This is a genomic window from Streptomyces sp. NBC_00390 (assembly GCF_036057275.1).
Lineage (GTDB): Bacteria > Actinomycetota > Actinomycetes > Streptomycetales > Streptomycetaceae > Streptomyces.
This window is the reverse complement of the sequence record NZ_CP107945.1, coordinates 1,722,470-1,779,001: the sequence shown is the minus strand read 5'-3', so window position 1 is coordinate 1,779,001 and position 56,532 is coordinate 1,722,470. Positions and strand designations below refer to the sequence as shown.

Annotated in this window: 49 protein-coding genes and 2 pseudogenes (1 of these 51 running past the window's edge); 30 read left to right on the top strand and 21 right to left on the bottom strand. The window is 70.3% G+C overall.

Annotation, left to right across the window (positions count from 1 at the left end; all coding sequences use genetic code 11):
* Positions 1 to 447: 447 nt before the first annotated feature.
* On the bottom strand, positions 448 to 1,206 hold the full coding sequence (locus OHS70_RS07720) for a thioesterase II family protein (protein ID WP_328395024.1): 759 nt from the start codon (positions 1,204 to 1,206) through the stop codon (positions 448 to 450).
* A 540-nt stretch (positions 1,207 to 1,746) separates the two neighbouring features.
* On the bottom strand, positions 1,747 to 3,879 hold the full coding sequence (locus OHS70_RS07715) for a chorismate-binding protein (RefSeq protein ID WP_328395022.1): 2,133 nt from the start codon (positions 3,877 to 3,879) through the stop codon (positions 1,747 to 1,749).
* Between the two features lie 909 nt (positions 3,880 to 4,788).
* Between OHS70_RS07715 and OHS70_RS07710 the strand changes: the two genes are divergently transcribed.
* The 5 genes and pseudogenes from OHS70_RS07710 to OHS70_RS07690 form a co-directional block, all read left to right on the top strand.
* Positions 4,789 to 7,674: an AAA family ATPase gene (locus OHS70_RS07710; protein WP_328395020.1), complete on the top strand. Its 2,886-nt coding sequence runs from the start codon at positions 4,789 to 4,791 to the stop codon at positions 7,672 to 7,674.
* A 69-nt stretch (positions 7,675 to 7,743) separates the two neighbouring features.
* Positions 7,744 to 10,518, top strand: coding sequence for an AAA family ATPase (locus OHS70_RS07705; RefSeq protein ID WP_328395018.1), 2,775 nt, complete (start codon positions 7,744 to 7,746; stop codon positions 10,516 to 10,518).
* 5 nt (positions 10,519 to 10,523) lie between these two features.
* Positions 10,524 to 13,307, top strand: a complete 2,784-nt coding sequence (locus OHS70_RS07700) for an ATP-binding protein (RefSeq protein ID WP_328395016.1) — start codon at positions 10,524 to 10,526, stop codon at positions 13,305 to 13,307.
* A gap of 883 nt (positions 13,308 to 14,190) precedes the next feature.
* On the top strand, positions 14,191 to 14,778 hold the full coding sequence (locus OHS70_RS07695) for a LuxR C-terminal-related transcriptional regulator (RefSeq protein WP_328405476.1): 588 nt from the start codon (positions 14,191 to 14,193) through the stop codon (positions 14,776 to 14,778).
* Positions 14,779 to 14,852: 74 nt separating this feature from the next.
* Positions 14,853 to 15,232: pseudogene (locus tag OHS70_RS07690) on the top strand (ISAzo13 family transposase); the annotation flags it as partial.
* Positions 15,233 to 15,412: 180 nt separating this feature from the next.
* Here the strand turns inward: OHS70_RS07690 and OHS70_RS07685 are convergent.
* Entirely contained in the window at positions 15,413 to 16,159 is a 747-nt protein-coding gene (locus OHS70_RS07685) for a peptidyl-tRNA hydrolase (protein WP_328395014.1), read from the bottom strand.
* A 71-nt stretch (positions 16,160 to 16,230) separates the two neighbouring features.
* Between OHS70_RS07685 and OHS70_RS07680 the strand changes: the two genes are divergently transcribed.
* Entirely contained in the window at positions 16,231 to 16,908 is a 678-nt protein-coding gene (locus OHS70_RS07680) for an AIM24 family protein (RefSeq protein WP_328395012.1), read from the top strand.
* 72 nt (positions 16,909 to 16,980) lie between these two features.
* Positions 16,981 to 17,178, top strand: coding sequence for a hypothetical protein (locus OHS70_RS07675; RefSeq protein ID WP_328395010.1), 198 nt, complete (start codon positions 16,981 to 16,983; stop codon positions 17,176 to 17,178).
* A gap of 69 nt (positions 17,179 to 17,247) precedes the next feature.
* Here the strand turns inward: OHS70_RS07675 and OHS70_RS07670 are convergent, their stop codons facing one another.
* Positions 17,248 to 18,147: a polysaccharide deacetylase family protein gene (locus tag OHS70_RS07670; protein WP_328395008.1), complete on the bottom strand. Its 900-nt coding sequence runs from the start codon at positions 18,145 to 18,147 to the stop codon at positions 17,248 to 17,250.
* Between the two features lie 57 nt (positions 18,148 to 18,204).
* On the bottom strand, positions 18,205 to 18,717 hold the full coding sequence (locus tag OHS70_RS07665) for a MarR family winged helix-turn-helix transcriptional regulator (RefSeq protein ID WP_328395006.1): 513 nt from the start codon (positions 18,715 to 18,717) through the stop codon (positions 18,205 to 18,207).
* Between the two features lie 233 nt (positions 18,718 to 18,950).
* Between OHS70_RS07665 and OHS70_RS07660 the strand changes: the two genes are divergently transcribed.
* Both OHS70_RS07660 and OHS70_RS07655 read left to right on the top strand, forming a co-directional pair.
* A complete protein-coding gene (locus OHS70_RS07660) occupies positions 18,951 to 19,457 on the top strand; it encodes a cupin domain-containing protein (protein WP_328395004.1) in 507 nt (168 codons plus the stop codon).
* A 144-nt stretch (positions 19,458 to 19,601) separates the two neighbouring features.
* Positions 19,602 to 21,083: a S1 family peptidase gene (locus tag OHS70_RS07655; RefSeq protein ID WP_328395002.1), complete on the top strand. Its 1,482-nt coding sequence runs from the start codon at positions 19,602 to 19,604 to the stop codon at positions 21,081 to 21,083.
* Positions 21,084 to 21,758: 675 nt separating this feature from the next.
* Here OHS70_RS07655 and OHS70_RS07650 read toward each other — a convergent pair.
* The 4 genes from OHS70_RS07650 to OHS70_RS07635 all read right to left on the bottom strand — a co-directional run bounded on the left by OHS70_RS07650 (position 21,759) and on the right by OHS70_RS07635 (position 24,616).
* The gene (locus OHS70_RS07650) at positions 21,759 to 22,274 is read right to left on the bottom strand and encodes a hypothetical protein (RefSeq protein ID WP_328395000.1); all 516 of its coding nucleotides are present in this window, start codon (positions 22,272 to 22,274) and stop codon (positions 21,759 to 21,761) included.
* 205 nt (positions 22,275 to 22,479) lie between these two features.
* On the bottom strand, positions 22,480 to 23,349 hold the full coding sequence (locus OHS70_RS07645) for a hypothetical protein (protein ID WP_328394998.1): 870 nt from the start codon (positions 23,347 to 23,349) through the stop codon (positions 22,480 to 22,482).
* Between the two features lie 76 nt (positions 23,350 to 23,425).
* On the bottom strand, positions 23,426 to 24,028 hold the full coding sequence (locus OHS70_RS07640) for a TetR/AcrR family transcriptional regulator (RefSeq protein ID WP_328394996.1): 603 nt from the start codon (positions 24,026 to 24,028) through the stop codon (positions 23,426 to 23,428).
* 78 nt (positions 24,029 to 24,106) lie between these two features.
* Complete coding sequence (locus OHS70_RS07635) at positions 24,107 to 24,616, bottom strand: MarR family winged helix-turn-helix transcriptional regulator (RefSeq protein ID WP_328394994.1); 510 nt, start codon at positions 24,614 to 24,616, stop codon at positions 24,107 to 24,109.
* Positions 24,617 to 24,720: 104 nt separating this feature from the next.
* Here OHS70_RS07635 and OHS70_RS07630 point away from each other — a divergent pair, with 104 nt between their 5' ends.
* A complete protein-coding gene (locus tag OHS70_RS07630) occupies positions 24,721 to 25,134 on the top strand; it encodes an organic hydroperoxide resistance protein (protein WP_328394992.1) in 414 nt (137 codons plus the stop codon).
* A gap of 321 nt (positions 25,135 to 25,455) precedes the next feature.
* Here the strand turns inward: OHS70_RS07630 and OHS70_RS07625 are convergent, their stop codons facing one another.
* From OHS70_RS07625 to zapE, 3 genes are all read right to left on the bottom strand, one after another.
* Complete coding sequence (locus OHS70_RS07625; protein ID WP_328394990.1) at positions 25,456 to 26,838, bottom strand: alkaline phosphatase PhoX; 1,383 nt, start codon at positions 26,836 to 26,838, stop codon at positions 25,456 to 25,458.
* Between the two features lie 131 nt (positions 26,839 to 26,969).
* On the bottom strand, positions 26,970 to 27,395 hold the full coding sequence (locus OHS70_RS07620) for an OsmC family protein (protein ID WP_328394988.1): 426 nt from the start codon (positions 27,393 to 27,395) through the stop codon (positions 26,970 to 26,972).
* A 43-nt stretch (positions 27,396 to 27,438) separates the two neighbouring features.
* Positions 27,439 to 28,551, bottom strand: coding sequence for a cell division protein ZapE (gene zapE, locus OHS70_RS07615; protein WP_328394986.1), 1,113 nt, complete (start codon positions 28,549 to 28,551; stop codon positions 27,439 to 27,441).
* On the opposite strand from zapE, the gene OHS70_RS07610 reads away from it, so the two are divergent.
* From OHS70_RS07610 to OHS70_RS07585, 6 genes are all read left to right on the top strand, one after another.
* The gene (locus tag OHS70_RS07610) at positions 28,550 to 29,365 is read left to right on the top strand and encodes a pyrimidine reductase family protein (RefSeq protein WP_328394984.1); all 816 of its coding nucleotides are present in this window, start codon (positions 28,550 to 28,552) and stop codon (positions 29,363 to 29,365) included. The two genes, zapE and OHS70_RS07610, sit on opposite strands and share 2 nt — an antisense overlap.
* A 115-nt stretch (positions 29,366 to 29,480) precedes the next feature.
* Complete coding sequence (locus OHS70_RS07605) at positions 29,481 to 29,951, top strand: indole-3-glycerol phosphate synthase (protein WP_328394982.1); 471 nt, start codon at positions 29,481 to 29,483, stop codon at positions 29,949 to 29,951.
* Between the two features lie 212 nt (positions 29,952 to 30,163).
* The gene (murC, locus tag OHS70_RS07600; RefSeq protein WP_328394980.1) at positions 30,164 to 31,558 is read left to right on the top strand and encodes a UDP-N-acetylmuramate--L-alanine ligase; all 1,395 of its coding nucleotides are present in this window, start codon (positions 30,164 to 30,166) and stop codon (positions 31,556 to 31,558) included.
* A gap of 28 nt (positions 31,559 to 31,586) precedes the next feature.
* On the top strand, positions 31,587 to 31,994 hold the full coding sequence (gene msrB, locus OHS70_RS07595; RefSeq protein ID WP_328394978.1) for a peptide-methionine (R)-S-oxide reductase MsrB: 408 nt from the start codon (positions 31,587 to 31,589) through the stop codon (positions 31,992 to 31,994).
* A gap of 98 nt (positions 31,995 to 32,092) precedes the next feature.
* Positions 32,093 to 33,154, top strand: a complete 1,062-nt coding sequence (locus OHS70_RS07590; protein WP_328394976.1) for an ATP-binding protein — start codon at positions 32,093 to 32,095, stop codon at positions 33,152 to 33,154.
* 37 nt (positions 33,155 to 33,191) lie between these two features.
* Positions 33,192 to 34,997 carry a vWA domain-containing protein gene (locus OHS70_RS07585; RefSeq protein ID WP_328394974.1) on the top strand — a complete coding sequence of 602 codons (1,806 nt, stop codon included), beginning with the start codon at positions 33,192 to 33,194 and terminating at the stop codon, positions 34,995 to 34,997.
* A 73-nt stretch (positions 34,998 to 35,070) separates the two neighbouring features.
* Here OHS70_RS07585 and OHS70_RS07580 read toward each other — a convergent pair whose 3' ends face one another.
* Positions 35,071 to 36,303 carry an SUKH-4 family immunity protein gene (locus tag OHS70_RS07580; protein ID WP_328394972.1) on the bottom strand — a complete coding sequence of 411 codons (1,233 nt, stop codon included), beginning with the start codon at positions 36,301 to 36,303 and terminating at the stop codon, positions 35,071 to 35,073.
* Positions 36,304 to 36,484: 181 nt separating this feature from the next.
* Here OHS70_RS07580 and OHS70_RS07575 point away from each other — a divergent pair, with 181 nt between their 5' ends.
* From OHS70_RS07575 to OHS70_RS07560, 4 genes are all read left to right on the top strand, one after another.
* The gene (locus OHS70_RS07575) at positions 36,485 to 36,976 is read left to right on the top strand and encodes a hypothetical protein (protein ID WP_328394970.1); all 492 of its coding nucleotides are present in this window, start codon (positions 36,485 to 36,487) and stop codon (positions 36,974 to 36,976) included.
* Between the two features lie 32 nt (positions 36,977 to 37,008).
* On the top strand, positions 37,009 to 37,611 hold the full coding sequence (locus OHS70_RS07570; RefSeq protein ID WP_328394968.1) for an HIT family protein: 603 nt from the start codon (positions 37,009 to 37,011) through the stop codon (positions 37,609 to 37,611).
* 118 nt (positions 37,612 to 37,729) lie between these two features.
* Positions 37,730 to 38,692, top strand: coding sequence for an alpha/beta fold hydrolase (locus OHS70_RS07565; protein WP_328394966.1), 963 nt, complete (start codon positions 37,730 to 37,732; stop codon positions 38,690 to 38,692).
* A gap of 212 nt (positions 38,693 to 38,904) precedes the next feature.
* On the top strand, positions 38,905 to 39,969 hold the full coding sequence (locus tag OHS70_RS07560) for a UDP-glucuronic acid decarboxylase family protein (protein WP_328394964.1): 1,065 nt from the start codon (positions 38,905 to 38,907) through the stop codon (positions 39,967 to 39,969).
* Between the two features lie 176 nt (positions 39,970 to 40,145).
* On the opposite strand, the gene OHS70_RS07555 is transcribed toward OHS70_RS07560, so the two are convergent.
* The 3 genes and pseudogenes from OHS70_RS07555 to OHS70_RS07545 all read right to left on the bottom strand — a co-directional run bounded on the left by OHS70_RS07555 (position 40,146) and on the right by OHS70_RS07545 (position 42,100).
* Positions 40,146 to 40,334 carry a DUF397 domain-containing protein gene (locus OHS70_RS07555; protein WP_328394962.1) on the bottom strand — a complete coding sequence of 63 codons (189 nt, stop codon included), beginning with the start codon at positions 40,332 to 40,334 and terminating at the stop codon, positions 40,146 to 40,148.
* Positions 40,331 to 41,152: pseudogene (locus OHS70_RS07550) on the bottom strand (helix-turn-helix domain-containing protein). Before OHS70_RS07550 ends, OHS70_RS07555 begins: the two are co-directional and overlap by 4 nt.
* 282 nt (positions 41,153 to 41,434) lie before the next feature.
* Entirely contained in the window at positions 41,435 to 42,100 is a 666-nt protein-coding gene (locus tag OHS70_RS07545; protein ID WP_328394960.1) for a hypothetical protein, read from the bottom strand.
* 275 nt (positions 42,101 to 42,375) lie between these two features.
* On the opposite strand from OHS70_RS07545, the gene OHS70_RS07540 reads away from it, so the two are divergent.
* The 3 genes from OHS70_RS07540 to OHS70_RS07530 all read left to right on the top strand — a co-directional run bounded on the left by OHS70_RS07540 (position 42,376) and on the right by OHS70_RS07530 (position 44,705).
* Positions 42,376 to 43,011, top strand: a complete 636-nt coding sequence (locus tag OHS70_RS07540; protein WP_328394958.1) for a hypothetical protein — start codon at positions 42,376 to 42,378, stop codon at positions 43,009 to 43,011.
* A gap of 647 nt (positions 43,012 to 43,658) precedes the next feature.
* Positions 43,659 to 44,024, top strand: a complete 366-nt coding sequence (locus OHS70_RS07535; RefSeq protein ID WP_328394956.1) for a hypothetical protein — start codon at positions 43,659 to 43,661, stop codon at positions 44,022 to 44,024.
* Between the two features lie 204 nt (positions 44,025 to 44,228).
* Positions 44,229 to 44,705, top strand: a complete 477-nt coding sequence (locus tag OHS70_RS07530; protein WP_328394954.1) for a hypothetical protein — start codon at positions 44,229 to 44,231, stop codon at positions 44,703 to 44,705.
* A 46-nt stretch (positions 44,706 to 44,751) separates the two neighbouring features.
* Here the strand turns inward: OHS70_RS07530 and OHS70_RS07525 are convergent, their stop codons facing one another.
* Positions 44,752 to 47,130 (bottom strand): helicase-associated domain-containing protein, encoded by a 2,379-nt coding sequence (locus OHS70_RS07525; protein ID WP_328394952.1) that lies wholly within the window; start codon positions 47,128 to 47,130, stop codon positions 44,752 to 44,754.
* Between the two features lie 284 nt (positions 47,131 to 47,414).
* Between OHS70_RS07525 and OHS70_RS07520 the strand changes: the two genes are divergently transcribed.
* The 3 genes from OHS70_RS07520 (at position 47,415) to OHS70_RS07510 (ending at position 49,667) form a co-directional block, all read left to right on the top strand.
* Positions 47,415 to 47,735 (top strand): hypothetical protein, encoded by a 321-nt coding sequence (locus tag OHS70_RS07520; RefSeq protein WP_328394950.1) that lies wholly within the window; start codon positions 47,415 to 47,417, stop codon positions 47,733 to 47,735.
* Positions 47,708 to 48,895 carry a lactonase family protein gene (locus OHS70_RS07515; RefSeq protein WP_328394948.1) on the top strand — a complete coding sequence of 396 codons (1,188 nt, stop codon included), beginning with the start codon at positions 47,708 to 47,710 and terminating at the stop codon, positions 48,893 to 48,895. The genes OHS70_RS07520 and OHS70_RS07515 overlap by 28 nt, the downstream gene beginning before the upstream one ends.
* A gap of 100 nt (positions 48,896 to 48,995) precedes the next feature.
* Positions 48,996 to 49,667, top strand: coding sequence for a hypothetical protein (locus tag OHS70_RS07510; protein ID WP_328394946.1), 672 nt, complete (start codon positions 48,996 to 48,998; stop codon positions 49,665 to 49,667).
* Here OHS70_RS07510 and OHS70_RS07505 read toward each other — a convergent pair.
* Both OHS70_RS07505 and OHS70_RS07500 read right to left on the bottom strand, forming a co-directional pair.
* Positions 49,652 to 51,214 (bottom strand): hypothetical protein, encoded by a 1,563-nt coding sequence (locus tag OHS70_RS07505; protein ID WP_328394944.1) that lies wholly within the window; start codon positions 51,212 to 51,214, stop codon positions 49,652 to 49,654. The genes OHS70_RS07510 and OHS70_RS07505 overlap by 16 nt on opposite strands.
* A gap of 11 nt (positions 51,215 to 51,225) precedes the next feature.
* The gene (locus OHS70_RS07500) at positions 51,226 to 51,615 is read right to left on the bottom strand and encodes a VOC family protein (protein ID WP_328394942.1); all 390 of its coding nucleotides are present in this window, start codon (positions 51,613 to 51,615) and stop codon (positions 51,226 to 51,228) included.
* A 44-nt stretch (positions 51,616 to 51,659) separates the two neighbouring features.
* Between OHS70_RS07500 and OHS70_RS07495 the strand changes: the two genes are divergently transcribed.
* The 4 genes from OHS70_RS07495 (at position 51,660) to OHS70_RS07480 (ending at position 55,426) form a co-directional block, all read left to right on the top strand.
* Positions 51,660 to 52,298, top strand: coding sequence for a nucleoside/nucleotide kinase family protein (locus OHS70_RS07495; protein ID WP_328394940.1), 639 nt, complete (start codon positions 51,660 to 51,662; stop codon positions 52,296 to 52,298).
* 81 nt (positions 52,299 to 52,379) lie between these two features.
* Entirely contained in the window at positions 52,380 to 53,354 is a 975-nt protein-coding gene (locus tag OHS70_RS07490; protein WP_328394938.1) for a hypothetical protein, read from the top strand.
* Positions 53,355 to 53,471: 117 nt separating this feature from the next.
* A complete protein-coding gene (locus OHS70_RS07485; protein ID WP_328394936.1) occupies positions 53,472 to 54,305 on the top strand; it encodes a class I SAM-dependent methyltransferase in 834 nt (277 codons plus the stop codon).
* The gene (locus OHS70_RS07480) at positions 54,302 to 55,426 is read left to right on the top strand and encodes an aminopeptidase P family protein (RefSeq protein WP_328394934.1); all 1,125 of its coding nucleotides are present in this window, start codon (positions 54,302 to 54,304) and stop codon (positions 55,424 to 55,426) included. The genes OHS70_RS07485 and OHS70_RS07480 overlap by 4 nt, the downstream gene beginning before the upstream one ends.
* Before the next feature lie 32 nt (positions 55,427 to 55,458).
* On the opposite strand, the gene OHS70_RS07475 is transcribed toward OHS70_RS07480, so the two are convergent.
* Together OHS70_RS07475 and treZ are read right to left on the bottom strand one after the other, a co-directional pair.
* Positions 55,459 to 56,451 (bottom strand): aldo/keto reductase, encoded by a 993-nt coding sequence (locus OHS70_RS07475; RefSeq protein ID WP_328394932.1) that lies wholly within the window; start codon positions 56,449 to 56,451, stop codon positions 55,459 to 55,461.
* Between the two features lie 53 nt (positions 56,452 to 56,504).
* Positions 56,505 to 56,532, bottom strand: partial view of a malto-oligosyltrehalose trehalohydrolase gene (treZ, locus tag OHS70_RS07470; protein ID WP_328394930.1) — the 3' portion only. 1,718 nt of this gene lie beyond the right edge of the window; 28 of the gene's 1,746 nt are visible here — the last part of the coding sequence; its start codon lies off the right edge, out of view — the gene reads right to left on this strand; it ends in the stop codon at positions 56,505 to 56,507.

Sequence of the window (56,532 nt, the reverse complement as noted above, 5' to 3'; positions counted from 1 at the left end):
CCCGCCGAGCGCCCAGGCCGTGGCCTCCAGTTCCGGAGGCAGGTCCGCTATGGCCAGGGAGCGGTAGTGCACCACCTCCAGCGGCGCGGGCGGACCCTCGAACAGACCCGTGTCGTCGTGCCGTACCGGGGAGATGCGGCCGTGGCGCGGTTGAGGGGCGCACTCACCCGGGCGCCTTGGAAGATGACGAGGCCCTGTTTGCCCAGGCCCCCCGAGGCCGGGCAGCCGACCCTGGCAGCGTTCTCGAAGCAGAACTGAAGTCGGCCAGGCGGTGCGGGGAGCTGGGACTGGGCGAGAGGACGACGTTGTCGAAGGAGTCCAGCAGCTCCGGGCCCCAGGCCGTGTCGTCGTTGCGCACGACCTCGGGTTCCTCGCCGTTGACCTTGGCGTGTGGTGGAAGAGGTTGCAGGTTAAAGGAGTCGTAGTTGTCGACCAGCAGCGTACGCATCACAGCCGCCCGAGTTCGCGGGATATGAGGGACACGACCGCGGCCTGCTGCCCCGTCAGGAAGAAGTGCCCGCCGGGCAGCACCTCCAGTCGGAAGGAGCCGTCGGTGTGCCGCTCCCAGGCCGTTGCCTCGTCGATGGTGGTGCGCGGGTCGGCGTCGCCGGTCAGAGCGGTGATTGGGCAGCTCACGCGGCGCTGTTCGCCGCAGTGGTACCTCTCGATCGCCTCGTAGTCGCCACGGATGGCCGACAGCGCCATGCGTAGGATCTCCTCGTTGCCCAGCACCTCCTGGTCGGTACCGTCAAGGATCTTCAACTCGGCGATGATGCCGTCGTCGTCGCGCCGGTGGACACTCTCCGCGCGATGAGTGGAGGGCGCCCGGCGCCCCGACGCGACCAGGGCTCGGGGCGCGGCTCCTGAGCCCTTCTGCTCCAGTCGCCACGCCGTCTCGAAGGCGAGGACGGCCCCCATGCTGTGACCGAAGAACAGGGTCGGTTTCTCGTCCAGTTGGAGGAGCTTGTCGGTGATCCGGTCAGCCAGTTCCCCGATGTCGGTGACACAGGGCTCCAGCCTGCGGTCTTGTCGGCCGGGATACTGCAGGGCGATGACGTCGGCGCTGGAGGAGAAGGCGGTCGACATGGGCAGGTAGAAGCTGGCCGACCCGCCGGCGTACGGGAAGCAGACCAGCCGGGGGGCATTGCCGGGCGCCGGGTGATATCGCCTGACCCACATGGCCAGGTCGTCGTCCACGCTGTTCAACAGCTCGGGTCCTTTCTTGCTGGGGAGCGGCGACAGGGCCGCGGGGCTGCGACGGTGCGCGTGCTCAGTCCTTGTGCACGGTGATCGCCAGGCCGGGACACAGGTCGGCGTACTGTGCACCGCGTCCCGCTCTGACGCGGCGGGCCGTGGTGGCCGCTGAGCCCCATGCGCCGCCGGGCCTGCAGGCACTCGCGGGTCATGTCGAAGCCGGCACCGTCGCCCGGCCGACGGAGGGCTCCAGGGCCGCGGTCAGAATGCCGACAGGGGTGGTTTGCCCACTCCGTCGTGGCCGAGTAGCGTCAGTACCGTTCCCGAGGAGTGGACAGGGCGACCGAGTTGAGTGCGCGTAGGGAGCCGAAGGCTTTGCTGACGCCATGTGCCTAGATCACGTTCTCGTCTCCTTCCTGATGCGGGGGAGGCGTTGGACTGGGTCAGGACATCACTGTCTCCTATGGGTTGGTCGGTCCGGTACCCCGGCCTCCTGCCGCGGAGGGTGGGACGGTTGCCTTCGATACTCGGGCAGGGACATTCGGGAAAACCCTAGAAGTGCCGCCCCCGGGAGGCACGCACAGCCTTGCCGCGCCCGGGCAGGCGGGCACCCAGCAGGGTCAGCAGCGGTTCTGCCTGGAGGGCGGTCTGCTCGAGCACGTGGTCAGGGTCGGACGCCGCGGTGATGATGGCGCCGACGCCATAGCGCAGTCCGTGGCCGGTGAGCAACGCGGTGTGTGTGGCGAGGGCGAAGTCGGCCGCACCGGTCAGGGAGAAGTACCCGACCGCGCCCGTGTGGATGCCGCGGGGGCCGCTCTCCAGCCGGTCGGTTATCCGAGTCGTGCCGAGTTTGGGGGCGCCCGTGACCGAGGCACCCGGGAAAGCCGAGCGCACCGCGGCCGCGGCTCCGGCGTCCGCGCGCAGTTTTGCCCGTACGGTGCTCACCATGCGGTGGGCCGTGGCACCCGTCTCCACATCCAAGAACGGATCGACCGAGACGTTGCTGGTGAGGGCGAGGGAGCCCAGATCGTGCCGGACAACGTCAACGAGTGTCAGATGCTCGGCCCGGTCCCGCTCACTGGTCGCCAGGTCCGCGACCAGCAGCGCGTCCTCCTGCGGGGTGGCTCCGCGCTGCCGGGAGCCACCCACGATGGTCGACTCCACCCGTGCGTCCTGGTTGACGTGAAGGAAACGCTCGGGGGAGGCGCTGAGCACTGACAAGGGACCGAAGCTGAGAAAGGCTCCGAACGAAGCCGGATGGATCCGCCGCAGGGATCGGTAGGCGTGCCAGGGGTCGAGGCCCGTTCTGGCCTCGATCATGTTGGCCAGGTACGCGCCGTAGCTGCGACCGGCCGCCAGCTCCTCCTGGCAGGCGTCGACGAGCCTGAGGTACCGCTCGCGCTCGTGACGCAGTCGAAGTCGTACCGGCGTGGCGGCCGACGGGTGAGAGGCGGCCGAGGCATGCGGCAGCCGCAGGTGGGTGAGGGTTGCGTGGGCGGTGCTGAGCCAGGCCCGCGCCGGGGCTTCCTGCCCTTCCTCGGCGAGGGCGAGCAGATGGAGGGTGTCCGTGTCGTGGTCCAGGACGACTGCTCGGTCGGCGAAGACCATGACGGCGTCGGCATGCCGTGACCGGTGGGCTCGCGCGCCCCCGCACTCGGCCTTCAACTCGTAGGCGAGGAAGCCGACCCAGCCGAGCGCGAAGTCGCACGGCACGTCCGGGCAGTCGACCGCGAGGGAGCGCAGGTCCGCTTCGATGAAGTCCAGGAAGCCGCTGCGTACGACCTCCACCGACCCCGCCGCCTGAACGGACACGGTGCCCTTGGCGACGTTCGCGGTGGCGATTCGGGCGAGCGGCCCGTCGGCGTTGCCCAGTACGGAGAAACGCCCTGCACCGACGCCGGTCCGGCTGCTGTCCAGCCAGAACGCATGGTCACCGGAGCGGAACAGCCGGTCGAAGACGGCCTCGGCGTTCCTGTGGCCGTGCAGTCGCCTTAGCAGCACCCGCAGTTGGCGTCGCCGCTGGGGCGGCCGGCCGCCGCGCGGGGACCGGCCCGGCGCTCTGGGGGGCATGGGAGCGTGCATCGGCAGAACGGTTCGTACACGGCCGTGCCGCTCGGTGAGGTCACGGAAGTTGGCCAGCAGATGAGGGCCCGTCTCGGCGCCGGCGGACTCGGGGTGGAACTGCACGCCCCACAGGGGGAGGGCGCAGTGCCGCAGGGCCATGACCACGCCGTCGTCCGTCGCCCAGGCGGCCGGCTCCAGGGCGGGCGAGAGGCCGGTGACCGCGAGGGAGTGGTAGCGGACCACTTCCAGCGGGTTGGGCAGGCCGTGGAAAAGACCGCTGCCGGTGTGCCGCACGGGTGAGGTGCGTCCATGGCACGGCCAGGGGGCCCGGCCCACCGAACCGCCGTGCGCCAGGGCGATGGCCTGGTGGCCGAGACCCACCCCGAGCACCGGCAGCCGTCCGTGTGCGGTTACTTCGGCGCAGATACCGGAGCGGGCGGTCTCGAACGGGGTGCCCTGCCCCGGGGACAGCAGCACGTTGTCGAAGCCCTTGAGCAGGCCGGGACGCCAGGCGGGGTCGTCGTTGCGGACGACCTCGGGCTCGCGTCCGTTCACTTCGGCGATGCGATGGAACAGGTTGTAGGTGAACGAGTCGTAGTTGTCGACCAGCAGAGTGCGCATCACGGGTCCTTGTTCCGCACATGCTTGGGCGGGACCGGGGCTTGCGGCCAGTTGAATCGGGCCAGGAAGCGGCCCGGCGGGTCGGTCTCCTGTGCTGTCTGGCGCGAGGGGAAAGCGTTTCCTCGATGGGATTCCGGGAGGGGAAACCGCGGCCGGAAGTCGAATCAGAGAATTTTCAGGAGAGGGAGCGTCGTTCGCGGAAAATTACCCGGAAGGCTGCACTGGGCGGACTTATCCGAGTGGTTGATTGATGGAGAGCCGGTGCCGATGAGTGGGATGCGGGCCGAAAACGAATGGCCGGATCGCGTCGCGTTCTCGGGGATGGGTCAACTTCGGAAAGAGTACCTGCGTGGTGGGCGCCGAAGTCGTCCAGACAGTGTGTGCTGATTGTCACGTCGATCCGTTCGAACCCTCGACCCTCTGAATTCAGTCGCGGGAGCTGCCGGGCGGCGCCATGCCGCGCCCTGGCGGGGTGTCCGAGTTCCGGAAGGTCGACGGGCGGAATCGTTCTTGTCGCGGCGCTCGTCGCTCCCCCGTTGTCCGAGGCCGGGGTCCACATTGCATCCCTATGTAATCTCATGGTCGGCGCCGGGAATTCCTTAGACTTCCGCAGTTGGAAGAGCAAGATTTGTGACTGTTCGTCACCTTTGTCGCAATTTATCGAATCGGGTTTAGTGATGTGATGACGGGAACTTTCATGGCGGCGCGCCCCCTGCTATCTCGGCTACCCAAAGGAGGTATCCTCCGGAACCAGGGGGGTGCTCCGGCGATCCTCGCAAGCTTGCGCAAATGTGATTCGTGCTGTTTGGGTGCGCTGCTCACCTCGGCGGAAATTTGCTGCAAATTCGCGAGCGAGTCGGTCGCCGAGCAATGTTGCTAAAAGGTGTGTTGAGGGTGCGAGGGGGTTGCGTGCGTAACCATGGGAAAATACTGCAGCACGACGTATTGCTCGGCCGCGACAACGAACTGGCAGCACTCGTCGCGCGGGTGAGCGCCGCGCGCCGCGGCGATACCGGATGCGCGATCCTCACCGCGCCCTCCGGCTTCGGGAAGAGCGTTCTGCTCGACTCGCTGCTGCGTACCCCCGGATGCTGGGGCATGACGGTGCTGCGCGGCCACTGCGGGGAGGCGGCCGGAGGGGCCGGGGCATACTCCGGATTACGGGCCCTGTTCGCGGCGACGGGCACCCCGGCAACACACCGCGAGGAGACAGACGGGGGTGCCGGCCATCCGGCTGAGTTCCTGCCCGGACCCGGGGGTACACAACGGTTCAGCCTCCCCACCGCTTACCCGGTGTTCCGCCGACTCCACAGGCACGCCTTACGTCTGATGGCGCATCGACCACTCATCCTCGCGCTCGACGATGCCCACGACTGCGACGAACACTCCTTGCGCTGGCTGGATTTCATCCTGCGGCGGGCGGCCGGGCACCCCCTGCTGGTCCTCCTCGCACGGCGTTCCGAGGCCCGTCTGCGAGCCCCCGAGGCCTGGGCCGGCCTCCTTGCGCAACCCGCGATGTCCCTCCTGCACCTCGGCGCTCTCGGTACCGACACCGTCGGCAGCCTGGCCGAGCAGGTCTTCGGGACACCGGTGCACCCCCGACTGGCCCGGGACGTGGCCGCGGTGACCGGCGGCAACCCGCGGACCGCTGTACGACTGCTGCGCGAACTGCGACGCCGGGGGGCCGGCCCGGACGAGGCGGGCGCGCGCCAGGCGGTGGAATTGGGCGCTCGCATGGGAGCCAGGTCGGTGCGGCGCGTGCTCGCCCGTGAGCGCGCCGACCTGCGGAGCGCCGCGGCTGCCGTCGCGCTGCTCGGCACCGAACCCCTCAAGTACATCGCGGTCCTGGCGGACGTGGATCGCGGGTCGGCCGAGGAGGCGGTGACAGTACTGCGCCACGCCGGAGCCCTGTCCCCTGATGGCGCGGAAGTGGTGCACGACGCCGTACGGGACGCGCTTCTAGAGTCGCTCAGTGTCAGCCAGAGGGCAGAACTGCACGCGCGCGCCGCCCTGTTGCTCAGCGACGCTGGCAGCCCGGCCGACCAGGTGGCCCGGCATCTGGTTGAGCTGCCCCAAGTCCACGAACCGTGGATGGCGGCAGTACTGCGGGATGCCGCCGCCTGGGCCGAGCAGCGCGGCGCCTTCAGCGACGCGGCCGGTTTCCTGCGCCGTGCCCTGGAGGCGGAGCCGGACGACGCCGAAGCCCGACTGCGGCTCGCCCTCGCCGTGACCCCCACCGACCCCTTGGCCGCGGCTGCGCTGTTCCGAACCGCACTCGCCGACGCCGCAGACACCGCCGCACGAGCCAGCATCGCGGTCCAATACGCCATGGCCTGCCTGACCGTGCCCCTCCCGGCCTCTCACCGGGCGGAACTGCTGGAGGCCCTGGAAGCCGCCCGGGACACCCTCACGAACGACTCGCAGACCGACGTACAGCTGCGCGACCAGGTGGCGGCCGTCCTGCTGCTCATGGGGCGGCGTCGAACTGACACGGCGGGCCGGCAACCCCGCGGTCCCCTAACGGCGCCGCACCAGGTGCGAACCGGCCTCAGCGACCCGCTCCAGACAGCGGCGCTCGGCGCATTGCACGACGCACTGTCCGGCCACTCCCGGGAGAGGGCGGTGCGGGACGTCCGCCGGGTGCTCGTCGCCGCCCCCAAACAACCGCTTTGGCTGCAGTTAGCCGCCGCCACCACCCTCGCCCTCGCCGACGAGACCGCGGACGCGCACGCCGCACTCGACACCGTGCTACGCCGCACCGCCGATGAACCGGCCTCCTGGACTCGCGTACTTGCCCTGACCACACGGTCCACCTTGCTGCGCCGCGACGGCGCCTTCTTCGATGCCACCGCCGCGGCCCGCGTCGCGATCGACACGGTGGGCGAATCGGGCAGTGACGCGTGGATGCGGCAGGCGCGTGCGGTGCTGGCGTCTGCTCTCGTCGACCAGGGCGAGCCCCAGCGGGCGGAGCGCCTTCTGGACGGGATCAGCCGCGCCGAACCGAGCAGCTCCGCCATCGAAAACCAGCTGTACCTGTACGCCCGGGCTCGGGCCCGCTGGGCCGCCGGTCACCCCGCGCAGGCCCTTCGGCTGCTGCGCGAGTGCGGCTGGGCACAGGAGGCTGCCGGTGTGGTGAACCCGGTGGTCACCCCGTGGTGGGCGGAGGCCTGCCTCATCCTCGCGGCCATGCGCCACCCCGCCGACGGCAGGGAACTCGCCGACCAGGGAGCTGAACGCGCCCGCCGCTGGGGAACGCCACGCGCCCTCGGCCTTGCCGCGCTTGCACGGGGCGTGCTCACTCGGGGCCGGGCAGGGGTCGATCTGCTCGCCGAGTCGGTGCATCACCTGTCCCGCTCACCCGCTGTTGCCGAATGCGCCCGGGCTGAATACGCCCTTGGCCGAGCCCTCCTCCTGCACGGCGACGAGACCGCCGCCCGGAACCGGCTGCGCAGAGCGGCGGGCCTCGCCGGTGGCTGCGGCGCGCTCGCGCTGGCGGAGTCGGCCCGCAACCTGCTGGTCTCCGCCGGAGGACGGATGGCGGGCGCCACCGGTACGTCGACTGGGGGTCTGCTTACCACGACCGAGCTCAAGGTGGCCGGACTGGCGGTGTCCGGAGCGAGCAACCGCCAGATCGCACAACGACTGTTCGTCACCGTGCGGACCGTCGAGTCCCATCTGACCAATGTCTACCGCAAGCTCGGGGTGCGTCGACGGGAGGGACTCGGCCTCGCTCTGCGCGCCGTCCAGGGCCGCTCGATGCAGCTCCCGGGCGCATCAGTGCTGGAGGGAACGTGAATGTCCGCCCTGCCGGAGACGCACGCCACGGACGAAGGAGCGGAGGCTGGAGAGCCAGGTGAGCACCGGATGACTTATTCGGCCAACTCCTCCCGGTTCCACCACGCCCAGTCGGCGACGGCCGCCACACATCTGCCGCCCTGCACCGGTGAACGGGAACGGACGCGCCTGGCGGCGCTGGTCGACGCCCTGGACACCGCGGGCCCGGTACTGGTCACGCTGTCGGGCGGAAGTGGATCCGGCCAGAGCGCCCTCGTCCGCTGGGCCGTGGACCGGGCACGCACGGCCGGTCGCCGGGTGCTGCACGCCCGCGCCGTCCTGTCGGAGAAGGAGCAGTCGTATGCCGTGGTGACACAGTTGCTGGACCAACTCGACGGCATGGCCACGAGCCATCGGGCAGCGCGACCCGAGCCTCTTCCGGGCCTGACGAGGGTGCTGCGCGCCGTGCGTGAGCACCCGACCGTCCTGGCCGTCGAGGACACGCACTGGCTCGACCGGGAGTCGCTGCACTGGCTCCAGGCGCTGCTGCGCCGGTCCGCCGGTCTGCCGCTCGTCGTCGCGTGCGGTGGCAGCGAAGCGGTGGCCGATGAACCGGGATGGCTGAGCGCGCTCGGCTCTGCTCCGGGCCCAGCCTCCTGCCACCACCTGCCCCTGGCGCCGCTGTCACCGCATGAGGTCGCAGCCGCGGTCACGCGGATCTGTGGGCCGGGGAACGATGAGCGGTTCGCGGCGGAGGCGGGCCGGATCAGCGGCGGCCAACCCGCGGTGCTCCACGACCTGTTGCTGCGGTTCGGCGCCCTAGGGCACCACACGGGCGCAGCCCGTGTGTCGCTCCTCCACACGATCGGCACCGAGGTACGCGGCGACCACCTCGTCCACGCGATGCACACGCTCGGCTCGGAAGGGGGCGCGGTGGTACGGGCCCTGGCTGTCTGCGGAGACCTGCTCGACTTCCCTTTCGTGTGCGCTCTCGCACGCGCGACCCGTCTCAACCAGCACCGGCTGCGCGCCGCCTTGACGCAGACGGTCGGTATCCAGGGCCTGCCGGGCGGCCGTCTGCGGGTCGAACCGTCCCTGCGCACGCGGGTCCTGGAGGGGATGACCGCAGCTGACCGGACCGACTTGCACACGCAGGCCGCCGAACTTGCCCATCGCGCCGGAGCCGAGGACAGGGCGGTGGCCGATCTGCTGCTCGGCGCCCGCCCGATCGCAGCGCCTTGGGCGGTGCGGACGCTGCGACGGGACGCGGACCGGGCGGTCCGGGACGACACACACGGGCGCGCCGTCGTACTGCTCACCCGAGCCTCGCAGGAGGTACGGGACCCCGCCGAGCGCGCGCGGCTTGACCTGGAACTGGCCGCCGTGCACTTGGTCACCGAGCCTGAGGCGGGTGATCTGCGGATCGAGCGGCTGATCCGCACGCCCGGCAACCCCGTCGTGGTGCGTGTAGCCGCCGCCGACCTCGGCATCACCGCAGGCGGCACCCGGGCTGTGCGCCGCGCTCTCACGGACGTGCTGACGGAGGCGACCGGCGCCGAACGGGAGGATATGCTCGCGCTGTTCTGGGCCGCCGACCCCACCGCTCAGGAGCACGACGTGGTGTCCGTTCCCTCGGTCCCACCGCTTCCTAAGCGGCCGGCCTCACCCGCTCAGGCCGCCGTGCGTGCCTGGCAACTGGCCCTGTACGGCGAGGCGCTCGACGAAGTCCGGAGCCTGGCGCGGACGGCCCTGGCCTACGATCACCGGTCCGACGGCCCGCTCGTCCAGCCTACGCTGGCCGCCTGCAAGGCCCTGTGCCTCGCCGACGCGCTGGACGAGGCGGAAGCCGGCTTGAACCGGTTGCTTGGCACACTCGGCGGCAGCCGGCTCCGGCTGGCTGCCCCGCGCCTTCTCGCGTTGCGCGGCGAGGTCCATCTGCGCCGTGGTCGGCTTGCCCAGGCCGAGCGGGACCTGCGGGAGGCCGAGCAGGCGGTGGGCCTGCTCGTGCGGTCGGCTGCCGTCCTGCCGCACTTGCACGGCATCGGCACCATCGTCGACGTGGAGAGCGGCCGTGATGAGCGAGCCCGTGACCGCGTCACCATGCCCATGCCGTCCGCTGCCGAACACAGCGAGTACTGGCCCCATCTGCTGTTCGCCCGGGGCGTGGTCGCATTGCGCTCCGGCAGCCCCGCGGAGGCGCGGGACCAGCTGCTGGAATGCGGCCGCCGGCTGTTGAGCCGTCACCATCTCAATCCCGCTCTGGTGCCTTGGCGTTCGCTGACCGCGCTGGCCTGCCACGCCGCGGGTGATGCAGACGCGGCCCTGAGCCTCAGCGAGCAGGAGCTGACGCTCGCCCGGCGCTGGCGCATCGGCAGCAGCGTCGCCTGGGCCGAGCTGACTGCAGTCCTGGTGACCGCGCGGAAAGACCGTCTGGCCACCCTCCGCTCGGCCATGGAAGCAGTCCGGTCCGGACCGACCGGTCCGGAATACGCCCGCGTGCTCGCCGAGTTCACCGCCACGGAGTTGACCGCCCCCGGGGGTGACCGGCAGCTGGCGGCGGTGTCCCTGGTCGAACTGAGCGCGCTGACCGCCGCCCATCCGGCAGCCCCGATGGCGGCCCGGGCTCGTGCCCTGGCCGGAATGGCCGCCGAAACGGTACCGGTTCCGGGCTGGGACGTGCTCTCCCCGGGTGAGCGGCAGGCCGCACTGCTCGCCGGCATCGGCCGCAGCAACCGTGACATAGCCGCTGTGCTGCAGGTCTCCAGCCGTGCCGTGGAACTCCGGCTAGCCCGGGTGTACCGCAAGTTGTGCATCAACGGGCGTCAGGAACTGCGGGCACTGGTCCGCGCGACGGAAGGACACTGAACGCGATGCTGCTCGACCGAGGAGCCGAACTGGCGGTGGCACAGGGCGCTCTGCGCGCCGCTGCCGGAGGGAGATCCTCGCTCCTTCTGGTGGCCGGCCCCCTGGGAATTGGTCGATCGGCGCTGTTACGTGAACTGTCCGAGCGCGTCGATCCGAAGACGGTGCACCTGTTACGGGCCAACGCGGCGGCGGGGGAACGGGACTTTGCCTTCGGGGTGGTACGCCAGCTGTTTGACAGTGTGTTGACCACTGCATCCAGCCAGGCCCGAGAACACTGGTTCGCCGGCGCAGAAGCCGCCCGGCAGGTCTTGGACTACGACACCCACGCACCGGACGAAACGATTCTGCGGGACTTGCGCTCGCTGCTGGCCGAAGTGAGCGCCACGGTACCTCTGCTGGTTCTCGTCGACGACGTGCAGTGGGCGGATGCCTGGTCGCTGCGCTGGCTCGCTCATCTCGTCCTGCGCCTGGAGGGCCTGCGGATGCTGCTCGTGTGCACACTGCGCGACGGCGATCCCGGTGCGGGCGACCCGCTGGTCGAGGAGGTCGCGGCGGCCTCGGCACACGTCCTGCGACCCGCGCCGCTGTCCCTGGCCGCCACCGGGGAACTCGTCCGCGAGCACTTGGGCCGGCCCGCCGACAAGGAGTTCGTGCGGGCGTGCCACGAGACTTCCCGGGGCAATCCGCTCTTCCTTCTCTCCGGGCTCTCTGAACTCTCCGCCACCGGTTGCCGGCCACTGGCCGGCAACGCCCACGTCGCGCGCTCGCCGCACTCTGTCCGGCTCCGGGACCGGATCACGAGCTGCCTGCTCATGCAACCGCAACCGGTCAGGGACGCAGCGGCTGGGCTCGCCATCGCCACCCCGGACGGGCAGCAGGACTCCCACCTTGTCGGCCGGCTCGCGGGCCTCGACGACGTCGGCCTGGCGACGGCACTGCGCGCGCTGCACCGGCTTGGGCTGCTGGCTGAGGCGGGCCAGCCGCGCTTCGCGCACCCGGCGGTGCGCGAAGCGGTCGAGTGCTCGATGAGTTCCGCCGAGCTCCAGCGTCGGCACGAAGCCGCCGCCGAGATCCTGTATGAACACGGTCGCCCGGCGGAAGAGGTAGCTGCCCACCTGATGGAGGTGCCCACCTCCAGGCACTCTTGGTCCGTTCCGGTTCTGCGCAGCGCGGCGGACGCTGCCGCACACAGAAGCGCGCCGGAACTGGCCGCCCGGTATCTGCAACGGGCGCTGCTGGACGCGGTCGAGCAGGACCGGACGAGGGCTCGGCTCCTGGTTGAACTAGCTGCTGCGGAGGGGTCCTTCGACCCGACCGCCGCCGAACGCCACATCGCTCAGGCTGTGCCCCTGCTCCCCACGGCCCGTGACCGGGCCACTGCCGCGCTGCAGCTCTCGCCCTGTTTGACCGCCCCCCTGAGCCCCGCGAGGATCGACCTGTTCAGACGGGCTGCCGAGGATCTGGCGGGTCCTGATGCTCAGGAAGGCGCCGGCAGTGAGGAGGCGCACCGTTTGGAAGCGAGGCTGCGCTACGCGGGCCTTTGCGACTACGCGCAACTCACCGATGCCGTCGCGAGGCTGCGGGCGCTGGAGCCTTCCGTCCTCGTCCGCACGCGCGGTGGCCGGGAACTATTGGCCGTGCTGCTGTACGCGTCGGCGCTCGGCGCCGACGGCGAGGCGTCGGAGGTTGCGCGGCAGGCCCGCGGCATCCTGGAATGGGAGGCGGCCACCGCCCCCGGCCACGGCTCGGTGGTCCACCTGGTCCTGCTGACCCTGGTGGGGGCCGATTCCGTACAGGCTGCCGAGCCCTGGCTGAATGCTGCCCAGCAGAGCGCAAGCAGGGATGGTGGCACGCCCGGTGCCGTGGGGCATGCCCAGCGCGAGCTGTTCCAGCTTGCTCTGGGCCGGTTGCCCCAGGCGCGTGAGGAGGCGCAGCGCGTCGTCGGCCTGGATGGGACCGTGAGCGAGGAGCGCCGCTGTTTCTACGCCGCCGTACTCGCCGCGCTGACGCTGTCGACACAGGATGCGCACTTGGAGACGCGGGTGGCGACGGAGGCGCCAGGCCAGCCGCTTGGGCCGGTCCCAGCCGCGCTGCTGAGCCTGTTGCGGATCTCGCAGGAGGCTCAGGCTGGAGATGCCACCGCGGCACTGGACACCGCCATGCACTGCGGTCGCCAACTGGAGTGCGCGGGGTGGCGCAACCCTGTTCTCTTCCCGTGGCGCCCCTGGGCGATCTCCCTGTCCCACCGGCTCGGTGACCACCACATCGCCCGGACACTCGCGGTCGAGGAGTACTCGCAGGCGAGAGAGTGGGGAGCGCCGGTAGCCATTGGCAGGGCACTACGGCTGCAGGCGCTGACGGAAGGGACGGGCGCGAGCGTCGATCTGCTACGGGAGGCCGTCGAGACGCTCCGTGGCTCCGTCAACGAGCTGGAGCTCTTCAGGGCTGTGCGCGATCTGGGGCAGATGCTGGGCAGTGGCGCGGAGTCGAACCGGCTGTTGCGCGAGGCGGGAGAACTGGCGAAGTCCTGCGGCGTGCCATGGGTACCCGCGGCGGTGGCGCGCAGGGCCTCGGCCCGCACCGCGGCGGCGGTGCTGACCCGTACCGAGAGCCGCGTGGCCGCATTGGCTGTCAGCGGCCTCACCAATCGGGAAATTGCGACTGAACTTCAAGTCAGTGCACGGGCCGTGGAAAAGCATCTTACGAATTCCTATCGTAAACTCGGAGTTTCGGGCAGGTGTCAGCTTGCTGCAGTTCTGCACGACACGCACGCACACGCTCCTTGTTGAAAGGGGAACTGTTCGCGCATCCGCCCGGGCCTTCGGTTGAAACTCGATCGAAAGACCGGGCGATTTTGTTGGGGTTGCCTGTCTGACCTGCTCGTTTGCGACCGTACCGAAGTGAAGGTGCGATGCTCGTGGCGCTGACCGAACCTTCCTGGGGTAACCCCACAGAATCGGCGCGAGTAGGGCGGATCGCGTTGACCGGATCATCAGGGAATCTCTAGGGTTCAACTATGTTCCAGTGATAAGGACTCGGTGAAACGTGCGCGTCCCATGATCCGTATTCTCCCCGGCCGTTACTTCACACAAGAAAGGAGAGTCCTTTGAAATCCTGAAGGGCGGCCATGGGCGGTGGTGAGTTGGTTGGTCCCTGCTGTCCCCCTCTCCAGCGTTGGATGTCCACCTGATGCGGGCATCACGCTGGGGCTCAGTCCCGGCGGTGCAAGGCCGCCGGCGAGGTCACTGTCGCGTTTTTTGACGCGGTCCGCCGGACGACGGTGGATCGGGCAGGCCATCGCCGTGCAGACCGTCCCCCCGTTTGTCCCCGTCCATCCATCACCGAAGGACCAACTGCTGCGCAGGCCGGCGTACCCCTACTGAGGGCGACGAGGAAAGCGTCGTCTTCGCCAACGATGTCATGCGCGAGTGGCTCGACCCACCGCGATCCGTTGACGAGGGCGTTCCACGAGGGAACGCCCAAGACGATAGTGCGCTGTGCATACGGACCCCCACCGTACGAAGGGCGATCATGCCGCAGGTCACCAACCCACGACGTCAGACGAGCTCCGTCACTTCTTCCCTCCCCGCCCCGAAGGCCCACGTCCACGATCCCGTCTTCGAGGACGGTCGGCTGCCCCGGACGGGGTTCGCCAGCGACAGCCGCCTGAGCATGGCCCGGCTCGACCATGCCCTGACCATCCAGCAGGCCAACGAAGAGTTCTTCTGGCAGTTCGGCAAGTCGGCGGCGGAGCTGTGCGGCCGGACCTTCAGTGACCTGGTCCATCCGAGCGTCCAGCAGCCGCTGATGCGCCAGTTCTCCGGCCTCACCGAGGGCCGCCGCGACCGGTTCGCCGCCGACGTCATCGCGGTGGGACCGGACGACGCTACGTTCACTGTCCCGCTGACGGCCATCATGGTGCGCGGCGGACTCCCGGATGAGTCGTCCATCCTCGTCATGATGCCCAACGCGGGAACTGGTTCAGCCGACTCGGAGGCGGCCGTAAGTGGTCGCAACAAGAAGCTCCTGAGCCCGATCGACGCCCGCATACTTGAGGGCATAGCCTCCGGACTGTCGACCATCCCGCTCGCCTCACGGCTGCACCTGAGCCGGCAGGGCATCGAGTACCACGTGACTGGTCTGCTGCGGGAATTACGTGTGCCGAACCGGGCCGCATTGGTCTCTCGTGCCTACTCCATGGGCGTACTGAAGGTTGGCATCTGGCCGCCCAAGGTGGTTCCGGACTTCATCAAGAACTGACAGTGGTGATTGCTGTGAACCGCCCTGGGTTCGTTGGAGGCTCAGGCCTGCCCCGTGTGAACCGGGGCGGTTCACACGGGGAATGCAACTACACCGTGCACCCCCCGGCCCACGCAGCCGGCGAACTCCAGCGGACCGGCAGCTCGCCTTGAGCGTGAGGCCCTGTCGCACCCCACCCTGACCGGCATGACCAGCACCGAACTGACCGGGCTGACCGCGTCCTGGCCACCGCGCTGCACCAGCACCTCGCCCTGTCGCCCACCATGCTCGTCCCCCTGTTCACCGTCAGCAAGGACACCATCCGCCAGGCCACCGGCGAGATCGGACAGCAGATGGACCAGCACGGGCACACCCTCGCTCCCGCAGCGGACACCTGACCACACTGACCGGCCTCCTCGTCTGCACCACCGCACACGGCGTCACTGTCACACCACAGGCAAAACCCACGCCTTGATTCTTTAGGGCCCAACCAGTCTGCCAACGAGCGGATCGACGCCCCATGCCGACGGCAACTTGGCCCACTGGCTATTCCCGGGGCTCGTTCGGCCGACTCCTTCCGCCGGAGCCTCCGCAGTCCACGGGGAGTTGACGGCGATCAGCGGGCTGTCGGAGACGTCGACGCACAGTAGCCCGCCTACTGCCGTGGTAGGCGCGGGAGAGTACCGACGCGGTGGGCCCCCTCCACTGCAAGAGTTATCCCGGGCGCGATCTCCGTGAAGCCCGCGTCGCGCACCACCGGGAGGCCGCTGACCGTGAGTGTGCGCCAGTGTGCCGCGTCGGCCGTACGCGCCGACAGGGGGTACCCGGCCTCCCGCCACTCCTTGCGCTGCGCGTCCGGAAGGTCCAGCCAGGCCAGCTGGGCGCCGTGTCCCGCCTGTGCCATGGCCTTGCCCGCCGACATCTCGATCTCGGGACTCAGCCACAGCACCGGTCCGGCGAGGTCGGGGGCCGCGGGCGGCTCGGGGTCGGCCAGCTCGGTGCCCGAAACCTGCAGTTTGGCCAGTTCCTTGGGCCAGCCGTCGAGGGGGACGGGCGGAAAGACCCGTACCTCGGCGGTCGTACCGGTCACCGTGATGCCGGGCAGCGCCGCGGCCTTGCGCCACTCCGCGCCGCGCGCCCGGCGCACCACCTTGCGGATCCGGCCGTCGTGCCAGTCGCGCATGGAGCGCGCCCACTCCCCGTCGCCCTCGGACCGCTCGTCGCCGAGGATGGCGAGCACCGCACGGGCCGCGGTCTCCAGCGCGTCGGTACGGGCCGGGGGTTCGGCCTTCTCGATGTGTACGACGAGCGGGAGGACGAACTGCGGTGCCTCGTCGCGCGAGGTCCTCTCGTGCCGGAAAGGGCTGCCGGGGCCGTCGGTGGGGGTGTCTTCGCTGCTCACGCGTTCAGTCTGACAGCCGCCACAGCGGGGGGTGTTGGCGGAACGTATGCCTCCGGGCGACGATGCCCGGTATGAAGAGTGATCTTTTCTCCACCGAGAACATGGCACAGCAGGCGGCTGTGCCCGGAATGACCCTGCAGAACGCCAAGTCGATCAAGTACGCGGTCAACGGCGAGATGCACGCGCGACAGGGCTCGATGATCGCCTTCCGCGGCAACCTCCAGTTCGAGCGCAAGGGCCAGGGCATCGGCGGCATGCTCAAGCGCGCCGTCACCGGCGAGGGTCTGCCGCTGATGGCCGTGCGCGGCCAGGGCGAGGCGTGGTTCGCGCACGAGGCGGCCAACTGCTTCATCGTGGACATCGACCAGGGCGACGCGCTCACCATCAACGGCCGCAACGTGCTCTGCTTCGATGCGACCCTCACGTACGAGATCAAGACGGTGAAGGGCGCCGGCATGACGGGTGGCGGCATCTTCAACAGCGTCTTCAGCGGTTACGGCAAGCTCGGCGTCATCTGCGAGGGCACCCCCATCGTGATACCGGTCACGGCCCAGCAGCCGGTGTTCGTCGACACGGACGCGGTGGTCGGCTGGAGCGCCCAGCTGCACACCTCGCTGCACCGGTCGCAGTCGATCGGCTCGATGATCCGCGGCGGTTCCGGCGAAGCGGTACAGATGAAGATGGAGGGAGAGGGCTTCGTGATCGTCCGGCCCAGCGAGGCCACCCCGCAGAAGGCGGGCCAGAACTGACCATGAGCAGCGCGGACGGCAGGTGGACGGTCCGTCGGGGTCGCACGCATCGACGACCGGAGGGGTGAGCGCATGGACGTGCAGGAGCCGTACTGCGGGACACCACCCGCCGTCGCATCTGCCTCCGAAGTGGCCGCGGCCTTCGAGGGGCCCTTCGCCGAATGCGTCCTGTGCCGCGAGCCGACCGAGTACCCGGAGTCGGTCAAGGGTGCGCCGCTGTGCCCGGTGTGCGAGTGGCAGGAGGCCCAGCGGTCGGCCTGTTCCGGCTAGGACCCGACCGGGCGGTCCTCGAGGACGCCCGACAGGACCGCCCGACCGGCCCGTACCTCCCGGACCGGCTCAGTGCGCGCCCGCAGGATCCTCGGCGAGCAGCGAGGCGCGCATCAGCTCGGAGACCTTGACCATCCTGTAGCCGCGCGCGCGGAGTTCGGGGACGATCTTCCGGATCGCCTGCTCGGTGGCCGGGGCCGCGCTGCGGGTGCAGTGCATCACCACCAGTGAGCCAGGTCTCACGCCGCTGAGGACCTGCTCGGCGACGGCGTCCGAGTCCGTGGCGAAGGCGTCGCCGCCGACGACGTCCCATTGGACGGCGGTCACCTCGGCGGGGCCGATGGCGCGCAGCGCCGTGTCGTCGTAGCAGCCGCCGGGAAAGCGGAAGTACGGCACGACATTGCGCACGCCTGCCGCGCGGAAGGCGGCGAAGGCGCGCTCCACGTCGGAGCGCATCTCCTGCTTGCGGATCACCGGCAGTCCGTAGCAGGGTGCGGTGAAGGCGTAGTGGCTGTAGGAGTGGTTGGCGATCTCGAAGAGCGGATCGCCGCCGATCGCTCTCGCCTGGTCCGGATACTCCTCGGCCCAGCGGCCGGTCATGAACACGGTTGCGGGGACCTTCAGTTCCCGCAGGGTGGCGATCAGCGCCGGGTTGTCGAACCGCTCGCCGCCCGCCGCGCGCCTGCCCTGGTCGGCCGTCATGTCCGCGTCGAACGTGAGCGCTACGGTCCTCCCCTTGCCGGCCGCTGAGGCGGCTGCGCGCCGGAACACCGGTGTGAGCCCGGCCGGGCCCGGTGTGAACCTCGGAGCGGTGTTCCGGAACGGCTTCCCCTGCCGCGGCGATGCGGCCTCGGCCGAGAGGCCGGGCGAGGGCCCATGGAGGGCGTCGGGGCTGCGCCCGGTGCCGCAGCCGACCAGCAAGGTGCACAGAACGGCGGCGGCCAGTACTCCTCGCACAAAGGCAGTCATCTGCGGAATATATGATCATTCCACCGGCGGGAGGGGTGTGCCGCTCCCGTCCCGGGGTCAGGTTCCGCCGGTCCAGCCCAGCGGATGCAGTTCCACCGGCCGGGCCGGAGCCGGTTCCCCGCCCGCCTCGTTGAACGCCGTCAGCGCCGCTATCAGCGCGGCACGCTGCCCGGGAGCCAGCCGCTTCACGATCGACGCGATCTCCTTGCGGCGGCTCGCCATGACCTCCTCGACGATCCGCGCACCCTCCGGTGTCAGCTGCAACACGGTCTCGCGGCGGTTGTCCGGGTTGGTCCGCCGGTTCACCAGTCCGACGCCGATCAGCCGGTCCACCATGCGCATCGCGGTCGAGGGGCTGACCCCGAGCCGTTCGGCCAGCAGGACGAGCTTGGCGGCACCGTGCGTCGACAGCACCACCAGCAGCCGGAACTGGTGCAGCGTCACGCGGTCCTCGACCGAGGCGAGGGAACGCGCGGACACGGCAACGAGGAGCCGGGACGCCGTCAGCACCGCGCCGGTGACCGCGTCCACGTCGTCCATGCCGTCGCCCGGCTGAATCTGCTCGACCATGGCCCCTTTTCTATCCTGCCGCCCGTGGGGGCCGACGGGGAGTGTCCCCTTTGGCCGTCCAGGCGGGTCCTGCAAAGCCCCGCCGGACTTTTTGCACTGTGCAATGATGCCCTCGCGAAGGGCCCGGCGTGCGGTCGGCAACTGCTCGGCACGGGCACGGGCACGGTGGCGCGGCTCGGCCGTCCTGCCTATCTGCCGAGACCCTCGGTCCGTGTGCTCAGGAGGAATGAAGGATGGCAGGGCCCCCTTCGGCCGGTGTGCTCGCCGGGCTGGCGAATCTGATCGATGTGCCCGCCGACCAGGGCGGCGCTGTGTGGCGCCTGTCCACGGCAGGCCGGCAGCTCGACGCCAACCTGATCCGGGTCCTGCCCGGCGACAGGGTGGAGGGCCATGTCGAACCCGACCTGGACGTACTGGTGTGTGTCCTGACCGGCACCGGTGAGCTGGAGACGGACGGCCGCCGGCAGAAGCTGGTGGCGGGCTGCGTGGTGTGGCTGCCGCGGGGCACGTACCGGTCGCTGTCCGCCGGGCCGGTCGGGCTGGCCTTCGTCACGGCGCACCGCCGCCGCCCGGGCCTCGCCATCCGCAACGCCGCTTCATCCGCTGCCTCCGCTCCGGCGGCTGTCGAGGGCGGTGAGCCGGCATGTGTCCTCCATCGGGTCTGTCCGGGCTGCGACCGCCCCGCCGAAGACGTCGGCGCACGTTACTGCAGCCGGTGCGGCACCGAACTCCCGTCGTAGGCACTGGTCTGACAGCTCGTCATAAATACTCTTTCGCAATCGCGATGAGTACAACTCCCGCCTCATCCGTATCAAGGGTCGGACGCGTCCCCCCGGTTCCCCATCGGCAACCGGACTCCGTACCCCCCTACAGGAGGCGACGAGTTGAGTCACAGGCGAATACCCAAGCGAAAGGCCATTCTGGCGGGAGCCGGAGCGGTCGGGATCGCCGCAGCAGCCGTGCTGCTGCCCCAAGCCAACGCCTCGCAGGACGGCGACTCCCGGTCCGGGGCCGAGGCCCCCCGGAAACTGAGCGCCGCAGCTGCGGCGGATCTCCTCGAGCAGCTCGGCCAGAAGCTCGGCGATGCCTATGGCGGCGCCTACTACGACGCCGACAAACAGCAGCTCGTGGTCAATGTCGTGGGCGACGACAACGATGTGATCGTGCAGGTCAACAAGGCCGGTGCGGTGGCCCGCGACGCGAACAACAGCTGGGGCGACCTCAAGGCCGCCACCGGCACCCTGTCGAAGAAGGCCACCATCCCGGGCACCGCATGGGCCCTGGACCCGAGGACCAACCAGATCCTGGTCACGGCGGACCGCACCGTCGCCGGCGCCCGATGGGACAGACTCGAGTCGGCGGTGGAGTCCCTGGGCTCGGGAATGGCCAAGATCCAGAAGTCCGAGGGCGAGTTCAAGACCTTCCTCGAGGGTGGCGACGCCATCTTCGGCGGCGGCGCGCGCTGCTCGCTGGGCTTCAATGTGACCACGCAGGACGGGCAGCCCGGCTTCCTCACGGCGGGCCACTGCGGAGTGGCCGCGGAGCAGTGGTCCGAGGACCAGAACGGCGCGCCCATCGGTACGGTCCAGGCGGCCACGTTCCCTGGCGAAGGCGACTTCGCGCTCGTCACGTACGACGACCCGGCGGTCGAAGCCCCCAGCTCGGTCGACCTGGGCAACGGACAGACGGTCGAGATCGTGCAGGCGGACGAGGCGGCCGTGGGGCAGCAGGTGTTCCGTATGGGCAGCACCACCGGCCTGAAGGACGGTCAGGTCACCGGTCTCAATGCCACCGTGAACTACCCGGAGGGCACGGTCACCGGTCTGATCCAGACCAATGTGTGCGCCGAGCCGGGCGACAGCGGCGGTGCGCTGTTCACCGGTGACGGCAGCGCGATCGGTCTGACCTCGGGCGGCAGCGGCGACTGCACGAACGGCGGCGAGACCTTCTTCCAGCCGGTCACCACGGCGCTGGAGGCGGTCGGCGCGCAGATCGGCGACGGCGGTGCGGGTGCCGGTGCTGGTGCTGGTGCCGGTGACGCGGGCGCTGGTGACGAAGGTGCCGGTGACGCGGGCGCGGGTGACGCGGGCGCTGGTGACGAAGGTGCCGGTGACGCGGGCGCGGGTGACGCGGGCGCTGGTGACGAAGGTGCCGGTGACGCCGGTGCGGGTGACGCGGGCGCTGGTGACGAAGGTGCCGGTGACGCCGGTGCGGGTGACGCGGGCGCGGGTGACGCGGGCGCGGGTGACGCGGGCGCTGGTGACGAAGGTGCCGGTGACGCCGGTGCGGGACAGGCCGGGAACGGCCACGCGGGTGCGGACGACGGCGCGGCCGTCCCGGGCGACGGTTCCGACGGACTCGGCTGACGCGCGCGCAGACCGGGGATGGGGACAGGGCCCGGGCGTCGTTCACGGGCGACGTCCGGGCCCTCCGGCTCCCCCCGCCGTGAGCCGTGGTGAGCCGTCGAGCAGCGCCGCCGTCCGCCGGCCCGGCCGGCCGCTGCTGGATCTCCCGGAGAGCCTCGTTCGCGGCGTCCGCGGCCGAACCGCTCGCCATCGCACTCACCACCGTTCGCCGCGGCCCCGGGCCGGGCCCTGTCCGGGCGATCCTGTCGGGCCCGCGGGACAGCTGCGGCACCTCGCTGTGTTGTCGGAGTCGCCCGAGTACGTCCGGTACGAGGGCGATCTCCTCCGGCCTCCGGCCGGGCGGTACCCCTACCGGCTTTGCGATACGTCCCCTCGGCCCTGGTGGGCCTGGGGAGGCCCCATGTCTCGGCCCTGGTGGGCCTGGGGAGGCCCCATGTCTCGGCCCTGGCGGCCTGGGGAGGCCCCATGTCTCGGCCCTGGCGGCCTGGGGAGGCCCCATGTCTCGGCCCTGGCGGCCTGGGGAGGCCCCATGTCTCGGCCCTGGCGGGCCTGGGGAGGCCCCATGTCTCGGCCCTGGCGGCCTGGGGAGGCCCCATGTCTCGGCCCTGGCGGGCCTGGGGAGCCCCCATGCATCCGACGCCGCAGGCTGATCCTCGAAGACCGCCCGGACAGGGCCTAACTGCGCTGAGCCTTCGCGATACGCGGGGTGGTCTGCTGCTCGCCGGCCTTCTTGCTGATGGCGTACTGCTGGGCCCGCTCTCCCGCCGGGATGTCGTCGAAGCCCAGGACGACCGAGTCAACGACCGAGCCGTCGGCGCCCACGAAGTCGACCTGTACCGAGTAGAACGCGGGCTCACTCGTCCTGTTGGTGACCCTGACCAGCGCCGCACGCGAACCGTCGGAGCGTGCGGTGGGCACGCCGCTCTGGGAGACGTCCGCGATCGCATTTCCTCTGCCCTCGACCTGGGCCAGCTCAGCCGACGCGGATGCGCGGACACGAGCGGCCTCCGCCGACACCGATTCCTCGAACTCCTTCTGCGAGCGGGGGGTCTCGGTGGAGGTGTCGCGCGGGGTCGGGGACGCGGTCGCGGTGGGGCTGGCGCCGCTGCCGCCGCCGTCGGATCCGCATGCGGTCAGACAGGCCGTCAGCAACGCAGCGACGACGGCAGGGGCCAGGCGAAGGTGGTTCACGACGTCTCCGGTCTGCGGCGCCAGCCGCCTGATGAATTCGACATTGCTTGACAAAATATGCCTAATTCCAATGAGAAGCGCGTTATGCCGGAGCCAGTGGACCGGGTGTCGGCCGCCGGGCGGTGCGTCCTCGCCAGGAGGCGGCTCGCCCGGACCCTGTGCGAAACGTCCGGCCCGCCCCCGTTGGCCGGGCCGGACGCCCGTCTCATCGCATGCGCTCAACGCCCATACGGGGCACGGGTGTTCCCGCGGGACGGTCCGGCAGGGCGAGCAGCGCGAAGAACCGGTCGGCCGCGCCGCCGCGCCGTACGACGAGCAGCCAGGTGGCCAGGGCCGCCGCCGTGACGCCGAGCCACCAGCCCAGCAGATGCACCAGGACCGAGGACACGACGGCCGTACCGAGCGCCACCACGAAGACCGACCCCAGGACGGCACCCAGCACCCGGAGGGTCCCCGTCACCGTGCCGCTGCCCGCCTCTCGTTCCCCGGACCGGATCCAATGGGCCATGAGGGCCAGCATCACCGGCACCAGGACGACCCCCATGCCGTACAGCGTCAGCGCGACGGGGGAGCCGAGCCACTCGCCTGCGCGCGAGAACGCGTCGCCGAGGCCCGGCCGCTCGGGCCAGGTGGCGAACGTCTCCCGGTCGGCGGAGAAGAACCGCTGGTACCCGCGGCCGTCCCAGCCGTGGACCAGGATGAAGAACATGCCCGCGTAGCCGATGCCCGCCTGAAGGAAGGCCGCGTACACCCGCCCGCCTGCGATGAGACGCGACGCGACCCAGTAGCCGAGCACCCCCTGGCTCACGTTCGTCGCGGCGAACAGCGCCACCAGCCATGCAGGCAGCGAGTCGTGCTCGCGGGCGGCCTGCATGGTCTCCCAGTCCGGGAACCCCCACAGCAGCCAGGCCCCGCTGGGCGCGAACAGCACCGCGCAGTACAGGACGGTCGCCATGAGATACGGGTCGGACCACCTGCTGCGGTCCCCGCGGGCCGCCGCCCCCAGCTGACGGGCGGCGGCGGTCGCAAAGCCGGCGCCGATCCCGTACGACCAGAACACATCCACCTGGACCATCGTGCTTCCTTTCCGGAATGACACGTCATTCCGTTCTCAAGGCAAAGAAATGACAGCGGTCCTTGCCGGCCGCGGCTCAGGAGGAGCCGAGGCCGTCGAACATGAGCGTCTCCACCGTGCGGATCCAGGGCTCGCGCATGGACTCGGCGTCCTGTGCGTGCAGCAGTCGCACGGCCCCGGTCAGGATCATTCCGTTCACCGCCAGGCCCACCACATGGGCATCGAGGTCCCGCCGCAGAAAGCCGCGGTCCTGCCCGTTGTGGATGAAGGCGGCGGTGTACGCCGCCGCGGCTTCCATGGCCCTGCCGGCCAGCTCCGGCTCGGCCCGGTCGATCGTCACGGCGTCGTAGAACAGAATCCGGCACAGCGCGGGCTCGGCCGCGACGAGGTCGAACAGCTTGTGCCCGATGCGCCGGACCTGCTCCCGGTACTGGGCCAGGTCCTCGCTCGCGCCGGGTTCCTCGTCGGCGAGGGCCTCCATGACCTGGCCCAGCGCGCGGGACACCACGCTGCGCGCGATGTCCTCCTTGTTCTTGAAGTACCGGTAGAAGGTGCCGTGACCGGCCCCGAGCTCCCGGGCGATGTCCGAGATGCCGGTCGCGTGGTACCCGCGCTCGGCGAACACCTTGCCCGCGGCGAGCAGGATCGCGTCCCGTTTGCCGCCCGCGTCGTGCCCCACGCCCGGCCCCTTCCCCCGACGGAATGACGCGTCATTCTGGCGTCGGGGGCCAACTGGCGTCAATAGCCCTGCTGTTCGTCAGACGTCGGTGCCCGCACAGGCCGCGGCCTCCACCTCGGCGCTGTCCAGGGTGGCCGTCAGCGCGTCGAGCTCCTCGCGCAGGGCGCGGATACGGTCCAGGGAGAGCCCGGTCGCCTCGGCGATCCGGCGGGGTACGCCCAACGCCCGTTCCCGCAAGGCGGTACCGGCGGCGGTGGGACGAGCGGTCACGGAGCGCTCGTCCTCCTCGCTGCGCCTGCGTGCCACATAGCCGGCCGCCTCCAGCCGCTTGAGCAGCGGCGACAGGGTGCCCGAGTCGAGCCGCAGATGCTCCCCGAGCCGCTTGACCGGCAGCTCGCCGTGCTCCCAGAGCACCAGCATCACCAGGTACTGCGGGTATGTGAGCCCCAGGTCCTTCAGCGCTGCGCGGTAGACGCCGTTGAAGGCGCGGGTCGCCGCGTGCAGCGAGAAGCAGATCTGGCGGTCGAGCCGGAGAAAGTCCTCGTCCGGCACCTGGTTCAGCGTCGTGGTCTTCCGGGAGCTCTCCATGAGGGCCAGTCTACCTGGACTGCGGGCCATTCAGTTGTGCGCAATTAAATTGTGTGCTTTATTAGTGGGGCTGGTTCCCCCACGGACGAAGAGGGATGTCACTCATGGACGCGCTGTACACCGCTGTTGCCACCGCCAACGGCCGCGAAGGCCGGGCCGTCAGCTCCGACGGCCAGATCGATCTGCCGCTCGCCTTCCCCGCCGCCCTCGGCGGCAACGGCCAGGGCACCAACCCCGAGCAGCTCTTCGCGGCCGGGTACGCCGCCTGCTTCGCCAGCGCCATGGGCGCCATCGGTCGCCAGGAGAAGATCGACGTCAAGGACGCCTCCGTCACCGCGGAGGTCTCCATAGGCAAGGACACCGACGGCGGCTTCGGCCTCTCCGTGATCATGCGTGTCGAGCTGCCCGACCACCTGCAGGGCGAGGCGGGCCGCGTGCTGCTGGAGAAGACCCACGCGTACTGCCCGTACTCCAAGGCGACGCGGGGCAACCTGCCGGTCGAGCTCGTCATCGAGTAGTCACCGGCACGGCGGGCGGGACCGCAGCTCCTGACGAATGCCTGTTGCCACCGCCCCTACGGCGCGACTCTGCTCGCGCCGTAGGGGCGGTTTCTCGTGAGCGGCGAGGACCGCTGTGCGCCGGCGGCGCACAGCGGTGCCGTCATTGCCGCGAGAGGGCCCGGTGCCGGCCCTCCTCGCCGTCGTCGGCATCGACCAGGACTGCGACGGGTTCCTGTTCCCGGGCATGGACCTTCCCGGCGCTGTCCCCGTCGAGCCGGTCCACGTGCAATTCGGGCGGGCACGCGAGCACGGGGGGTCAGGACCGGAGAGGCGGCAGCGTCAGCGCCATGGCCCGGTGATCGCGAAGGTGGTCCCGGGTGTGTAGCAGTTCACGTACATCGTCGCTCCGTCCGGGGAGAAGGTGGCGCCCGCGAACTCGCCCCACTCGGTCTCCTCGGGGGCGCCGCCTCCTGCGGTGGCGGCCGATGTGATCGCCTGGGCGTTCCGGGCCATCGGGTACACCTCGCCCCGCCGGGTCAGCCCGTACACATGCTGGGCGCCGCCGCCGTCCTCGCTCACCATCAGCCCGCCGCCGGGCGCCAGGCAGATGTTGTCGGGCGACTCGCCGGGCAGCTGGACGTCCGTGTCCGGACCGAACGCGATCACCAGCGTGAGACGCCGGCGCTGCGGTTCGTACTTCCACACCTGGCCGAAGTGGTCGCCCGCCGAACCCTCCGCGCTGTGCGCGAAGCTGGAGACGAAGTAGACCGACGAGCCGCCCCAGTAGCAGCCCTCCAGCTTCTGGGCGTGCGTGATGCCCCGGGGGCCGAAGTCCTGCAGCCGGACGGGGGTCTGCCGCGCCTGGCTGTCCGGTACGGGGACCCATTCGATGCGGTCGAAGCTCGCACCGGGCTCCTGGATCCCGGAGAGGTCGGGTACACCCGGCACCCGCATCGCCTCCAGCGTGCCGCCCGCCCGCAGCGAACCGGTACCGCCCAGCGGCCTGTTCGGCAGGAAGCGGTAGAAGAGACCGAACGGCCGCAGGAACGCGTCCTCCGTCTCGTACACGATGCCGCTGCGCGGATCGACCGCGACCGCCTCGTGCTGGAAGCGGCCCATCGCGGTCAGCGGTACGGCTCCCGTGCGGCGCGGGTCGGCGCCGTCGACCTCGAAGATGTAGCCGTGATCCTTGGTGTAACCGTTGGTGCCGGCCTTGTCCTCGGTCTCCTCGCAGGTCAGCCACGTCCCCCAAGGCGTGGGGCCGCCCGCGCAGTTGACCGCCGTACCCGCGATGGCGACCCGCTCGGACAGGACGTTGTCACGGCCGTCCAGCGTGAGCGCCGTGCAGCCCCCTTTGCCCGCCGGGTCGTAGGTCAGGCCCTCGACCGTCGGGACGCCGAGCTTTCCGTTGTGACGGTTCTCGTGATTGCGCACGAGATGGACCCGGCCGCGCCGCCCGGCGAAGGCCGCCATACCGTCATGGTTGCTCGGGACCGGCCCCTCCCCGGAGCGCAGGGGATCGCCCTCCCGGGACAGCACCCGGTAGCGGAATCCTTTCGGTAGATCGAGGAGCCCGGCCGGATCGGCGACGAGCGGGCCGTACCCGGCGTGGCCACGAGCGGCCGCGGTGCCGGCGAAGAGCTCGGAGAAGGCGCCCGAGAAGACGATGCCGGCACCCAACGCGCCGGTGCGGGCCAGAACTTGACGTCGTGTTGCAGACATGTGGCAACTCCCTGTGGGGGCACCCCCACGCCGAAGGCCGTGGAGGAGGGACAGGAGATGTGACCCGCATGTGTGTATCACGCACTTGTGGGCGCGTGAACCATGCGGGCCACTTTGCCTCGTGGCGCGACTCAGCCGAGCTTGGCGGTGAGGGTGATGGTCGTGCCCGTCAGCGCCTGGCTGACCGGGCAGTTCGCCTTGGCGTCCTCGGCGGCCTTGACGAAGGCGGCCTCGTCGAGACCGGGCACCTCGCCCTCCACGGTCAGGTGGATGCCGGTGATGCCGGTGCCGGGCTGGAAGGTCACCTCGGCCTGGGTGGTCAGCCGGGCCGGCGGGTTGCCTGCCTGGGTCAGACCGTGCGAGAGAGCCATCGAGAAGCAGCTGGAGTGCGCGCCCGCGATCAGTTCCTCGGGGCTGGTCTTGCCATTGGCCTGCTCGGCGCGCGACGGCCAGGAAACGGGGTAGTCGCCGATGCCGGAGGAGTCGAAGGTGACGGTCCCCGTGCCCTCGGCGAGGTTGCCCTCCCAGACCGTGTGCGCCTGACGCGTGGTGGCCATGATGCGTTCCCTTCTTGCAGAAAGCTGGGTTACGCACCCGAACTTACTGCTCCACCAAGCCCTTCGCGTCCCGTGCCAGCGCGGTGAGCCGCGAGATCGCCCGGAAATACTTCTTGCGGTAGCCGCCGTTCAGCATCTCGTCGCTGAACAGTCTGTCGAACGGCAGGCCGGAGGCGAGCACCGGAACCTCGCGGTCGTACAGACGGTCGGCGAGTACCACCAGCCGCAGTGCGGTGGACTGGTCCGGCACCGGTTCGACATCGGTGAGGCACACCGCGCGCAGCCCGTCGGTGAGCGCGCCGTACCGGCTCGGATGGACCCGGGCCAGATGCTCCAGCAGCTGCGGGAAGCCGTCGAGCGACGCGCCCTCGGTGGCGTACGCGGCCTTGGCGACCTGTTCGTCCGAGTACGGGGGAGGGGCCTCGGGCAGACCGCGGTGACGGTAGTCCTCGCCGTCGATCCGCAGCGGGCGGAAGTGGGCGGACAGGCCCTGGATCTCGCGCAGGAAGTCGGCCGCGGCGAACCGGCCCTCGCCGAGCTTGCCGGGCAGCGTGTTGGAGGTCGCCGCGAGCGCGACGCCCGCGTCGACCAGCTTGCCGAGCAGGGTGGAGACCAGAACGGTGTCACCCGGGTCGTCCAGCTCGAATTCGTCGATGCACAGCAGCCGGTGTCCGCCGAGTGTCTGCACGGTCTTCTGGAAGCCGAGCGCACCCACCAGATTGGTCAGCTCGACGAAGGTGCCGAAAGCCTTGTGCTCGGGGGCCGCGGGGGTGGCGTGCCACAGCGACGCGAGCAGGTGGGTCTTGCCGACGCCGTAGCCGCCGTCGAGGTAGATGCCGCGCGGCCCGGTGGGGGCGGGCGGCTTCTTCGCGAACCAGCGGCGCTTGCCGGCGCTCGCTGCGTGCGCCCCGCCCAGACCCGACGCGAACTCGCTCAGCACCTTGACGGCCTCGGTCTGGCTGGGCTGGTTCGGGTCGGGGACGTAGGTGTCGAAGCGGACCGTGTCGAAGCGCGGCGGCGGCACCATCTCGGCGACCAGACGGTCGGCGGGTACCTGCGGCTCGCGGGCGCACAGCGACAGGGGAGTGGCTTCGGTTATGGGGCTGGTCTTCGACACAGTCCTTAACTGTAAGCGCCGTGTCAGACTGCACGGCATGCGACGCCTGTTCCCTGTGACCGACCAGACACCGACCGACCCTGCGGCCGCCGGGCCGGGCGCAAGCGACCGGGAGTGGTCGCTGGACGAGCTGGCCGAGGCCTACGCGTACCCGGACACGGAGGGCCCCGGGACCGGGGCCGCCACGGCCGGGGCCTGGCTGCGGGCCAACATGGTCTCCTCCCTCGACGGCGCCGCGCAGCACAATGGCCGCTCGCAGCCCATCTCGTCCGACACGGACATGCGGATCTTCGGCACGCTGCGCGGCCTCGCCGACGCCGTCGTGGTCGGCGCGGAAACGGTACGGCTCGAGGGCTACCGGCCCGCCCGCGCCCGGGACGCCTTCGCCGAGCGCAGGGCAGCGTCCGGCCAGGGCCCCGCGCCCGCCATCGCGGTGGTCAGCGCCTCGCTGCGGCTGGACTTCGCACTGCCGCTGTTCAGCGAGCCGCTGGTGCCCACCCTGGTGCTCACGGGGGCCGCCGCGCCGCCGGACCGGATCAGGGAGGCGGAGAAGGCCGGTGTCGAGGTGGTGATCGCCGGGGACGGTCCGGGTGTCGAACCCGCCAAGGCCGTGAGCGCGCTGGCCGAGCGCGGTCTGGTGCGCCTTCTCACCGAGGGCGGACCCCGCCTGCTCGGTCAGTTCGTGGCGGCCGGTGTGCTGGACGAGCTGTGCCTGACCGTGTCGCCCACCCTGACGGCGGGAGACGCCCAGCGCATCGCAGGCGGGCCCGTGCTGCCCGACCCGGCACGGTTCGCCCTGGCGTCGGTGCTGGAGGAGGCGGGGTTCTTGTTCACCCGATACCGTCGCATCTGACAATCGGCGGAATTTACCCTTCCGCTTAGGTTCCGGCGGGCAGAATTGACTCGCAGGCTCTCACAGACCCCGTGCGGGCACGGGGAAGGATGGTTTCCGCAGAAGGGCTCCGGACGTGTTCACAAGCGTATTGATGATCGAGAAGCCCCTGACGTCGGAAGACGTGGAATTCGTCACCACTCTGCACGGTGACGAAGGGGTCTCCTTCGTCGTCCTGATGCAGCCCCGCGGCGACCAGGCCGACGTACTGCTGCGTGCCATCGACGACGTCGCCATCGGCGATCTGAAGAAGGCGGGCCGGGAGGGGGACGAGCCCGAGGGGAACGAGGCCAAGGCTCCCGCCGAGCGCGCCCTGGACCACTCCCTGGCCGCCCTGCGCGCGGCCGGATGCCCGGCACAGGGCCAGGTCGTCGAGAAGCATCCGCTGGACAAGCTGAAGTCCGTGGTCGAAGAGTCCGGGGCCGACGAGGTCATCGTGCTGACCGAGCCGCACTACGTGGAGGAGTTCTTCCACCGGGACTGGGCCTCCCGGGCCCGCCACAAGGTCGGCGTCCCGGTACTGAAGCTCTTCGCGCACAGCGAGTAGCTCGGCGGGGCGGAGCACCTCACCGGCGCCCGCACCGGCCGGCCGCTCCCGGGCAGCCCGAGGGAGCTGGACCGTCGCGGCCGGAGCGTCGCGCGCGGCCCGGAGCGTCGCCCGCGGCCGGGAGCCCGGAGCCGGGGAGGGGCACGGTGCGCAGTGCCGCAGGGAATAGGCTGGGGCCTCGCACGTACTCGTACATCCTGGGAGACACACACATGGCACCCGCCGTCCCTAGCGCCATGGAACGCCCGCACTTCATCGGCATCGGCGGAGCCGGCATGTCGGGCATCGCGAAGATCCTCGCTCAGCGGGGCGCCGAGGTCGCGGGCAGCGACGCCAAGGAGTCGGCGACGGCCGAGGCGCTGCGCTCGCTCGGCGCGACCGTCCACATCGGGCACGCGGCTTCGCACCTCGCGCAGGACGCCAGCTGTGTCGTCGTCTCCAGCGCGATCCGCGCAGACAACCCCGAGCTGGCCCGCGCCGCCGAGCTGAACATCCCCGTCGTGCACCGCTCCGACGCGCTCGCCTCCCTGATGACCGGGCTGCGCTCGATCGCCGTCGCGGGCACCCACGGCAAGACCACCACGACCTCCATGCTCGCGGTCGCCCTGACCGAGCTGGGCCTGGACCCCTCGTACGCGATCGGTGGCGACCTCGAAGGCCCGGGGACCAACGCCCGGCACGGCATCGGCGAGATCTTCGTCGCCGAGGCCGACGAGTCCGACCGCAGCTTCCAGAAGTACGACCCCGAGGTCGCGATCGTCCTCAACGTCGAGCTGGACCACCACGCCAACTACGCCTCGATGGACGAGATCTACGAATCCTTCGAGACCTTCGTCGGCAAGATCGTGCCCGGCGGCACACTGGTGGTCTCCGCCGACCAGTCCGGCGCGGTCGAGCTGGCGTCCCGCGTCCGTGACCTCTCCTCGGTGAGGGTCGTCACGTACGGCGAGTCCGAAGGTGCGGACGTCCGTGTCCACAAGGTCACCCCGCGCGGCCTGACCAGCGAGGTCACCGTTCTGCTGAACGGGAAGCTGCTGACGTTCACCGTCTCCGTCCCCGGCCGCCACTACGCGCACAACGCGGTGGCCGCCCTCGCCGCCGGTGTCGCCCTCGGTATCCCGGCCCACAACCTCGCCTCGGCGATCGGCAAGTACACCGGGGTCAAGCGCCGCCTCCAGCTCAAGGGCGAGGCCGCCGGCGTCCAGGTCATCGACTCCTACGCGCACCACCCCACCGAGATGACCGCCGACCTCGAGGCCATGCGCGGCGCGGCCGCCGGCTCCCGGCTGCTGGTCGTCTTCCAGCCGCACCTCTTCTCGCGTACCCAGGAGCTGGCCACCGAGATGGGGCAGGCCCTAGCACTCGCCGACGCCTCGGTGGTCCTGGACATCTACCCGGCGCGCGAGGACCCGATCCCGGGCATCACCAGCGAGCTGATCATCGACGCGGCGCGCAGGGCGGGCGCCGATGTCACCGCCGTCCACGACAAGGCTGCCGTCCCCGACGTGATCGCGGGAATGGCGAAGCCCGGCGATCTCGTTCTCACCATGGGCGCCGGCGATGTCACGGACCTCGGTCCGCAGATCCTGGCGCGCCTGACCGACTGAGCCTGTCGACCTGAGGAGGCGCACCTTCATGGCGTACGACGTCGAGAAGCCGGACGAGCAGTGGCGAGCGGAGCTGACCCCCGCGGAGTACCAGGTCCTGCGCCAGGCCGGCACCGAGCCGGCCTTCGTGGGTGAGTACACGGACACCAAGACGGCCGGCACGTACTCCTGCCGTGCGTGCGGCGCGGAGCTGTTCCGCTCGGACACGAAGTTCGAGTCTCACTGCGGCTGGCCGTCGTTCTACGACCCCAGGGACACCGACGCCGTCGAGCTGATCGAGGACCGCTCCGCCGGCATGGTCCGCACGGAGGTGCGGTGTGCGCGCTGCGGCTCCCACCTGGGACACGTCTTCGAGGGCGAGGGCTACCCGACGCCGACGGACCAGCGGTACTGCATCAACTCGATCTCGCTGCGGCTGGAGCCGGACGGAGCCTGAGCCGGCCGGGAGAAAATCGGCTGCGGCAGAGCACCGGGCCCGCCCACACTGGGCGGGCCCGTTCCTCTTCCCCGAGTTCGCCGAAGGAACCCCACCGCGTGCAGGCTGCCGTCACCGTCACTCCCGCCCAGGTACCCGAACTGCTGCTCGGCCTCGCCACGGTGCGGCCCGTGTTCCTGTGGGGAGCACCCGGGATCGGGAAGTCCTCGCTCGTGCGGAAGTTCGCCGAGTCACTGGGACTGGAGTGCGTCAGTCTGCTCGGGACGCAGCTCGCGCCGGAGGACCTGATCGGGGTGCCGCAGATCCGGGACGGCCGGTCCGTCTTCTGCCCGCCCGAGGCCATCGCGCGGGACGAGCCGTACTGCCTCTTCCTCGACGAGTTGAACGCCGCGACGCCGGACGTCCAGAAGGCGTTCTACTCCCTGATCCTGGACCGGCGTATCGGTTCCTATGAACTGCCCGCGGGCTCGATCGTCATCGGGGCCGGCAACCGCGCCACGGACAACGCTCTCGCCCGGCCGATCGCTTCCGCGCTCGTCAACCGGCTCGCGCACGTCCATCTGCGGGCGTCGGCGGCGGACTGGCTGGTGTGGGCGGGCGAGCACGGAATCCACCCCTGGGTGGCGGACTACCTCACCGACCGGCCCGACCACCTGTGGTCCCAGCCGCCCAAGACCGAGGAGCCGTTCTCCACACCCCGCTCCTGGCACATGCTGTCCGACGCCCTGCACTCCTTCGGCCCGGGTATCGACGAGAACACCCTGCGCGTGGTCGTGCACGGCACCCTCACTCCCGCGCACGCCGTCTCCTTCTGCGGCTACGCGAAGATCGTGCGCCATACCTTCGGTATCGAGGCGATCCTCAAGGGCGATGCTTCCTGGCCGGCCCGGATCGAGGACCGGGACCTGCTCTACTACCTCGCGGAGGCGTTCCGGGGGCGGCTTGTGAAGGAGCTCCCGCGGCAGAAGGAGCATGTCTCCCCGTCTCTGCGGCAGACCGCCTACCGGGCCAAGGCGCTCCTCGTCCAGCTCGCCGAGATCTCCGTGGAGGTCGCACAGACCGTCATCGCGGACGACGCCGACGGCCTGCCGGTGCTGCCTGCCTGGTTCCTCGTCGAGGCCGCACGCGACATGCCCCGGCTGGTCGAGGCCCGGCGATGACCACCCGGTCGTGCACCGCTCACCGGGACGTGACCCGGTGAGCTCTGCATCCAGGAAGCAGAAGAAGCCCGACCTCGCCGCCGAGGCGTTCGCAGCCGGACTCGCTCTGGTCAAGAGGAACCCGGCTTTCGCGGCCGTCGCCGCCTCCTTCTGCCGCCAGGCCAAGTGCGCCGGAACCCCCGCCGGGGGACTGGCCGCCGTCGACTCCAACGGCACGGTCCACGTCCACCCCACCAAGCGGGCCGAACCGGCCGAGTGGGCGTGGACGATCGCCCACTGCCTGCTGCACCTCGGCTTCGGGCATGTACCGGCTGCCAAGGACGACCCGCGCGAGCAGCCCGACCGGTTCGACCGAGCGGCCCGCTGCACCGTGGTCAACCGTTTCCTGCTCACCTTTCCGGTCGGCCGGGCCCCCGGGCACCTCCCCGAGACGTATCCCGGAGGTGACGAGGCCGAGCTCGCGGCCCGCTGGCGACGCGACGGCATCCCCGCCGAACACGAGCACTGCGGTACCGCCGGCGAACACCCTGACCAGGTCCTGCAGCCCTGGCCGCGGTGGAACACCGCCGTACCCGACTGGGAGACCGCCTTCGCGCACGCGCTCACGCGCAGCGTGTCGGCCGCCATGGACGTCGCGGGCGGCCGTCGCGACCGGACCACCGGCGAACGCGTCGAGCAGCGGCCCTGGGACCGTGCCCTGAACTGGTTCATCTCCTCGTACCCGCTGCTCGGCGGACTGGCGGCGGGCCTCACCGTCGTCGCCGACCCCGAACTCGCCCGCGCCCAGGACATCTCCGTCGCCGCCGTGAGCTCCGCCGCCGGCGAGATCTACATCAACCCGCTGCGCACCTTCACCGATGAGGAGTGGCGGTTCATCCTCGCCCACGAGATGCTGCACGCCGCCCTGCGCCACGGCGAACGCTGCGGCGCCCGCGACCCGTTGCTGTTCAACGTCGCCGCCGACTTCGTCGTGAACGGCTGGCTGGTCGAGATGCGCGTCGGCGAGATGCCCGAGGGGCTGCTGTACGACCCGGATCTGAAGGACCTCTCGGTGGAAGAGGTCTATGACCGCATCGCCACCGACCTGCGCCGTCGCCGCCGGCTCGCGACCCTGCGCGGCAAGGGTGTCGGCGACATCCTCGGCGAGCCGCTGCCGCACGCGGCCTCCGGTCCGTACGCCGACCTGGACGACTTCTACCGACGCGGCCTGGTCCAGGGATTCGACCTGCACCAGTACGGTGCGCGCGGGCTGCTGCCCGCCGGGCTCATCCAGGAGATCCGGGCCCTGGCCCACCCGCCCGTACCCTGGGACGCGCAACTCGCCCGCTGGTTCGACGAGTACGTGCCCCGGCCCGAGCCCGTACGGTCCTATGCCCGCCCGGCCCGGCGGCAGGCGTCCACCCCGGACATCCCCCGCGCGGGCCGCTGGTTCCCCGTCGAGGAGACACCGCGCTGCACCTTCGGGGTCGTCCTCGACACTTCGGGCTCGATGAGCAGTGTGCTGCTCGGCAAGGCGCTGGGCGCCATCGCCTCGTACGCCGAAGCCCGTGACGTACCCGCGGCACGCGTTGTCTTCTGCGACGCGGCCCCGTACGACGTCGGCTACCTGCCGCCCACCGAGATCGCCGGCCGGGTACGGGTACGGGGGCGCGGCGGGACCGTGCTCCAGCCCGGGATCGACCTGTTGCAGCGGGCCGGTGACTTCCCGCCCACCGCCCCCGTGCTCGTGATCACCGACGGCTGGTGCGACCCCTTGCGCATCCGGCGCGAGCACGCCTTCCTGATACCTCAGGGCGGCTCCCTGCCCTTCACGCCGCGTGGCCCGGTCTTCCGGCTGACCTGAGTACGGCCAACGGCAGCCTTGCGGCCGGTGCACCGCCGCGACCGGCGACCACGCCGCGCCGGGCGGAGCGCGGTCAGAGCACGCCGCCCGCCTCGTCGTGGAACACCTCCGGCCAGTAGCGGAAGTCGTCGGGGTCCGTCGCCGGGAGGCAGGCAACCGGGTCGACCGAGGCGAGCGTGGCGATCATGGTGTCGGCGAGCTGGTGGTAGAAGTCGTCGGTGAAATCGTGTTCCTCCTCCAGGTCTTGCTGGCGGCTGTGCATCCACACCGTGAAGGCCAGCGTGGAGATGTCGGCGTTGACCGGGACCACGCGGTCGGCGTCGTACTCCGCGTAGTGGACGGCCCCGGTCCGCCCGTCGATGAGCACCGTGAAGTCGTGCATCAGGCCACCGAGGACCAGCAAGTGCTCTGCCTCGGGCGGAAGTTCGTCGGTGCCGTTCCACAGGTGATCGTGATCCGGGTTCTGCTTGGAGCGCTCGCGGTCCTCCGGCAGGGACAGAAGCAGGGTCTCCTCCTCGTCCATCCAGAACATCAGGGCCTCCTGGGGCAGCCCGACCTCCGTCAGGAACCGCCGCGTCGGCTCGTGCTCCAGGGCCGCGGGCAGTCTCGACGGAGCGACGCGGACGACCTCGTCCGCCCCGAACTCCTCGTCCAGCAGCCCCTTCGGCAGGTCCAGTCGCAGGCCCTTCCCCGGTCCGGCGATCAGCGCCATCGGCCGTATGAGCGCGGCCATGCGCCAGAACGCGGGGATCTCATGATCCCAGCCGGAACGGGGACCCGCGCTGCCCCAGTCGGCGTCGCCCCATTCCTCGTCGGTGAAGACCGACATCAGCAGTGCTGATGCCGCCGCGACCGCCTGGGCACCTGTCTTGCCGGCGAGGCCCGCGAACCCGCCGCACAGACCACCGAATTCGTCGATGGCCGTGAGGAAGCGTGTCAGGGCTTCGAGGGACGGCGCGAGCGGGAACAGCTCAGCGTTCTGCGGAGATTCCTCGTAGAGCCACATGCTGAATACGCGACCGGTGGTGCCGTCGAGGACGACCTCGTCCGCCTCATAGCTGTCGATGAGGAGATGGCCGACAACGAGCAGGTCCGCAATGTACGCATCGAGCCTGTCCGGGGCCGCGTTCGCCGCCTTGGTCAGGAGGTACTGCCGCACGGTCGGCGTCGGGGCCTCGGCCGGCGAGAACCGCATCAGGCTGTGCCCGTCCTGCAATCCGCTCTCGGCCAGCCATCGCCGCGTCGCCTCGTGCGTGATCGCCGGATGGAGTGCGCCCTCCGGCACGGTGATGATCGTCCCAGCCATGATGCCCCCGTAGCTGTCGGTGGTGATCTTCCGGTGACAGCCACCCTAGAAGCCACCACTGACAACAGAGGTGGGCCGCCCCCGTTGCCAGGGTGGCGCGTGCACGTCAACCGGCAGTCCGGTTGGCCGAGTTCGTCCTGTACAGCGGGGGTTCACCATGCAACGCCGTCATGTCCGTGGCGTGGCCGCAACGGCAGTCGTCATGATCGCCCTGACCGGGGGCAGGAGGTCCGGCGGGGGCGGCTGCGACGACAACGACAGAGGCGGCTCGGGAGGCGGCTCCTACTCTTCCTCCGGCGGCGGTACGAGCGGCGACTCGACCTCCTCCGGCAGCACCGGCGGTCCGGCGTCGGCCACCCCCACGGAGCAGGACGCCATGGCTGACATCGAGGCCGGCAAGTGCACCTACGACAAGGTGGCCGAGAAGCTCAACTACACCGTCACCGTGACCAACTCCTCCCCCCAGGCGTACGAGTACTCCTTCTACGTCCAGTGGGAGGACACGGCCGACAACGGGCTCATCGGCATCTACGACGACTACGCGGACAAGCCGCCCACGCTCGGCCCCGGTGAGAGCAGGACGATCAAGGCCGAGGACATTTACCACTTCGTCAAGGACAACGTCCAGTACCGCTGCAAGGTGGACTGGGCGCTCAAGTCCCCGGTGGGCTGACCGACTGCCGCTGCTGTGCGAGGCTGCAGGCCATGAGTGTCGAACCGAGCGAATACGTCAGGCGGTTGCCCATCGGGGAACGGATCCCCTTCCCGTCCGAAGGCATTCCGTTCTGGGAGGTCTTCCCTTACGAGGGCGACCTCCGGATCAAGGTGCTTGAGGAGCCGACGCTGCCCGAGCCGCCTCGGCACGGGGAGGCCGGAGCCGAGGAGTGCGGCGCCTGCAGCAGCCCGGACAGCGAGTTCCTGTGGAGCGACGAGCACTGGCGGCTCAGCAGCGACGAGGAGCCCGGTGCGCTCCCCGCGACCGTGCTGCTCCAGCCGCGCGGCCACTACGACCTGCACGAACTGCCGCCGGAACGCGCGGCCGAGCTCGGGGCGATGCTTCAGCGGGTGGAGCGGGCGGTCAGGTCGCTGGAGGGCGTGGCCCGGGTCCATGTGAACAAGTGGGGCGACGGCGGAGCCCACCTGCACATGTTCCTGATGGCCAGACCGGAGGGGATGATGCAGATGCGGGGGACGTGCCTTCCGCTCTGGGACGACGTGCTGCCGAGGGTCCCCAAGGAGATCTGGCAGGAGACCAACCGCCGGATCGCCGAGGCCATGGCGGCCGACGGGGGCGTCGCGCACGTCTGACCCTCTCGATTCGCCTGCCTGCCCCGCGGCCGGGCGCCCCGGCCGCGCGGCGGCACCGGCGCGATCACGACTTGACGCTACGGTGGCGCCACCGTCGGTGCCGGACGCTGGAGTGTTGATGCGCAGATGCCTACCGGCCCTCACCGTCGCTCTGGTCTCGGCAGCACTGATCACACTGCCGGGGTGCGACAACACCCCGATCGAGAAGAGCGTCGCGGCCGCTCGCACCCGTGTGCCGGCGGCGAAGGACATTTCCGGACCGGTCGATGTCGGCGGCGGTCGGAAGATCCATCTGCGCTGCAAAGGGAGCGGAAGCCCCACGGTCATTCTGGAATCCGGGCTCCACGACTCGTCCGACACCTGGAACCTGACCGACACACGACCGCCCGTGCCGAAGTCGCCGGCGGTTTTCCCCGGGGTCGCAGCGTTCACCCGTGTCTGCGAGTACGACCGGCCTGGAACCGTCCGGTACACCGAGCCCCCTACGCTCACCACCCGCAGTACGCCCGTGAACGGCGAGCGCTCCTTGACGAGCATGGTCAGTGATCTCGACAAGCTGCTGACGGCGGCGAAGGTGCCCGGCCCGTACCTGCTCGTCGGGCACTCCTTCGGAGGAATGGTCACGCGCTTGTACGCCCAGACCCATCCCGAGTCGACGGCCGGACTTGTCTTCGTGGACGCCTTCGGCACGAACCTGAAGCCGTTCCTCGGCAAGGAATGGGCTGCATATCTGGAGATCCTCAATCGGCCCGGTACCGCACTCGACGCGAAGCGTGGATTCGAGACCGTTGACGTCGACGGCGCGATCGAAGCGGTCACCAGTGCGCCGCCACTGCCGGAGGTGCCTCTCGCCGTCCTCAGCAAGACGAAACCGTTCGCTCGGCCACCGGGAATGCCGGTGTCGCTGGCGACACGTCTCGAGCGGGCCTGGCCGAGAGTTCAGCAGGAACTGGTGGAACTGGAGCCCCAGACCCCTCACTTGCTTGCCACGGGAAGCGACCACTATGTGCAGATCCACGATCCTGACCTGACGATCAGCGCGATCGGGCTCATTGTCGGCCGCGTCGACAACGGGTCGTGAGGTGGGCCGTCTCGGCCCGAGCTGAACACCGGCTGACGGCACGGTGGCTGTGCCGCTGGATGGGCGGCGTCCGGCCCGTTTCTCCGGTGCCCGGGAGGTGGAGGTGGCCCTGTGGAAGCCGTCCTGAGCCCGCAGCACGCTTGTCACGCCCCTCAACGGGCGCAGTCATGCCACGCACCACGTTCCATCAGAATTGCTACGGAAGAGGTGTTATGGGTATCTCCCTGGGGAAGCAGGTCACGGCAGCGTTTCGAGCCCCCTTCCGCCGAGTTGTTGTCACCGGCGGCTGCGGATTCCTCGGATCCCACCTGTGCGACCTGCTGCTCGACAGTGGTGCCGAGGTGGTGTGCGTCGACAACTTCCTTACGGGCACGGCGGACAACGTCGCGCATCGGCGGTCGGAAGACCGGTTCGAGCTACTGGTCCACGACGTGACCGACCGGCTCTCGATACCGGGTTCGGTCGACCTCGTGCTTCATCTCGCCTCTCCGGCCTCTCCACAGGACTACCTGCGCCTGCCGGTTCAGACCCTCCAGGCCGGCTCGCAGGGGACGCTCAATGCGCTCGAACTGGCCCGGCAGAAGAAGGCCCGCTTCGTACTCGCCTCCACCTCTGAGGTGTACGGCGACCCGCTTCAGCACCCGCAGCGCGAGTCGTACTGGGGCAACGTCAATCCGGTCGGTCCGCGCAGCGTGTACGACGAGGCGAAACGGTTTGCCGAGGCAGCGACAACCGCCTACTGCACCGAGTACGGCGTCGACACCGCGATCGTGCGGATCTTCAACACGTTCGGGCCGCGGATGCGGGCCGAGGACGGACGGGCGGTACCGACCTTCATCCGCCAGGCGCTGGCGGGCGAACCGCTGACCGTCACTGGCGACGGCTCGCAGACGCGTTCGCTGTGTTACGTGGACGACACCGTCCGGGGCATCCTCGCCGCCGCAGCAGGCTGCCACACCGGCCCCGTGAACCTGGGCAATCCCGTCGAGACCACGGTTCTGGATCTCGCGCGTCTGGTCCGCGAGCTATGTGGATCCGCTTCGCAGATCGAGTTCGTCGCCCGCCCGATCGACGACCCGGGCCGCCGCAGGCCCGACATCACCCTGGCCTGGGAGCAGTTCGGCTGGAAGCCGGAGACCAATCCCCGCAAGGGCCTGAGCACCACCGTCGGTTGGTTCGCCATGCAGCTCACCCGGAGCGCGGCGAAGGCGATGGCGCAGCCCGCAGCACGCTCGACCGACTCCAGCCGTCCCTCGCTCGCCCCGCGCGGCACGTAGCGGAGCAGGTCCGCGCGGTGCTGCCTCTCCGCTCGATGCATCGGTCAGTCAACTCGGCGCGGGACGCCTTCACGTGGCGCCGTGTCCGTAAGAACGTCGAGATGCTGCGTTTCCGCCGCACAAGCTGTCGCGGCGACCACGCGAGCACGGCCGCGAGAGTGCCACCAACTGCCCGGCTAGGCCTGGGCGGCCGCGTAGGAGATGAAGCCGGTCCAGGCGGTGGGGGAGAGAGCGAGTTGGGGGCTTTGGGTGTTCTTGGAGTCGCGGACGTGGACGGTGGTGGCGGAAGTGGCGACCTCGACGCAGGCGTCTCCGTCGGAGCCGCTGTGGCTGCTCTTGAACCAGACCAACTCGGTGGTGCTCATAGCGCTCCTCGCAGTTGCGTCAGCAGACTCACCGTGTCCTCAGCCGTGAGGGCTTGTGAGCGCAGTTTTGCATACCGCTGAAGCATGATACTGACGTCCTTCGGCTCCGAGATCAACAGACCGCCACGTTGCCCTCTGCGTAGCCGAACCACCGGTGTTCGGGGGTCTCCAGCATCATCAGCGGCCCGTCGAACCCCGCGTGGTCCGGCTGACGCAGGGGTATGATCTGCAGCTCGACGTTGAACAGGGCTGCTCGCTGGATCAGGTGGTCGATCAGCTCGCATGTCGCCTCTTCGCCACCCGTACGCCGTTCGAGCAGCGCTTGCTCGATGATGAAGCTCGATGCGATGGGTGGATTTCGTTGCAGCAGTTCGGCACGCGCCATGCGGGCGCTGACCTGTTGGGCGACCTGCTCTGCATCCTTTACAGGCGGCACGCTCGCCGTTACGGCTCGCGCGTATGCCTTGGTCTGTAACAGGCCAGGGATCACTCGGCATTCGTACGTCCAGAGGGTGACCGCCTCCGCCTCCAGTTGCGCCCACTGCCTGAACCAACTCGCCAGCCCGCCGCGACAGATGCCTTGCCGCCCCCTTCAACGCGCCGAAGCCGTCCAGTACCTCCTCCGCCCGGTCGACGAAATCCGCCGGGGGAAACCGCCTGCCCTGCTCGATCGAGGCGACTGTCGGTAACGAGTACCGCACTCGTGGCGCGAACTCCTCCTGCGTCAGCCTCGCCCGTTTCCGGAAAGCCTTGATCACCTCCCCGAACGCCTTCAGGCTGTCGGAAACCTCCGGCTCCCCACCCGCACCGTCCGTCATGTGTACGGCCACCTCTCGCGCACCCGTCCCCACGCAGCAACTCATCCATACTCACGGAGAGTTACGCACACTGTCCACCGCGGGTACTCGTACGCTGACTCAGCGTACGAGTCTGAGCTCTGGAGAGGGGTGCCCGCCGCCCGCCACGGTGGTTGGCCGCACGCACCCAGCACCCCCAACAGCCGGGCACCGCATTGTGTTCACGCAGCGCTTGAGCTCCACGCCGCTCGGAGCCCGGCCGGCCCCTGGCTCCGCATGCCGGGCCCGCGGAGGACGGGCAGGTCAGCCTGTGGGTGCGCAGGCGGTCGCGCCGATCACGACGTCGCCGGAGATCTGGCTGGCCGGGGCGAACCTGATGTGCAGCGCATTGAGGGCGACGCTACCGTCGCCGGGCTCGGGCACGATCACCTCGTTGAAGACGACTTCGGCCAGGATGGTGCCGTCGGACTTCGTCACCTGGTGGACGTGATTGGACGGGATCTGCTCAGGCAGGCCCGAGATCCCTGACAGCCCGCTGAAGGTCCAACTGGGCTTGGTGCCCTGGGACGAGGCTGTGCAGGTGACCTTGTAGTTCGCGAGCCTGATCCGGGGTCCGCCCACCGAGAGCAGCGCGCTGAGCTCGAAGTCCCTGCCGTCGGCTTCCGACGTCGTCGTCTCGCCCGACCCCGGATCGACCACCGTGGTGGTGCATCGGCTGGTGCCGCCGCCGAACTTCACGCCCGGCCCGGACACGAGACCGGAGGTGTTGGATGTCTGCTCGTGGACGTCGCAAGGGGCGAGTGCCGGTACGGCCACCGGTGCCTGGCCGCTCTTTGTGAAGTCGGCCGAGCCCAGTGAGGCCACCCCGGCAGGATTCGCGGCGGAGGCCGGCGCCACCGTCAGCAGTGAGCAGGCGGCGGCCAGCGCGGCAACGCTCAGACAGCGTGCGCGCGTGGAGTCGTGTCTCATCGGGTGCCCCTCGGGTCAAAGGACCGTCCCACCCGGAACGGCGTACGGTGATCAACGACGCACGCCCGCCGCGGTAACACGTGACGCTTGATGACACTCATGCAGGCCGGCTTCGTGTCGCCCTCACGGAGCACATGGGCGGCGAGCGGCCGACTGTTGATGGGGCTCCTTGAACTTGGTTCTGGCAGCGGTTTCGCGAAGAACACGGCCGGGGCGAGACCTTGAGCCGCCAAAGTGAAGTGCGATCCGTGCTCGGCAGGCCATAGCGTCCTCGGATGAGCAGCTTCAACACGCACCGGAGACGGGTCTACGACGAGGGCCTGCCCACGCGCGTCCGGCATACGAATATGCGGTCCTGCCTCGTCCGTTTCGCGCCCTACGGCTTCCGAGCCACCTATCACCACCTCTGCCTCAGCGCGGGGATTCCCAAGAATCCGGAGAAGGATCCGAGCTCGCTCGTACGCGCCGTCGAGGAGTTGAACGAAGCCCGACAGCTCTGGCTTGCTGACGAGCGTGCCTTTGCCAACAATCGCCGAGCGGACAAAGCGCGTGGCTTTCGGCAGGTGAAAGCAGATGAGTCCTGGCGAGGCTGGCAGCGTGGGTGGGGGAACATCGCCTACTGTCCCGAGCCGACAATGCATCCCGACGAGCCGCTGCCCGTGGTGGTCGAGCGGGTGCTCCGTTCGTCGGTCCTGCCCGATGAAGCTCCTGCGCTGACGTGTCGAGTATGCGGAATCCAGGACAACACCAGCGCCTGGCACGACGGCGCCTACCGGATCCATCAGCTGTGCAGGGAATGCGGGGTCAGCCTCGCCGTGCGGCGGGCCGACGCTCGCGACCCGCTGTTGGCGACCGGCCATGCCCGGCAGCGGAAGGAGATTTGGAGGCCGCGCAACGAATCTCCTCGCTAGCTACCCAAGCTGAGCCTGAGGCGGATCCGCTCCTTCGCCAGCCTCCTCGGTCAGATCAGTCGAGCAGGCCCTCCCCGAGCTGCGAGCCGGATGCCTGTAGATCTGCGCGTCCCAACATGTCGGCGAGAGGAGTGCCGGTCCGTGCCGCTGCGATTCGACGTGCGCGCAGCTGGGCTCGGGTGTGGGGGCGGAACTTGGGTTCCTTGCCGCAACCGCACGGTTCGCGGCCCTCGTAACGCAGTCCGGCGTTGAGAACCGCAGCTACGACGGTCCATGCCTTGGTGTCTCGGCGCCGTGGTGCCGCGAAGTCGTGGCCGGCACAGACCATTGGCTCTGAGCATCGTGGGCATCGGTGATCGCCGGGCCTGGGGTGCCGCTTGAACGCGACGCGGCAGGGCACGCACGCGTAATGCAGCTTGTAGGGCTTCTCGGCGTAGTAGCACACGAGGTGAACGTACCCGGCAGTGTGGGGGCCGGCGAGATGATTTTCGTGGCCCAGGTCATGGCTGGGTGAGGATGCGCCCCTCGGCATCGACATCACCGTCGCCGTCAAGGCAGCGGACCGCCGCTGGGGACTGGGGCACCCACGCGGCCGACGTCAGCAGAAGGCTGTCACGTCAGAACTGACGACGAGAGAAGGCATGCCAATGGGCACTTACGTGTCGATCAGAGGGTGGCTGGAGTGCGACGAGACACAACTCGCCGCAGTCCAGGAGATCATCTCCTCGCACGAAGACAACCACTACACCAACGGATGGGGCGCACCGCGCCAGCACGTCAACTGGACCCACTACATCTTCTACGGCGCCGACATGCGTGAGTCAGCCCTGGACTGGTTCACCGACCAGATCAGAGAGATCGCTCGGATCCCCGCTTCCGACGATGACGGAGACCTCGTCCAAGGTCTGTTCCTTGCCGGCCGCGAAGGTGACGGGACGACCGAATGGCAGGTCCGCGATGGCCAACTCTTCATCACACCGGCCGACATCAGATACCGGTACCTCGACGAATAGCCCCACCCATTCCGAGAGTTCCAGAACCCGACTCCACCCCTGCTCGACGAACGTTCTGCGAGAACAGCCCCTGCGGTCGCAGAAGTATCGCCGCACCCGGAGCCTGATGACGACCCGCCGGGAGCCCAACGGCCGCCGCTCTTCCAGGCTGCGTCGGTACGAGCTGTGCACACGTTGTCACAGCCCTCTGGGACGATCGACAGCATGGACTACTTGCCGTACCCGCCGGTCGAAGCCGACCGGATCGATCCGTTCGACAGCGAGCGGACCGATCCGCAGTACGTGATCTTCGGCGGGCATCGGCTCACCCATGCGTTCGCCGATCGCGCCAAGGTCTATGACGGGCACCTGTCGACCTGGATCCCGATGGGCTACAAGATCTTGAGGTACGCGCAGAAGGCGGCCGTCCTGCGCCACGGGGACGTGGTTCGGCAGTGGCCGGTGCTGCACCGTAACCCCCGGGTGGATCCGACGGAGCCGGCCGCGGCGGGTACCACGCTGATGCTGGACAACTGGCTGCGCAGCGTGTGCGGGTACGTGGTCATGGCCCCGCCGGCGGCGCTGACCGCCCCTGAGGACGCATACGACCACTCGTCAGCTCTTGCGATGGCGGCGGCTGCCTCGCGCAAGGAGGGCCGGGCGGTGGTGTGGTACGTCTACGACGCCGAGAACTGGCACTGAGCCGCTGCCGGGTGCGGCAGGGCCGGTACGCCCGCCGCCCCGGATGTCAGGCCGGCTGGACACCCTCGATGCCGGAGATCGAGAACGTCCGCTCGTCCTCGCGGAGATGGCAGTAGGCGCTGATGACAGGCGGATCGAAGTCGATGTCGCTCACGGTGCGGATGGTCCGGCTGCCGGAGGCCGCGACGTACTCGATGGTGATCGGCTCGCTCTCGTGAATGGCGTGGGCGAGCTGCCGGACGTCCGTGAGCGTCAGCCCCTTCGCGTACCCGGCAAGGATCTCCTCGGTGTCGGTCTGGAACGGGATGCCGCGATCCGGATCGGGGTCCGGCAAGCGGTCGGGGGCGGCCAGCAGACGCGCTGCCAGGTCGCCGGAAGGGGCGGCGGCTGCCGGGGAACGGGGCGCCGGTACGCAGACGCGGGGGCCCTGGGACGAGGGCGGCGCGGCGCGGGGACGCTCGCGCCGCTCGACGCGGACCTCGCCGTCGGCCGTCTCGGCCACCGGCGCGTAGCCCGCGGCGCGCAGGGCGTCCAGCGCGGCGGACGGTTCGGTACGGCAGAGCAGCACGGTCGGTGCGATCCGGCGCAGGCCGAGCACGGCCAGCCTGCGGTGCACGGCGATCTCCGCGAGGAGCGCCGTGTCGTCGCTGTGGATCACACAGGCCGCGGCTGCGAGGCGTACCCGGCCGTGGCTGCGGGCGGTGTCGGCGATCAGATAGGTGAGCGGCTGCGGCAGGGGCCCTTCGGCCACCTCGCGCAGGTCGGCCTCGATCCCGTCCGCCGTCAGTCCGGCATCCAGTGCGCGGCGCACCGAGGCCGCGCTGAAGCGCCACACTGATGCCGCCGAGCGGCTTTCCCGGTCGGCCAGGGAGTCCAGCAGCTCGTTCAGCCGGGCCGTGGGCGCACCCGTCACCACGGCCGTGAGGTCGGCCCCGATCCGGGCGGTGCCGGTGGCGGCCGGCAGCAGCCGTCGGGCGTGGTCGTGCAGGGCGGCCGGGTCCTCGTCCAACAGGGCGGCACCGAGCGGGGTCAGCGCGCCCCGGGCGAGGACGCCGAGGAGTTCGGCCTCCTCGATCACTGTGGCGAACGGTGTCGCGTCCTGAGGGGTTTCGTCGGCCAGCGGGCGGTGCCAGTGCAGCCGTGCGCCGATCACCGCCGGGTCGGCCACGCCACGGCCGGCGGGGAGCGCGGCGACGGCCTCCAGCGCTCCCTGCCTGGCGGCGAGACACCGGGAGCAGGTGCCCTGTCTGCCCGCCGCGGGCAGGACCTTTCCGTGCTCGTCACGGGAGGCGGAGGGGGTGAGCCCGAGCAGCCACCAGGCACGCAGCAGAAGGACGAGGCGGTCGGCCGGTTCCTGCGCGGCCCAGGTGTCGTAGTCGGCCGTGGCGGCGAGGGCAGTGCCTTCGTACGCGACCAGCCCGCCCGCATACGCGCACTCCAGGACCAGGCGTACGACCGGTTCCCCGCAGCCTGTCGCCTTGCCGATCCGGGTCAGTTCGCGTGCGCCGATTCCGCCGGACCTGAGTGCGACCGGGGGACGCGCGGCGCACTCCGCGAGCAGGGAGGCGGCCTGCCCGGCGAACGAGGTGGCCGCAGCGGCGGCTTCGCGCTCCACCTCGGCGGAGGTCAGCCCCACCAGCTCGACTCGGGGCGGTGCCGGGTCGAACGGCGCGTGCCAGTCCGGGCCACGCAGCGCGCGGACGACCTCGGCGGGCACCTGGCCCGGCTCGTAGGACCAGTCGCGGCCGACGAGCAACGCCCGTTCCAGCAGCCATCGTTCGGCCGAGCCCATCTGCGGGATGCCGTACGTGACGAGGTGCGGCTCCTGGGCGGCGGCGCGGCGCTCGAGCAGTGCGCGCGCGGGTTCGGGAGCCGAGGCGATCAAGTCGCGGAGGCGGCCGGGGTCGCCGTGATGCTCCAGGATGACGTCGACGCGCGCCTGCCGCCTGCTCCCGGGCTTGAGCCCCAGCGTCGAGGCGATCGTGCGCAGTTGCTCCGAAGTGACGAAGGAGAGCAGCTCGTCGAGCCCGGGACCGAGACCAAGTGGTGCGTCCCATGCATCACGCAACGTTGTCACCAGGTGCAACGCGCCGGAGCGGTCCGGCCACACCAGTGCATGGTCGGCGAGTATGCGCAGTGTCGGCGCGAGCGTCTCGCTGTCCGTGCCGAGCAGTGTCTGCAGCGCCTCGTGGGACGCGGGCCCTGGCAGCGTGGCCAGGGCCTCGGCCGTCTGGAGACAGGGGAGCGGCAGCCGGTTCAGGGCCTGTACCACCGAGCCGGTCCGCGCCAGCCGGTCGGCGAGTTCGCCGAGCGTGCGGGGGTCCGGTGCGCGTACGCAGTCGGGGCGGACGGCGAGCAACTCCCGCAGCCGCTCGGCACCGAGGGCACGCAGCCACTCGACCGTGGGCCCGCTGGGGCTCCTCACTGTGAATCACCTGCCTGACGTGCCGAGTTCTGAGGATCACGGCCAACGCTAGCGTGATGAGGGGCATTCGAGTCGAGGGGGTTGACAGTCGAGGAGCGGAGCTGTAGCGCGTCAATCCGGCGATCTGCACCACTCGGGAAGGGATCCGAGTGTCACGCAATACTGCGGGTGCCGGCCTCGGCACCCGGATCAGCCGAGGGCACGTCCGCCGAGTACTTCGCCGATCTGCTGGAGATCGGCCCGGGCGACAGTCCGGCCAGGAACGTCCGGAGGAGGCTGATGGTGTGGGCACCTACTTTCCGGGGCGGGGCACCATCGTCGAGGATTCCCGCCTCAAGGGTGTCGAGGAAGGGCGCACCGCGGAGCGCTCGCAGACGATCATGCGCGTTCTTGAGAAGCGCGAGATGCCCACGCCGGCGGACGTCCGCGAGCAGATCACCGGCTGCACCGACCCCGACCTCCTTGATCGCCCGCTGGACCGCGCCTTCACCGTCACCGACGGCGCGGACCCGTTCGCCGGGGACCGAGAGGCACAGCAGTCCTGCGCCGGGCACCGGCAGTGGTTAGGGTGCCTGGCATGGGCACAGGCAACGGTGCACACATAGGCCGGCGTCGTTTCCTCGGAGGGCTCGGCGCCGCGGCCACCGCGGCCGTGCTGCCCGCGTGCGGGGCTTCGGAGCCCGCCTCGCCGTCACCGGCCCCGGCCCGGCCCTCGAGCGGGCCGCGCCGCGCGCGGCCGCTGTTCCTGGGGACGTACACCTCCGCCGAGGGTGGCGGGACCGGGATCGGGACTGCCACGTACGACGACCGCACCGGGCACATCACGGGGACAGGGGTCGTCGACGGCGTCGCCGATCCCTCGTACCTCGCCGTGCATCCCTCCGGGCGTACGCTCTACGCGGCCAACGAGCGCGAGGACGGCGGCGTGACGGCCGTGCGGCTCGCCGAGGACGGCAGGCACCAGGTACTGGGCACCCGCTCCACCGGCGGGGACGCGCCCTGCCATCTGTCGGTGCACCCGAGCGGGCGCTGGCTGCTGAGTGCCAACTACGGCTCCGGAAGCGTGGCCGTGCATCCGATCGGGGCATCGGGTGCGCTCGGGGAGCGTACGGACCTTGTCGCGCATACGGCCCCGCCGCCCGGGCCGGGTCAGGACGGGCCGCACGCCCACCAGATCGTCACCAGCCCGGACGGCGGCCATGTCCTCGCCGTCGACCTGGGCAACGACACCGTGTACACATACCGCCTCGACACGTCGGCAGGGCGGCTCGCCCGGGTCTCGCACGCGACCGTGCGACCGGGGGCGGGCCCTCGCCACCTCACGTTCCATCCCTCCGGCCGCTTCGCGTACCTCGCCGCCGAGGTGGACAACACGGTGGTGGTGTGCGCCTACGACCCGCGCACCGGCGCACTGCGCCCCGGGGCGCCGCAGCCGACCGGCACCGGGCCCGGCACCAGCTACCCGGCCCAGCTGGTGGTGACCGGCGACGGTGCCTACGCCTACCTGGCCAACCGCGGTCACAACAGCCTGACCCGGTACGCCGTCGAGGCGGGCGGCGCCCGTCTGCGGCTCCTGGACACCGTCCCCGTCGGCGGCGACTTCCCGAGGCACATCGCCCTGTCGCCCTCCGGCGGACTGCTGTTCGCGGCGAACCAGCGCTCCGGCACGGTGACGGTCTTTCACGTCGACCGGCGGACGGGCGAACTGCGTTCCGCGGGCCGGGGCTTCAAGTCGCCGGTCGCGGTGTGTGCGCTGCCGCTGTAGCCGGTCTCGGCGCCCGGGCCGTTTTGCGGCGGCAATGATGATCACACTAGAGTCGCCGTCGCCGCGATCCAAGGTCGTTCACTCGGGGGAAGCCGTACTCATGCGTGTCAAGCCGTTGTTCGCCGCTGTCGCGGCCCTGTTCGTGCTCACCGCCTGCGGAGGCGACGCAGGCGGCATCGGCCCGGGGGGCTTCGGGAACGGCGCAGGGCAGGCGGCACAGGGAGGCGACAACCCGGCGGACCCGAACGAAGGCACCCTGGAGAACCCCACCAGGAACGGCGGGGTCAACGGATCCGCGCCCGATGATGCGACAGGCTTCCTGGGCCTGCCCAAGGCGGGCTCCATGGCGGCGGCCGCCGACTTCATCAACGGCTACACGAGGTGCGACGACATCTCCGTGGACCCCCAGGACGACGACTTCTTCCCCGGCGACGAGGAGTTCGACGCCGACTGGTCCGTCACCGAGCGCGGCGCCTGCGGCCGCGGCACCCGTATCTTCATGATCAAGGATGCCAAGGCATTCCAGGCCGCGTACAAGGCAGACCTCGACAAGCGTCTGATCGACGACCCGGAGGAGGACCTCGGGGGCGGCTTCGTCATCGGGCAGGACTTCGCGGTCATCCCCACCCAGGAGTCAGCGGTCCACTCCCTGCTCCAGCGCGGCCGACTCCTGATGCTGAACTGCCACCCGAGCTTCGGCCCGCCCAGTGGCTTCCGCAAGGAGAAGGCGCTCGTGGACGGGTGCGTGCTCACCGACTACTTCGAGGACTGAGCAGGGTCCACGCAGCTCCGGCCCGTCCTCAGCGCGGCGACGGCCCACTTGGCCCGGCTCGAGAGCTCGCTCAGCGACCGCCGGGGCTCCTTGGCGATGGTCTTGAGCAGGACCTTGCCGTGGGCCATGGTCTCCTCGGCGAGTTCGGGCCGGCCCGCCTCGATCGCCGCGAGCACCAGTTCCAGATGCTGCTCGGTGATCCTCCGGCCCAGGCCCCGGCGATGCCACTCGGCGGCACTCGTGTCCGGGGCGGGTCCCTCGGCGGCGCTGCCCAGGCCGAGGGCCAACTGGCGGTCCCGCGGACGGGCAGCGGGTGCGTCCAGGCCGATCGCCGAACGCACCCGTTCCAGGGCGCGCCGCGCCGACGGGAGATCTCCCGCCAGCCGGTGCAGCTCCGCCAGCTTGCTGCAGGACACGGCCCGGTCCCAGGCCGTGTCCTGCAGTGAGGCGAAGTTGTGGTGTGCGCGTGCCGCCTGCGCATGGTCGCCGATCAGCTCCAGTTCGCGGCTCAGCGCCGCCAGCCGCTCCGCCTTCGGGCCCGTGTCGTCCAGCATCCGGATCAGTACGGCGCGTACGAACTCCGTCCGGCCCTGACGGCGGGCCAGCGCGATCCAGGTGAACTCGTCCTCCGCGGCAGGGTCCTGTCCGAAGTCTGCCGCGTCCTCCTGCCGGGCCCACTCGGCCAGTTCCGACGCCGATGACGGTGGCAGGTGGTTACCGGCCGCACGGACCAGGGGCAGGTCCTCGGCGTGACCGTGCAGGCCGACCAGTACGGCCGCAAGCCGTCGCTCCCGGAAATGCCCGGCTCGCCCGGCCGCCTCGCGCTCCAGCAGGTGCCGCAGCAAAGGAAGATCGTCCGCCCGGCGGTCGAACTGCGCCGCCCGCAGCACACCCGCCCGTCGCGCCGGGTCCGACCCGGCGTCCTCCCACGCCGCGGGCCCACCGGTGCGCATGCGCTCCAGGTCCGCCCGGCCGGGCGCGAGAGCTGCGTCGGGGAGCGGCACACGCGCCCGTTCGTCCAGGTACTGGTACGCCATCAACTCCGTCGAGTTCAGCAGCACATGATCGGGATCGGTGCGCCGTGCCACGGCGTCCAGCCGGAAGGCCAGCTCGACGGGCGAGCGGCGGGGCAGCCCCAGGCCGTCGAGCAACGCGGCGCGCTGGGCGTCCAGATCGGGGGCGTAGGACGCGCGCATCTCGTCCTCCTCCTCGCCTATCTCCGCGAGCAGTTGCTTCTCGTCGAGGCAGGGACCGATCTCCATGCGGTGAAGCCCCCCGCCCCCGATGATGATCTCGAGCGCCTCGGTCACGCTCTCGCCGATCAGCCCTGCCTCCCCCTCCGACGACGCATAGAGCACCGCGCCGTCCGCGCAGACGAAGTAGGTGCCGCCGGTGTCGTCACCGGCCACGGGCTCCAGCGATGCTCCCGAAGCGAGGCGGACGTCCTCGCCGTGGTAGGCCCGGTTGATGTCGAAGTCGAAGGGGAAAGCGGCCAGTTCGGCCAGATCCGGACGCTGCCGCAGCAGTGCGAGGGTGCGATCGATCATGCGCCCGGATCCTACTTCGGCTGCAGCAGGTCCCAGCGGTTGCCGTACAGGTCCTCGAAGACGGCGACCGACCCGTACGCCTCGTGCCGCGGCTCCTCCAGGAAGCGCACTCCGGCCGCAGTCATCCGGGCATGGTCGCGTGCGAAGTCCTCGGTGTACAGGAAGAAGCCCACCCGGCCGCCGGTCTGTGCGCCCACGCTCGCGTGCTGCGCCTCGCCGGCGGCCCGGGCCAGCAGCAGGCCCGTGCCGTGCGGCGCGCCGCCGGGGCGGACGACCACCCAGCGCGAGCCTCCCCCGCGGGCGGTGTCCTCGACCAGTTCGAAGCCGAGGGCGTCGGTGTAGAAGGCGATGGCCTCGTCGTAGTCGCGGACGACAAGGGTGACCAGGGCGATGGTGGGCATACGGAGAAGGTTATACGTATGACCACAGTGGAACAATGCATGCCATGCCTCCGTCGCACGTGTCGCCGCTTCCGCCGCACCTCCTGGACCGCGCCCGCGCCCTCGCGGTCCCCGGCCACCGTCGCATCCTGGGGCTGGCCGGAGCGCCCGGCTCGGGGAAGTCGACCCTCGCCGCCCGGCTCGTCGACGCCATGGAGGGCCTGGCCGCCCTCGTTCCCATGGACGGCTTCCACCTCGCCCAGAGTGAGCTGGTGCGCCTGGGCCGTGCCCACCGCAAGGGCGCCCCCGAGACCTTCGACGCCACCGGGTACGCGGCCCTGCTCGGCCGGCTGCGCCGCCCCGCGCCGGGCGCCACCGTCTATGCGCCCGCCTTCGACCGGACACTGGAGGATCCGGTCGCCGGCAGCATCCCGGTCGGTCCCGATGTCCCCCTTGTCGTCACCGAGGGCAACTATCTGCTCCATGACGAGGGCGACTGGGCGTACATCCGCCCCTTCCTCGACGAGGTCTGGTTCCTCGAGCTCGACAATGAGGTCCGGGTCCGCAGGCTCGTCGACCGGCATGTGCGCCACGGCAAGGAGCGCTCGTACGCCGAGCGCTGGGTGCGCGACTCCGACGAGCCCAACGCCCGCCTGATCGGCCGCGGCCGGGACCGGGCCGACCTCGTGGTCCCGATGGCGTAGCACCGTCCCGGCCGCCCCGCCGTTCATCTGCGCTCGGTACGCTCGAAGTCCTGACACGTGCGAGCACGGAGGGCGGTTCACGTGGGGTTGTTCCGGCGAGGGCCGAAGCGTGACGGACGCGATGCGCCCCGCGACCCCGAGTTCTCCTTCTTCTCCACCGGTGAAGGCGCCCGCTTCCGCAGCCTCGTACGCGAGGCCTTCGCCGAACAGGGCCTGGAGGTGACGGTCTACGCGGACGTGGTGACCGACAGCTCGGGCCGCCAGTTCGGGCTCGGCAATCTCGCAGCGGTCTGCCACAACGACGAGCGCGGGCCGCGCGCCTGGTCCGAAGTGGTCCACCAGCACGTCGGTCTGGTGCTGCGCACCATGGAGGCGCCCTCCGCCCTGGACACCCTGCCCACCGAGCAGATCCGCGCGCAGCTCTACCCCCGTGTCGTGGGCGCCGAGGGGCTGGACCCCAAGAGCTTCGGCTATGCGCGGCCCGTCGCCCCCGGGCTGTTCGAGATCCTCGCGCTCGATCTGCCCGAGAGCGTCATGATGCTCACCGACGAGGCGCTCGAACCGCTCGGCGATCTCCCGTACCTGCGTGACCAGGCGCTCTACAACCTCCGCGGACTGCCGGTCGAGGTGCACGAGACGATCGAGGACTCCGACGGCATGCGCTTCGAGGTGGTGCTCGGCGACTCCTTCTACACCGCCAGCCGCGTGCTGGCGCTGGACGCGGTCGTCCGTCAGGTCACCGGCGAGGAGCTCTCCGCGGACGGCGCCCTGGTGGCCATGCCCTTCCGGCACCAGCTGGCCTTCCACGCCATCCACGACCTGGGCATGGTCGCCGCCCTGAACGCGATGGCCGCCTTCGCCGCCGCGGGCTTCGAGGACACCCCCGGCGCGATAAGTCCGTATGTCTACTGGTGGCGCTCCGGCGCGCTCACCCAGCTCAGCGACCGCACCGAGGACGGCGAGGGCCTGCGGATCGTGGTCGACGAGGAGTTCCACACGCTGCTGGCACGGCTCCTCGCCGAGGAGGACCCGGGGACCGGCGGCGAAGAGGCCTGAGCGCAGTGATCACACTGCTTCGGACATCCGGCCGGACGAGCGCGGTATGGCCGGGGCGGGCGGCCCGGTCCCTGCCTGGTTAGTATCCGCAGAGGGGGAGCCGCCGATGGAGGCGTCATGCACAAGGCACCCCGTTCGCGCCTGGTGACCGACCGCGCCCGGCTCGGCCACAAGATGCGTTACGCCCTGAGCCATCCGCGGCGTGTGCTGCCCTACCTGCGGCGGGCGGGCCGGGACTGCTGGCTGCGGCTGCGGCACCGCGGGAGCCACATCGCCTACTACCGGGCCGTGATGGCGTCCGACACCGCGAGAAGTCCGGAGGCGGCGGTCGGCGGCCGGCCGTCGCATGCGCGCTGGCTGGCCATCGGGGAAATGCAGTACGACTACCTCGTGCGGCACGGTCTGAAGCCGCAGGACCGGATGCTGGAGATCGGGTGCGGCAATCTGCGCGCCGGATGGCGGTTCATCGAGCACCTGGAGCCCGGCCACTACTACGGCATCGACATCTCGCCGGACATCCTCGTCGAGGCCAAGAAGACCGTCGTCCGCTACGGCCTGCAGGACAAGCTCCCGTATCTGACCCCCGTCGACAATCTGACGCTGGACTTCCTTCCCGGGTCCTTCTTCACGGTCGTCCACGCGCACAGCGTGTTCTCGCACTCCCCGCTGCAGGTCATCGACGAATGCCTCGCGCACGTCGGGCGGGTGCTGGCCCCCGGCGGCTGGTTCGACTTCACCTACGACCGCACCGAGGGGAGCGAGCACCAGGTGCTGGGCGAGGACTTCTACTACCGTACGGAGACGTTGATCCAACTGGCCGAGAAGCACGGTCTCGCCGCCCGCCACATGGAGGACTGGGAACAGCTGCCGCACGGCCAGTCGAAGCTCCGGATCACCCATCGCGCGGCTGCCGCGCCCCCTGACGCCCGGATCACCGAGGAGACCTCATGACGGCCACCGCCCCGGCTCCGTTCACCGCAGACGACTACCGGGCCCGGATGGCCCGCGCCGCCGGAGCCGCCGCCGACGCCGGGCTTGCCGGGGTGCTGATCGCCCCCGGACCCGACCTGATCCATCTGACCGGCTACCGGCCGGTGGCCACCGAACGCCTCACCGTCCTCGTCCTCACCGCCGGCCAGGACCCCGTCCTGGTCGTCCCCACCCTGGAGGCACCGGATGCCGAGCACGCCGCCGGCGCGTCCGCGCTGACCCTGCGCGACTGGACCGACGGCACCGACCCGTACGCCGCCGTCGCGCCGCTGCTCGATGTCTCCGGCCGGTTCGCGGTCAGCGACAACACCTGGGCGATGCATCTGCTGGGCCTCCAGCGGGTGCTGCCGGGCACCTCGTACACCTCGCTCACCGACGCGCTGCCCATGCTCCGCGCGGTCAAGGACGCGCGGGAACTGGCCAGGATCGAGGCCGCCGGAGCGGCAGCCGACGAGGCGTACGGCGAGATCCTCAAGGTGCCCTTCGCGGGCCGCAGGGAGACCGAGGTCGCCGCCGATCTCGCCGCGCTGCTGCTGCGGTTCGGGCACTCACAGGTCGACTTCACCGTCGTCGGCTCGGGGCCCAACGGCGCCAACCCCCACCACGAGGCAGGCGACCGGACCATCGCGGAGGGCGACATGGTCGTCCTCGACTTCGGGGGTCTCAAGGACGGCTACGGCTCCGACACCACCCGTACCGTCCACGTCGGCGAGCCGACCGTCGCCGAGCAGCACATCCACGACGTCGTACTGGAGGCGCAGCAGGCGGGCGTGGACGCGGTGCGGCCCGGCGCCGCCTGCCAGGAGGTCGACCGGGCCGCCCGCGAGATCATCGAGGAGGCCGGGTACGGAGATCTGTTCATCCACCGCACCGGCCACGGCATCGGCGTCACCACCCACGAACCGCCCTACATGATCGAGGGCGAGGAGCAGCCGCTCGTCCCGGGGATGTGCTTCTCCGTGGAGCCGGGGATCTACCTCCCGGGCCGGTTCGGCGTCCGGATCGAGGACATCGTCACCGTCACCGAGGACGGCTGCCGCCGCTTCAACAACACCGACCGCCGGATGGCGATCGTCTCGTAACCCGTCGGAATGCCGAGCGCCCCCGGTGCGCGTCAGGGTGCGATTCTGGCCTGGAAGTCGTACGGATAGGGCGGCGTGCGCGCGCTCGCCGCGTCCAGCTTCGCGGTTTGATCGGCCGTCAGTTCCCATCCGGTCGCGCCCAGATTGTCGGCCAGCTGCTCGACCGTACGTGGCCCGATGATGGGCGCGGTGACGGCCGGCCGCTCCCGTACCCACCGCAGCGCCACCTGCGAGGGCGTACGGCCCGCCTCCTCGGCGACCTCGTGCAGGGCGTCGAGCACCCGCCAGGTCTCCTCGGTGTCGTTCTTGCGCCAGCTTTCCTCGCCCGACTGCTCCTGGACGCGGGCCTCGCGCGAGCCGGCCGGCGCCGAGACCATCCCGCGCCGGTACTTGCCGGTCAGCCAGCCGCCCGCGAGCGGGCTCCAGGGGATGACGCCGAGCCCTTCGTCCGCGCTGAGGGGGGCGAGCTCCCACTCCAGTTCGCGGCGCAGCAGGTTGTAGAGAGGCTGGAGGGCGGCGTACGGCTCCCAGCCGCGGTGGCGCGACACATCGAGGGAGCGCTGCAGCTGGGAGGCCGTCACGTTGCTGGCGCCGATGTAGCGGACCTTCCCGGCGCGCACCAGGGTGTCCAGGGTGGCCAGCGTCTCCTCGACCGGAGTGGTCGGGTCCCAGATATGGGTCTGGTACAGGTCGATGTAGTCCGTGCCGAGACGCCGCAGGCTGGCCTCGACGGCACTGACGATGTGCTTGCGGCTCAGCCCGGCGTCGTTGGGGGCGTCGCCCATCCGCCCCCACACCTTGGTCGCGATGACCAGGTCGTCGCGCCGGCGGCCCGCCAGCCAGCGGCCCAGGATCTCTTCCGAGCCGCCGCGCGCGTACATGTCCGCGGTGTCGATGAAGGTGCCTCCCGCCTCGGTGAAGGCGTCGAGGACGGCATGTCCGCCCGCGTCGTCACCGAAGCTCATGGTGCCGAGGCACAGTTCACTGACGCGCAGTCCGGTCCTGCCGAGGTTCCGTTGCTCCATGGCAGCGACGGTAGGAGATGGAGTGGGCTCGAACGCAACCGTATGCGGGGGATTCAGTCGTCGGCGAGCACCACGCAGCTC

What these genes read in the sequence shown, in the direction of transcription:
- OHS70_RS07715 (WP_328395022.1), bottom strand. Translation starts at nt 3,879, where the DNA reads ATGCGCACTCTGCTGGTCGACAACTACGACTCGTTCACCTACAACCTG.
- OHS70_RS07705 (WP_328395018.1), top strand. Translation starts at nt 7,744, where the DNA reads ATGACTTATTCGGCCAACTCCTCCCGGTTCCACCACGCCCAGTCGGCG.
- OHS70_RS07700 (WP_328395016.1), top strand. Translation starts at nt 10,524, where the DNA reads ATGCTGCTCGACCGAGGAGCCGAACTGGCGGTGGCACAGGGCGCTCTG.
- OHS70_RS07695 (WP_328405476.1), top strand. Translation starts at nt 14,191, where the DNA reads ATGGCCCGGCTCGACCATGCCCTGACCATCCAGCAGGCCAACGAAGAG.
- OHS70_RS07680 (WP_328395012.1), top strand. Translation starts at nt 16,231, where the DNA reads ATGAAGAGTGATCTTTTCTCCACCGAGAACATGGCACAGCAGGCGGCT.
- OHS70_RS07675 (WP_328395010.1), top strand. Translation starts at nt 16,981, where the DNA reads ATGGACGTGCAGGAGCCGTACTGCGGGACACCACCCGCCGTCGCATCT.
- OHS70_RS07670 (WP_328395008.1), bottom strand. Translation starts at nt 18,147, where the DNA reads ATGACTGCCTTTGTGCGAGGAGTACTGGCCGCCGCCGTTCTGTGCACC.
- OHS70_RS07665 (WP_328395006.1), bottom strand. Translation starts at nt 18,717, where the DNA reads ATGGTCGAGCAGATTCAGCCGGGCGACGGCATGGACGACGTGGACGCG.
- OHS70_RS07660 (WP_328395004.1), top strand. Translation starts at nt 18,951, where the DNA reads ATGGCAGGGCCCCCTTCGGCCGGTGTGCTCGCCGGGCTGGCGAATCTG.
- OHS70_RS07645 (WP_328394998.1), bottom strand. Translation starts at nt 23,349, where the DNA reads ATGGTCCAGGTGGATGTGTTCTGGTCGTACGGGATCGGCGCCGGCTTT.
- OHS70_RS07635 (WP_328394994.1), bottom strand. Translation starts at nt 24,616, where the DNA reads ATGGAGAGCTCCCGGAAGACCACGACGCTGAACCAGGTGCCGGACGAG.
- OHS70_RS07630 (WP_328394992.1), top strand. Translation starts at nt 24,721, where the DNA reads ATGGACGCGCTGTACACCGCTGTTGCCACCGCCAACGGCCGCGAAGGC.
- OHS70_RS07625 (WP_328394990.1), bottom strand. Translation starts at nt 26,838, where the DNA reads ATGTCTGCAACACGACGTCAAGTTCTGGCCCGCACCGGCGCGTTGGGT.
- OHS70_RS07620 (WP_328394988.1), bottom strand. Translation starts at nt 27,395, where the DNA reads ATGGCCACCACGCGTCAGGCGCACACGGTCTGGGAGGGCAACCTCGCC.
- OHS70_RS07610 (WP_328394984.1), top strand. Translation starts at nt 28,550, where the DNA reads ATGCGACGCCTGTTCCCTGTGACCGACCAGACACCGACCGACCCTGCG.
- zapE (WP_328394986.1), bottom strand. Translation starts at nt 28,551, where the DNA reads ATGCCGTGCAGTCTGACACGGCGCTTACAGTTAAGGACTGTGTCGAAG.
- murC (WP_328394980.1), top strand. Translation starts at nt 30,164, where the DNA reads ATGGCACCCGCCGTCCCTAGCGCCATGGAACGCCCGCACTTCATCGGC.
- msrB (WP_328394978.1), top strand. Translation starts at nt 31,587, where the DNA reads ATGGCGTACGACGTCGAGAAGCCGGACGAGCAGTGGCGAGCGGAGCTG.
- OHS70_RS07580 (WP_328394972.1), bottom strand. Translation starts at nt 36,303, where the DNA reads ATGGCTGGGACGATCATCACCGTGCCGGAGGGCGCACTCCATCCGGCG.
- OHS70_RS07570 (WP_328394968.1), top strand. Translation starts at nt 37,009, where the DNA reads ATGAGTGTCGAACCGAGCGAATACGTCAGGCGGTTGCCCATCGGGGAA.
- OHS70_RS07565 (WP_328394966.1), top strand. Translation starts at nt 37,730, where the DNA reads ATGCGCAGATGCCTACCGGCCCTCACCGTCGCTCTGGTCTCGGCAGCA.
- OHS70_RS07560 (WP_328394964.1), top strand. Translation starts at nt 38,905, where the DNA reads ATGGGTATCTCCCTGGGGAAGCAGGTCACGGCAGCGTTTCGAGCCCCC.
- OHS70_RS07555 (WP_328394962.1), bottom strand. Translation starts at nt 40,334, where the DNA reads ATGAGCACCACCGAGTTGGTCTGGTTCAAGAGCAGCCACAGCGGCTCC.
- OHS70_RS07545 (WP_328394960.1), bottom strand. Translation starts at nt 42,100, where the DNA reads ATGAGACACGACTCCACGCGCGCACGCTGTCTGAGCGTTGCCGCGCTG.
- OHS70_RS07540 (WP_328394958.1), top strand. Translation starts at nt 42,376, where the DNA reads ATGAGCAGCTTCAACACGCACCGGAGACGGGTCTACGACGAGGGCCTG.
- OHS70_RS07535 (WP_328394956.1), top strand. Translation starts at nt 43,659, where the DNA reads ATGGGCACTTACGTGTCGATCAGAGGGTGGCTGGAGTGCGACGAGACA.
- OHS70_RS07530 (WP_328394954.1), top strand. Translation starts at nt 44,229, where the DNA reads ATGGACTACTTGCCGTACCCGCCGGTCGAAGCCGACCGGATCGATCCG.
- OHS70_RS07515 (WP_328394948.1), top strand. Translation starts at nt 47,708, where the DNA reads ATGGGCACAGGCAACGGTGCACACATAGGCCGGCGTCGTTTCCTCGGA.
- OHS70_RS07510 (WP_328394946.1), top strand. Translation starts at nt 48,996, where the DNA reads ATGCGTGTCAAGCCGTTGTTCGCCGCTGTCGCGGCCCTGTTCGTGCTC.
- OHS70_RS07505 (WP_328394944.1), bottom strand. Translation starts at nt 51,214, where the DNA reads ATGATCGATCGCACCCTCGCACTGCTGCGGCAGCGTCCGGATCTGGCC.
- OHS70_RS07500 (WP_328394942.1), bottom strand. Translation starts at nt 51,615, where the DNA reads ATGCCCACCATCGCCCTGGTCACCCTTGTCGTCCGCGACTACGACGAG.
- OHS70_RS07495 (WP_328394940.1), top strand. Translation starts at nt 51,660, where the DNA reads ATGCCTCCGTCGCACGTGTCGCCGCTTCCGCCGCACCTCCTGGACCGC.
- OHS70_RS07485 (WP_328394936.1), top strand. Translation starts at nt 53,472, where the DNA reads ATGCACAAGGCACCCCGTTCGCGCCTGGTGACCGACCGCGCCCGGCTC.
- OHS70_RS07480 (WP_328394934.1), top strand. Translation starts at nt 54,302, where the DNA reads ATGACGGCCACCGCCCCGGCTCCGTTCACCGCAGACGACTACCGGGCC.
- OHS70_RS07475 (WP_328394932.1), bottom strand. Translation starts at nt 56,451, where the DNA reads ATGGAGCAACGGAACCTCGGCAGGACCGGACTGCGCGTCAGTGAACTG.